Genomic DNA, 40,714 nt, shown 5'->3' with positions numbered 1-40,714 from the left:
CCCTCCCCTTTTCGCCCCGCTCGCCCCTTCTCATCACCTCTCATCCACCCTCGCCTCTCTTCATCCCTTCTCCGTGTTCTCCCAGCCCCCGCCCCACGTCCCCAGCACACCGAGCCGAGTTGGAGCGCCCATGCCCCAGCACGTTCCTTCCCCGCTGCTCGACGCAGCCGCGCCACAGGGTCAGGGCCAGGTCTCCCCCAGGGTTTCCGCCTCCCCGAGACGCATCGTCTTCCTCGCCCACCGCGATCTGGGCAATCCCGCCGCAGGCGGTTCCGAGCTGCTCGTCGACCAGCTCGCCCTCGGCCTCACCGAACGAGGCCATGACGTCACCCTCCTCTGCGGCGGCCAGGCCGCACGCCGGCCCTACCGGGTCGTCTCCGCGGGCTCCACGCTGGGGCACTACCTCGGCGCGCGCTCCGCGTTCGCCCGGCAGGTCGGCAGCTGCGACCTGCTGGTGGAGGTCTGCAACGGCATGCCGTACCTGGCTCCCCTGTGGCACCGGGGTCCGACCGTGTGCCTGGTCAACCATGTCCACACCGATCTGTGGGAGATGCGATTCCCGGCGCCGGTGGCCCGCGCCGGGCGGCAGCTCGAACACTGGGCCCTGTCCCGGGCCTACCGGGACCATCTGATGATCGCCGTCTCGCCGTCCACCGCGGGCGCCCTGCGTGAGCTGGGCGTTCCGGACGAGCGCATACGGCTGGTGAACAACGGCGTCCAGGAGCCGCGCCCGCAGAGCGAACGGTCGGCGACCCCGTTGTTCCTCGCGCTCGGCCGGCTGGTCGACTACAAGCGCATCGATCTGCTGCTCCAGCTCTGGGAGCGGGTGCGGCCGGTCACCGGTGGCCGGCTCGTGATCGTCGGTGACGGCCCCGAGCGGGAGAAGCTGGAACGGCTCGCCGGTCCCGGGGTGGAGTTCGCCGGGCATGTGTCCGAGGAGGAGAAGCACCGGCTTCTGTGCGCCTCCTGGATGCTGCTGCACCCGGCGGCCGTCGAGGGGTGGGGCCTGGTCGTCACGGAGGCCGGCACCCGCTCGACGCCGACCCTCGGCTTCGACGTCCCCGGACTGCGCGACTCCGTCGAGGACGGCGTCACGGGCGTCCTCGCCCGGGGCGAGTCGTCCTTCGCCGCGGCCTGGTGTGCACTGGCGCTGGACGAGGAGCGCCGCGAGGCGATGGGCAAGGCGGCGCGCGAGCGTGCGGCGGCCTACCGGTGGAGCAGCAGCGTGGACCAGTTCGAGGCCGTGGCCGCCGAGGCGACCAGCGGTACACGGTCCCGGCCGGCGGGTGCCGGCTCGTGAAAGACCCGTCCTTCCGCCGCTCCCTCACCCTGTTCCGCGCCCTCCTGCGCGAGAAGGAGGACCCGGTCACCGCGTACACCCTGCTGGCCAGGGACGCGGCGGACCAGGTCGAGCGGCACCTGCCCCTGGAGGGGAAGCTCGTCGTGGACATCGGCGGCGGCAACGGCTACTTCACCCAGGAGTTCCGGCGGCGCGGCGCGCAGAGCTATCTCTTCGAGCCGGACCGCGGGGAGCTGAGTGACCTGCGGCCGCAGGGGTCGCGGGAGCCGCGGGACACCGTCGTCGCCGACGGCTATCTGCTGCCGCTGGCGGACGGGGCGGCCGATGTCGCCTTCTCCTCCAACGTGCTGGAGCATGTCGCCGACCCGCACACCTTTCTCAGCGAGATGGCGCGCGTCACCCGCCCCGGCGGGCTGATCTACGTCTCGTTCACCAACTGGTACTCGCCGTGGGGCGGCCACGAGTGGGCCCCCTGGCACTACGCCGGAGCCGAGCGCGCCCGCGCCCGCTACGAGCGGCGCACGGGCCACCCGGCCAAGCACCGCCTCGGCGAGAACCTCTTCAGGATCGGCGTCGGCCCGACGCTGCGCCACGTGCGGGGCCGCACCGATGTGGACGTGGTGTCCGCACGGTCGCGGTACTGGCCGGTCCTGCCCGAACTTGTTACCCGGGTGCCCGGACTGCGGGAATTCGCCACCTGGAACCTCCTCCTCATTCTCCGGCGGTGTTCATGACCAGCGCAGTCCACCTCCCACCCCACCAGTCCCCGGACGGCGGCGATCCGTCGTCCGCGAGACCGGCCGACGATCCGGCGCCCCGTTCACGGCGCTGGCTGCTGGGGTTCTGGGCCACGGTGTTCGTGGCGTTCCTGGCGGTGTCGCCGGGGCGCATGACGTTCGACACCAAGCTCGGGGTCGTCGTGGACCCCCGGCGGTTCCTCGGCGACCTGAGCGAGCTGTGGCAGAGCCGCAACGGGTTCGGCGGGATCACGGACCAGTACATCGGCTACCTCATGCCGATGCTGCCGTACTACGGCCTGGCCGACGTGCTGAAGGTGCCCACCTGGCTCGCGGAGCGGCTGTGGCTCTCGCTGATCGTGGCGACCGCCTTCTGGGGCGCGCTGCGGCTGGCGGAGCGGCTGCGCGTGGGCTCCTCGGCCACCCGGCTGCTCGGCGCCCTCGTGTACGCGCTGTGGCCGACGTACACCATCGTGGTGGGCTCGACCTCCGCCGCCGCGCTGCCCGGCGCGATGCTGCCGTGGGTGCTGCTGCCGCTGACGGACCCCCGTCTGGCGCCGCGTATCGCCGCCGCCCGTTCCGCGCTGCTGATCCCGCTGATGGGCGGGGTGAACGCGGCGTCCACGCTGGCCTCGCTGCTGCCGGTCGGGCTCTATCTGCTGACCCGGCCGGGCGGGGCGCGCAAGCGGGCGCTGCTGCTCTGGTGGATCCCGGGCGTGATCCTCGCGACCGCCTGGTGGATCGTTCCGCTGCTGCTGCTCGGCATCTACGGCGAGAACTTCATGCCGTACGTGGAGTCCTCGTACACCACGACGACGACCATGTCGGCGGCCGAAATGCTGCGCGGCGCCGGGAACTGGGTCGGCTATCTGAACTTCGGTGAGGCGTGGCTGCCCGCCGGGTGGACCGTCGCCACGGCGACCGTCACCATCCTGGGCTCGGCGCTGGCCGCCGCCCTGGGTCTGGCCGGTCTGGCCCGGCGCGATCTGCCGGAGCGCCGCTGGCTGGTGCTGACCGTGCTCTCCGTCGCGCTCGTCACGCTCGCCGGGTACGGGGGTGCGCTGGGCGGTCTCTTCCACGGGACCGTGCAGGGCTGGCTGGACGGCTGGCTCGTGCCGTTCCGGAACATCTACAAGTTCCAGACCGGTCTGGGGCTGGCCCTGGCACTGGGTCTGGCTCACATCGCCGCCGTCGCCTCGGTGCGGGCGGGGCGCGAGGACCGCGTACCGGTCCGGGTGCGCCGGCTGGCTCCGGTGATCGCCGCCGTGCTCGTGCTGCCGGGACTGGCCTGGCCGTACGTCAACGGGTCGATCCTGCAACCGGGTTCGTTCGAGAAGGTCCCCGACCACTGGAAGAGGACGGCGGGCTGGCTGAAGAAGAACTCGCCGGACGACCGGGCCCTGGTGGTCCCGGCGACCGCGCACGGCCTCTACACCTGGGGCTCCCCCATCGACCAGCCGCTGGACGTGCTGGCCGACACGCCGTACGGGCAGCGCGACTACGTGCCCTTCGGGACGCCGGGCAACCGGCGCGCGATGGACGCCGTCGAGCAGGCGCTGACGTCCGGGGGCCAGGTGCCGGGGCTGAGCGAGTACCTGGGCCGGGCGGGGCTGCACTACGTCGTGGTCCGCAACGACCTGGACCCGGACCAGCTGGGGTACGTCCCCACCACCACGGTCAAGCGCACCCTGGAGGCGTCCGGCTACCAGCGGGTCACCGGCTTCGGACCGGTGATGACCGGCGGCCGCATAGCCGCCGACACGCCGATCCAGATCGAGGGCCTCTACCCGCGCCAGAAGGCGGTGGAGATCTACGAGCCGCCCACCGGCACCGAACGTCCCGGGCGGGCGGGTATCGCCCCCGTCTCCTCGACCGCCGTCGTCAGCGGCGGGCCGGAGTCCCTGCTGCCGCTCGCCGCGAGCGGTGCCCTGGAAGGCCGGCCCACCGTGCTGGCCGGTGACGCCCACCCGGGCGTGGGGAAGCCGTCGCTCTACGCGGCGGGCGACGGGCTGCGCCGCGCCGACACCCGGTTCGGCCTGGTCAACACCAATACGTCACACACCTATACGGCCGACGAGCGGAACGCGCCGGAGTCCGCGCAGGACCCGGGGGCCCAGCCCCGCCAGATCCTGCCGACCTCCGGCAAGGAGCACCAGACCACGGCCGTCCTGCGGGGCGCGAAGTCGGTCAGTGCCTCGTCCATCGGCAACTGGCTGTTCCACCTGCCGCAGTACGACCCGGCCAACGCCTTCGACGGCAATCCGGACACCGCCTGGGCGGAGGGGTCCCCGGAATCCTCCAAGGGCGAGTGGGTACGGATCGACTTCTCCGGTACGAAGGAGCTTCCGGACGCGTTGCAGCTCACCCCGCTGTCCAGCAACAACGTACGGGCGGCGGCGACCGAGGTACGGGTCGAGACGGACCGCGGTTACAAGGACAGTCCGCTCCGCCCCGACGGCTCCCCGCAGGAGGTGGCGGCGCCCGCCGGGCCCGCCCAGTGGCTGAAGGTGACGATCCTCAAGTCCCAGCAGGGACGCCCCGGTCTCACCGGCGCCGGGTTCAGCGATATCGCCGTCCCCGGGGTGCAGGTCACCCGGATGCTGGAGCTGCCCTCCGACGCGCCGAAGGAGGGTGCCGACTCCTCGGTCTACTCGCTGAAGCGCGGCAGCGACCCCGGCGGGCTCTCCGCCGTGGCCGCCGAGACCGGGCTGCACCGCCAGTTCACCCCGGCGGAGGCCGGGGAGTACACGGTCGCCGCGAGCGCACTGCCCGTACCGGGTGATGCCCTCGACAAGCTGCTGTTCGAGCTGACGGGCAAGAAGAAGCAGATCCTGGTGAGTGCCGACTCCACGGCGCGGCTGGGCACCAACCTCAGCGCGCGGAATCTGACGGACGGCGACCTCACCACGGCGTGGATCGCGGGCGACCGCCCCGTACTGCGTCTGTCCTGGCCCAAGAAGAAGAAGATCAGCGAGATCGTGTTCGTGGCGGCCGGCGGGCTCTCCACCCGGCCCGAGCAGGTGCAGATCACCTCGCCGGACGGCCTGGCCGTGGCGACGGTGGACGACAACGGCATGGCCCGCTTCCCGGCCATCGACACCGACCGGATGGACATCACCATCTCGCGCACGGCACCGCTCACCGTGCACAACCCGTTCGCCGGTGACCAGTTGCAGCTGCCGGTCGGACTGAGCGAGGTCCACATCCCCGCGCTGAAGGAGTTCGCCTCACCGCAGCCCGACCCGGAGAAGACGTTCAGCCTGCGCTGCGGCCAGGGGCCGGTGATCTCCGTCAACGGCACGTTCATGGAGACGAAGGCCGAGGGCCGGATCAGCGACCTGACGCAGCGGCGGCCCGTCGCCGTCTCGCTCTGCACCGAGCAGAGCAAGGTGGAGCTGGGCGCGTCGAGCCAGACCGTGGAGGCCGGTGACGCCGGTCCGCTCGCCGTCACCGATGTCACGCTCAGCAAGGGCGGGACCGAGATCCCGGCGGCCACCGCCCGGACGGTCGACGTCGAGAAGAGCGACGGCGACCGGCGCACGCTGACGGTCGGCGCCGGGGAGGCCTCGTACCTCCAGCTCCACGAGAACCACAACAAGGGCTGGAAGGCCACGCTGGACGGCAAGGAGCTGACGCCGCTGCGGATCGACGGCTGGCAGCAGGCGTGGCTGGTCCCCGAGGGCGAGGGTGGCAAGGTCACCCTGGAGTACGAGCCCGCGCGGATCTACCAGGCCGGTCTGATCGGGGGCGGGGTGTTCCTCCTCGTCCTCGCCGGGCTCGCCTTCGTACGCCGCCGGGGCGCCGCTCCGTACGAGGCCGAGGAGCAGCCCGCACCGCCGGCTCCCGGGCTGATCCTGGGCACGGTGGCGCTGACCCTGGTGGGCATCGTGATCGCGGGACCGGTCGCCCTGGTGGTGCCCGTCCTCGCCGTGCTCGCCCACTTCCGCCCGTCCCTGCTCGCACCGGTCGCCTTCGCGGCGATGGCCGGGGCCGGGGTGGTCGTGGCCGTGGGCACCGGAAGCCACATCACCACGGGAGAGGGTGCCTTCGGCCCGACGGCTCAACTCCTCGCGCTGATCGCCCTGTTCGCCGCACTGGTCTCGGTGGGGTCCGCCCCGGTCCGGGGCCGACGGGCGGCGGGCCGGGGCACGGAGCCCTCGGCCGGGGCCGGGTACGACGGCGGTACGGAGCCCTCGGCCGGGTACGAAGGCGGCAGCGAGCCCGTGGCAGCGGGCGGCGACGGTCGTACGGTTCCGGCGCAGCCCGCGCCACCGTCCGGCCGGACCCTCTCCGCCGACGCGAAGAGGCCGCACACCGACCCGCCCACCCAGGGTCATGGCGGCGGAGGAAGCAGCTGATGACCGCCGTCCAGCCCGCCCGGCCGCGTCCTGCGGCCGGGCGGCTGCCCCGGGTGCCGTTCCCCGTCGTCGACGAGGTGGACCGGCACTGCGCCCAGGACGCCGAGCCGAGCACCGTACACATCGAGGTGCATCTGCCCGGCCGGGTCGAGGAGGACCGGCTGCGCTCCGCGTTCGCCGCCTCGCTGGCCCGCCACCCCCGGGCGCTGATGCGGGAGTCGCCGCGCGGCCGCTTCGCCCGGCGGTACGAGTGGGAGCTGACGGACGGCGCCGACCGGGAACCGGTCACCTTCCTCCCGGCCGCGCCCGGTGCACTCGACCGGGCGCGGGCGGGGTCGCTCGGCGCCGCCCCGCCGCTCACCGTCTCTCCTCCGCTGCGGGTCGATGTGGTCGAGGAGCCGGAGAGGGAGGGGTGTGTGCTGGTGTTCAGCGTGAACCACACCGCGCTGGACGGGCCCGCCTGTCTGCGGCTGGCGGCCACCGCCGCCGAGATCTACAGCGGGCAGGCCGCTCCCCCCGCGTCCGCCCCCGCCCGCCCGGCCTTCGCGCCGCCGCCCCGGAGCACCGGGCCGACGGCCCTGGCCCGGCCGGCCCGGGTGGCGGCGGGCACGACCCCGGGAAAGGTGCCCGGCAACGCTCAGCTGCTGGCCGAACTGCCGGTGCCCCGGCGGGAGTCCGGTGCGCCCTACACGGTCAACGACCAGTTGATGGTGGCCACCGCGCTCACGGTGGCCGAGTGGAACCGGCAGCGCGGGGCGGCCGAGCGGCCGCTGCGGATCACCATGCCGGTCGACGACCGCACCCGGGGGCCTCAGATGCCCATCGGCAACGGGACCCGGCTGGTCGAGGTCGGCTTCGAGGCGGCGGAGGTGGCGTCCGGCACGGACATCGCCGCCCTGCTGCGCCTGACCGCCGAGCGCACCCGCGCCCTGAAGGCGCGGCCGCGTCCGCAACTGGGCCGCTCGGCCTCGCTGCTGACCACCCCGCTGCTGCCGGTCGCCGCGCGTGCGGCGTACACCCGGGGGCTGCGGGTGCTGGCAGGGCCGTGGACCTCCACGACCCTGCTCAGCAACCTCGGCCGCATCCCGTACCCGCTGGACTTCGGCGAGGCGGGGAGGTCCACCGCCCTGTGGATGTCCGCGCCCGCCCGGCTCCCGAGGGGGCTGACGTTCACCACCGCGTCCACGGGCGGCCGGCTCCACCTGGCCCTGCGCTGGTCGCGCACCCTGCTGGGTGACGAGGACGGCGCGGCGCTGCTCGCCCTGTTCACCCGTCATCTGGCCGCGACATCCTCGGAGGCGCCGTGACCGGCACCGTTTCTCCCCCGCCCGGCCTGCGGGACTTCTACGAGAACCCGGCCGTCCCGGTGGCGTCCGGCGACGGGCGCACCCGGCGCCAGGCACGGCTGCTGGCCGATGCCCTCAAAGCGCCGGGCCAGGTCATCGTGGACGTCGGGTGCGGCGACGGGACGGCCGCCGCGACCGCCGCGCCGATCCTCGCCGGGCACCGGCTGATCGGCGTCGACTGGTCGCAGGACGCGCTGCGCCGGGCCCGGCCCCGGATGGGGGCGGTGGTCCGGGGCGAGCTGGAACACGGCGGGCTGCCGCTCGCCGACGGGTGCGCGGACGCGGTGCTGTTCAGCGAGATCCTGGAGCACCTGGTCGACCCGGACCAGGCGCTGGACGAGCTGCGGCGGATCCTGAAGCCCGGCGGCCACCTCATGCTCTCCACCCCGAACCTGGCCGCCTGGTACAACCGGGCGCTGCTGCTGGCCGGGGTGCAGCCGGTGTTCTCCGAGGTGAGCCTGCGTGGTATCCACGGCCGCCCCGGCACCGAGGTGGTGGGCCATCTGCGGCTGTACACCGCCCGCGCGCTGCGCTCGTTCCTGACGGCCTCCGGCTTCGAGGACGTGAGAATCACGGGCGCCCCCTTCCACGGGGTGCCGCGCCCGCTGCGGCTGCTCGACCGGGCGGCGTGCGCGGTGCCCGGTGCGGCGTCCATCCTGCTGGCCCACGCTCGGCGGCGATAGGACGATGTGGTGGGGTGTGGGGGCCGCACTGGTGGCCAACCTGCTGTACAGCGTGGGCTTCGTGCTGGAGAAGCGGGCGCTGGGCAACCTGCCCGCGCTCTCCGCAGGCAATCCCGTGCGGGTGATCCTCACCCTGCTCACCAGCCCGCTGTGGATCGTGGGCGCGCTGGCGCTGGCGGCCGGTTTCGGCGCCCAGCTGATCGTCTACCGGGCGCTGCCGATCGCGGCGGCGCAGGGCATCTTCGTCTCCGGCCTGGTGCTGCTCCTGCTGCTCTCCTCGGTCGTCCTGGGCGAGGAGTCGACCGGCCGCGAACGCTATGCGCTGGGCGGGGTCCTGGTGGCGCTGCTGATGGTCGTCGCCTCGATCCGCGAGGGCGAGGACCAGGTGAGCGGCGGCGCCCCCTGGACGCTGGTGCTGCTGGTCTGCCTCCCGGCGCTGGCGGCGGGCGTCTGGCTCTACGTACGGGTGGAGCGCCGGGCGAACCAGCGCCACCGGGTGCCGACCAGCGGCATCGGCTACGGGGTCGCGGTCGGGCTGCTGTACGGCGTCAGCACCCTGGCCGTCAAGGGCGTCTCCAGCCGTCTGACCACCACCGACCTCGGGGAGGCGGCCCGTTCGCTGTTCGGCTCGCCCTACCCGTATCTGCTGCTCTTCACCGCCGTGGCCGGTCTCGTCATGTCCCAGACGGCCCTGCAACGCTGCCGGGCCTCCCTCATCGTGCCCGTGTGCACCACGGTGACCTGTCTGTTCACCGCGGTCCTCGGGACGTTCGCCTTCGGCGAGTCCCTTCCCGACGATCCGCTGCTGCTGGCCCTGCGGGTGGCCGGCACGGCGCTGGCCCTGACCGTCCTGCTGGCCATGCCCCGCCACGACCCTCCCGTGGAGGCGGTCCCGTCCTGACCCCGGCCCATCGACCCGTGTCCTGAAGTCCACCCCCACCCCGAGGGAGCCCCCGAATGAACCCCGACGACCCGCTGCTCACCATCCTGGCCTGCCCGCTCGACAAGGGCCCGCTGGCCCTGCTGACCGACGAGGAGGCGCTCTACAACCCCCGGCTGCGGCTGAGTTACCCCATCCTGGACGGCATACCGCAGCTGCTGCCCTCCTCGGGGCGCAAGGTCGACGCCGAGGCCCACGAGAGGTACCTCGCCCACCTCAAGGTCTCGGCCGCGTGACCACGTTCGCCGCGGCGGTGGCGTCCCGGCTGCCCACCGGCCTGGTCGCCGCCGCCGCCGTCGCCCTCTACCCGCGCTTCGAGCCGGAGCTGCGCCGGCTCGCCGACTTCTGCCCGCCCGGCACCACCGCCGTGGACATCGGCGGCTGGTACGGCCCCTGGTCGCGCCGACTGGCCCGGCGCTGCGCGAAGGTCGTCACCGTCGAGCCCGTACCGCATCTGGCCGACCATCTGCGCCGTACGCTGCCGTCCAACGCCCGGGTGGTGCAGGGGGCGGCGACCGACGGGCCCGGTACGGCGCGGCTCTGGTTCCCGGCGGGCGACCGGGGCGACCGGGGGGTCTCCTCGCTGGAGCGCCGTGACATCCACGCGCACAGCGTCGAGGTGGAGTCCCTCACCATCGACAGCCTCGGCCTGCACGGGGTCGGCTTCGTGAAGATGGACGTGGACGGCGCCGAGGTGGCCGCGCTGCGGGGTGCGGAGGAGCTGCTGCGGCGGGACCGCCCGGCGCTGCTCGTCGAGCTGGAGAGCAGGCTCGGCCCGATCGCTCCGGCGGTCGCCCTGCTCACCGGTCAGGGGTACGCGGGGTGGGTGCTGGCCGGGCGGAGCTGGATCCCGCTGACCGGCTTCGACCTGCCGGGCCACCAGGCGAGGACGGAGCACCTCGTCCACCAGGGGCTGCTGCGCCGGGCGTTGCCCCGGCGTGAGCGGTACATCAACTCGGTGCTGTTCCTCCCTGAGGGGCGGGTGCCGGGCGGGTAGACCGCTGAACGCGGGCGCGCCGCAGCTCAACTAGGGTGTCGCCGTGAGAGTGCTGCTGGTCGAGGACGACACCAACCTCCGGTTCGGGGTGGCCGCCGCGCTGCGTGCGGCCGGTCTCGCGGTCGACGAGGCCGTCGATCTGCCGCAGGCCGACGAGGCCCTGTTCGTCACCGCGTACGACTGTGTGGTCTTCGACCGGATGCTGCCGTCGGGGGACGCCGCCGCCTATGTGGAGGAGCTGCGGCGGGGCGGGCGGGCCGTTCCGGTGCTGTTCCTCACCGCCCGGGACACCGTGGCCGACCGCGTCGAGGGCTTCGCCCGGGGCGGCGACGACTATCTGGTCAAGCCGTTCGCCGTGCCGGAGCTGGTGGCCCGGGTGCGCAGTCTGTGCCGCCGCGCCCCGGATGTGAGCCCGCCGGTGCTGCGGGTCGGGGACGTGGAGATCGACACCGCCCGGCGTCAGGTGCGCCGGGCGGGTGTCCTGCTGACCTTCACCCGCCGGGAGTTCGCCGTACTGGAGGTGCTGGCCACCCGTGCCGATCAGGCGGTGGGCCGGGCGGAGCTGATCGAGAGCTGCTGGGACGAGATGGCGGAGCCGCAGTCGAACGTCCTGGAGGTGCTGATCTCGCAGCTGCGGCGGAAGCTCGGCGACCCTCCGATGGTCCACACCGTGCGCGGGGTCGGCTACCGTCTGGCCGCCGGGTCCGCCCGGTGAGGGTCGTACGCAACCCCTTCCGCTCGTCCCGTACGTTGACGCCGACCGCGCGCGTACGGAGGCTGCGCCGCCGCATCACCGTGCTGTTCGCGCTGACCAGTGCGGTGGGGCTGGTCGCGATGGCCGCTCTGGCGGTGCGCAGCGACGGCGTGCGCTGGCGCGAACAGCTGGATCAGTCGATGAGCGCCGACACCAACTGGGCGCTGGGTCTGCTGGAGACCGACGAGGACGGCCGGCTGGACACCGAGGTGCTGCTCGACAACGCGGGGACCTCGTGTCCGCCGCTCTTCCTGCTCTCGGTACGGGACACCGCCACGGAGCTGGCCGTCGAACACGCCCCCCGCCGCCCCTGTCTGACCCTCGCGCCCGCCTCCGTACAACAGGCCGCCCTGGCCGCCGTACGGGCCGACGAGCCCCGGTCGCGGGACGCGCGGACGACGGAGGGTGAGCCGGTACGGATGTTCGCCCTGCCCTTCTATCCGCCGGACGCGGCGGAGGACGCGCCGCCGCAGGGGGTTCTGGTGACCGTGGCGGACGCCTCGGCCCAGCGGGCCGACCACCGGCGGCTGACCTGGGTGGTGACCGGCGGCTGTGCCCTGCTGGTCCTGCTGTCGGCCGGGGTCGGGCATCTGCTCTCCGGGCGGGCGATCCGGCCGGCGCTGGAGGCGCTGGACCGGCAGGAGTCGTTCCTGGCCGACGCCGCGCACGACCTGCGTACCCCGACGGCCTCGCTGCGGACGCTCGCCGAGACCGCGCTGCGCGGCGAGACCGACAGCACCGACGTCCACCGGCGCACGCTCCGGCTCGCGGAGGGCATGGGCACGCTGGTCGACGGGCTGCTCACCCGGGCCCGGCTGATGTCGGGGACGGCCGTCCTCGCGGTGGAGCCGCTGCGGCTGGACCAGTTGGTGGAGGCCGTCGTCGAGGACACGGCCACCGAGGGGCAGCCGGTGACGGTGCGGGCGGAGCAGGCCGTGGTGGTGGTCGCCGACCCCGATCTCGTACGCCGTGCGGTGGCCAATCTGGTCGGCAACGCGCTCGTCCACGGCCATCGGCCCGGTGAGCGGGCCGAGGTGGAGGTCACTGTGGGCAGCGATGGGGCCACGGCGACGGTGACGGTGGAGGACGCGGGGCCGGGGCTGCCGCCCGAGGTGGCGGGCGCGCTCTTCGACCGGTTCCGCAGCGGCTCGGGCTCGACCGGGCTCGGCCTGTCCATCGCCTCCTGGGTCGCCCACGCCCACGGCGGCAGCCTCACCACGGAACCGGGGCGGCGCGGCGGGGCCCGGTTCGTGCTGCGCCTGCCCGCCGGGGGCTGACCGTACGCGGGCCTCATCAAAACCTCAGCATCGCTCAGGAATGCTTCGGGCTTGGAACCACACCACCCCTTCCGGGAGCACTCCTTGAACCGCGCCGTCCGCCGCCGCCACACCCTCGTCACCGCCCTGGCCCTCCTCGGCTCCCTCTCGCTGACCGCCTGCACGGGCGGCCCGGTCCCGAAGGCAGAGGTGGGCGCGGCGAAGGTCACCGACCCGGCGTCCCGGGCCGATCTGAAGCCCTTCTACGGCCAGCGGCTGGTGTGGACCGGCTGCGCGACCGACGGCTACGAGTGCGCGCGGCTCACCGTCCCCCTGGACTACACACGCCCGGAGAACGGCCGGACGTTCGTGCTGCCGGTCGCCCGCGCCGCCGCGAAGGGTCCGGGCAAGCGCATCGGCTCGCTCGTCTTCAACCCCGGCGGCCCCGGTGCGGGCGGGGCGAGCTCGCTCGAAGAGGGGATGGACGAGGCATTCGGCGCGGCGGTGCGGGCCCGCTTCGACATCGTCGGCTTCGACCCGCGCGGGGTCGGGGGAAGCATCCCGGCCCTCACCTGCGAACCGGCGGAGGAGGAAACGGAGGAGGAGACGGAGGAGGAAGGCGCGGAGGAATCAGAGGAGGAGACCGACGAGGGCAACGAGAACGAGGAGGAGGCCTCCGACTCCTCAGCGCCCCTGTACCCGCGTACGGAGGCCGACCGCAGGGCAGCCGCCGAGGGTGCCCGTATCGCCGCCGAGGACTGCGAGAAGCACAGCGGCCCCATCCTCCGGCACGTCGGAACGCAGGACGCGGCCCGCGACCTGGACATCCTGCGCGCGGCCCTCGGCGACCGTGAACTCACCTATCTGGGCTGGTCGTACGGGACCAGCCTGGGCACCTCGTACGCCGAGCAGTTCCCGCGCCGGGTCCGTGCCATGGTCCTGGACGGAGCGATCGACCCGTCGCTGGACTGGAAGCAGCGGATGATCAGCCAGTCGGTCGGCTTCCGGCGGAGCGTGGACGACTACGCCGAGCACTGCGCGGAGATCGCCGGGGACGGCTGCCCCGGCCGGAACCCCGAGGAGATACGGGCGCTGATCGAGCGGCTCTACCAGCGGGCGGAGCGGGAGCCGCTGCCGGTCGCGGAGGACAGCACGTACGCGGAGTACGGCGGTATGGACGCGACCGCCGTGCTCGACGCGGTCTCCATGGCGATGTACACGCCGGAGGACCAGTGGGAGGAGCTGTCGGAGGCGCTGCGGGAGGCGGACCAGGGGGACGCGACGAAGCTGGCCGCGCTGGGCGACGAGGACGCCGGTCCTGAGGGCGAGGCGGAAGACACCGAGGACACAGCGGACGCGGAGAGCACCGAGGACACCGACGAGGACCGCGTCCCCGCCGACAACAGCGACGCCGCGCTCACCGCCATCAACTGCCTGGACATCCCGCACCCCCGCTCCATCCGCCCCTACTGGGACGCCCTCGCCCCCGCCGACAAGGCCGCCGGGGTCTACGGCACCGCCGGGGTGACCGCCGAACTCACCTGCCGCAACTGGCCGTCCGGCGAGCTGCGACCGCACCGGGTGGCGGCCGAGGGCGTACCGCCGGTCCTGGTCGTGGGCACCACGGGCGACCCGTCCACCCCGTACGAGGAGTCGGTGAGTCTCGCGGAGCAGTTCCCCGAGGGGATGCTGCTGACGTACGAGGGGCTGGGCCACACCGCGTACGGACGCGGCGGCGCCTGCGTCACAAAGAAGGTCGACGCCTATCTGGTGGGGCTGAAGCGGGTCACTCCCGGGGCCACCTGCTGAGCGGCACCACGCACGTCAGCCCGTGACGATCCCGGTGACGAGGTTGATGGTGGCGGCGAGGATGCCGGCGCCGAACACGTACGACAGCAGGCAGTGCCGGAGCGTGACCGCGCGGATCTCGGTGGTGGAGACGTTGGTGTCGGAGACCTGGTAGGTCATGCCGAGGTTGTAGCTGAAGCGCGATGGCCGCGGCGGCGTGGCTGAGGTCGGAGTCGCTGGTCAGGAGCAGCACCACGATGCCGACCAGCCCGCACAGGGCGGCCGAGACGACGACCAGCTCTTCGAGGACGGGCCGGAACTCCTCGCGCCCGGCACGCTGGCGCTGGGCACCATGCGCTCGCACGACCAGTGGAACACCACCATCTACTCCGACAACGACCGCTACCGGGGCATCGAGAACCTGCGCACGCTCGTCTTCATGAACCGGGCCGACATGCGCGAACGCGGCATCACCGACCTCGGCCCGGTCGACATCACGAGCACGGCGAAGGACGGCAGCCGCCGCCACCTCAACGGCTACCTGGCCATCCCGTACGACATTCCGCGCGGCTGCGCGGCCGGGCACATGCCCGAGATGAACGTGCTGTGCGCGCTCGGCGACCACAGCACCCAGAGCGATCAGCCGATCATGAAGCACGTCAAGGTGACCATCGTTCCCACCACCACATGAGCAGCGCATACGCGACCTCAAGGGGCACATCACACCAAGCCGGACGCCAATCCTGAGGGATGTTCATTTACCGACCGGTAGAGATCTATGCGACGCAGGTCACACACCTCTACCGTCGGGGCAGCGCTCCGGGTCCCGCCGATGTCGGTGAGCCGCCGACCGGGCCCCGGGGTCCCGCACGTCTCCCGCCCCAGGAGGTCCGATGCAACCACCCCCCAGCCGTTCCCCGCGCTCCCGCCGCAAGCTCTCCGCCCTCGCACTCGCCGTCGCCCTGGGAGCCGTGGCTCTCGGCGGCGCACCCTCCCCCGCCGCCGCCTCGGACGCCGAGGCGGCGGACTACCTCATCGGGCGCGGCATCGCCGACGTCACCGGGGAGGCCGCCGAGACCGGGATGATGGGCTACTCCAGCTTCGACCAGAAGACCTCCGGCATCCACCAGCGCCAGCGGTCGCGCGCGTACGTCGTGGTCGACCGGACGACCGGCAAGCGCGTGGTCTACGTCAACGCCGACCTCGCGATGATCTTCCAGTCCGTGCAGCAGGGCGTGATCGCCCGCCTCAAGGAGCGGTACGGCAGCCTGTACGGGGACGAGAACGTGCTGCTCTCCGCCACCCACACCCACTCGGGCCCCGGCGGCTACTCCCACCACGTGGCGTACAACCTCTCCGTGCTCGGCTTCCAGAACGGCACCTACCGGGCGATCGTCGACGGCATCGCCGAGTCCGTCGCCAAGGCCCACGACGATCTGAAGCCCGGCACCATCAGCCTGGGCACCGGCACCCTCACCAACGCCAGCGTCAACCGCTCCCGCGCGGCCTTCGACCGCAATCCGGCGGCCGACCGGGCGGCCTTCCCCGACGCCATCGACCCGGCGATGACCGTGCTGCGGTTCCGGCAGGGCGAGAAGGACGCGGGCGCGATCAGCTGGTTCGCCACCCACAACACCTCGATCACCAACAAGAACACGCTGATCAGCCCCGACAACAAGGGCTATGCCGCCTACGCCTGGGAGCACGGTCACGAGGGCGTCCGCTATCTCGACAACACCCCGGGTTTCGTCGCCGCGTTCCCCAACACCAACGCCGGTGACATGTCCCCCAACCTCAACCTGAAGCCCGGATCGGGGCCCACCGAGGACGAGTTCGAGAACACCCGCATCATCGGTGAGCGCCAGCTGAACAAGGCCCGCGAGGTCTACCGGGACGCGCGGCCGGTCTCCGGCGGGGTGGACGCCCGCCTCACCTACGTGGACATGGAGAACGTCACCGTACGCGGCCAGTACACGAGCGACGGGAAGGAGGCGCGCACCTGTCCCGCCGTCGTGGGCGCCTCCACGCTCGCGGGCAGTGTGGAGGACGGCCCGGCGATCCCCGGGTTCGAGGAGGGCATGCGCACCCCGGTCGCGGCCGTCATCGACGCGCTGCGCATCGACACCCCGTCCTGGCTCGCGACCTGCCAGTACCCGAAGGCGAGCCTGGTCCCCACGGGGCTGCTGAGCAACGTCCACCCGGTGACCCCGAAGATCCTGCCGCTCCAGATCATGCGGATCGGGGAGCTGTACCTGGTGGCGGGCCCGGGCGAGTTCACGATCACCGCCGGGCTCCGGGTCCGCCGGACCGTGGCCCAGGAGCTCGGGGTCCCGCTGGAGCGGGTGCTGCTCCAGGGGTACGCCAACGCCTACAGCCAGTACGTGACGACGCCGGAGGAGTACGACACCCAGAACTACGAGGGCGGCTCCACGCTCTACGGCCGTAACACGCTCCCCGCCTACCAGCAGGAGTACGCGCGGGTCGCGGCCGCCCTGCGCCAGGGCACCCCGGTCGAGCGGGGCACGGCACCGCCGGACGAGTCGGCCCGGCAGTTCACGTTCCAGACGGGCGTGGTCTACGACAACCCGCCGCTGGGCAAGTCGTTCGGTTCGGTCCTCACCGGCCCGGCCTCCTCGTACGCGCGCGGCTCCACGGCGACCGTCGAGTTCGCCACCGGCCACCCGAAGAACAACCTGCGCCGGGGCGGGACCTTCCTGGAGGTCCAGCGGCTGGAGGCCGACGGGACGTGGAAGCGGGTGCTGGACGACGGCGACTGGGAGACCACGTACCGCTGGACCCGGATCAACGGTCTGACGGGCACGTCGAAGGCCACGGTCACCTGGAGGATCGGGGCGGACACCGCTCCCGGCACCTACCGGATCGTGCACCACGGGGACGCGAAGAACCTGCTGGGGAGGATCACACCGTTCACGGGCACGTCCTCCGCGTTCACCGTGACCGGGTGAGGTGCCGCCCGGGGCCGTGAGCTTCCGGGGCCGTGGTGCGGTCAGGGCGCCTGCCCGCACCGCGGCCCCCACTCGCACCAAGGCCCCCACCCGCACCCCCGCCCACCACGGGTTTCCGTACACGAGATGCCGCACCCCGGCGCCGGGTCCATGCTGGTGGCATGGGTGACCAGCCCGGCCCCGAGCCTTCCGTGTCCGTCCGGCGGGACCTCCGGTTGCTGGAGGCCGCAGGGACACATCCGGCAGGTGCCCCCGCGGAGCAGCTGGCCCGGGAGGCCGAGCTGCCACCGCCCGTGGCCGAGGAGCACCTGCGGGCGCTGGTCCAGGACGGCTATCTGCGGGAGCTGGACGACGGGGCGTTCGCCCTGCCCGACCGGGTCCTGTCGCCGGACACCGCACCCGGGGACGGGACCTCGCCGCAGCGCCTCCGCCCGCTCCTGGCCTCGCTGCGCGACGGCCTCTCCGCCGCCGCCTACCTGACGCTGTACGACGAGGGGGAGATCCGGGTCCTCCAGATCGTCGACAGCCCGCGGGCGCCCCGGGTCGACCTCTGGGTGGGCTTCGAGGACGCCGGACACGCCACCGCACTGGGCAAGAGCGTGCTCGGCGGGCTGGACGAGGAGGCCCGAGCCAACTACCTCTCCCGCCACCCCCTGGCCGACCTCACGTCCCACACCATCACCCGCCGGGAGGAGCTGCTGCGGGAGCTCGACTCGTCGCCGACGGCACCGCTCGCCATGGACCGGGAGGAGTACCGGCGGGGCACGACCTGCGTCGCCGTACGCGTGTACTGCGGCGACCAGGTCGGCTCGCTCGGCATCTCCTTCCGCTCCGACCGGATGTACCGGACCAGCGAGGTCAAGGCCCAGCTGCTGTCGTCGGCGCTGCGCGTGACGCGCCGGCTGACGATCCCGGAGTGACGTGAGGCCGTCCGGCCCGGAGTAGTGACGTGGGGCTATTCGGCCCGGAGTGATGTGGGGCTATTCGGCCATCTCGTACGCCCCCGAAAGCTCCTCCACACGCCCCCAGATCCGCGCCGAACGCTCCGCGTCGACGACGGGACGCCGGACCGCGCCGAGCGCCCACTCCTGCTGGTCCCGGGTGGCGGAGTCCTTGCCGTGCAGCTCCACCGCGTGCGCGGAGAAGTCGCGTACGAGAACGGCGAACAGCTCGTCCAGCAGCTCCTGGTCCAGGCCGGTCAGCCGGGCCTGCTCCAGGATCAGCTGGCCGTGCACGACCAGGGCGAAGAGCTGGCCGACGGCGAGGAGAAGGTCCAGGTCACGGCTCTGCTCCTCGTCGGGGGCGGCCGTCTCGACGAAGGTGCACAGGGCGTCGGCCTGCTCGCGGAACCGGGCCACGTTCGGCACCTCGGCGTACGCGTCGAACGCGGGGCGCCAGTCGTGGAACCGTACGGCGCCGAGACCGCGGGCCGGTCCCTGCTGGAAGAGGAACGCGTCGTCGGCCGCGTCCAGGCGGGAGGGGACGGCCGGGTAGTCGACCGGGTTCAGCAGGTGGTTCCGCATGAACTTCAGGATCAGGGCGAGGTTGACGTGGACCGTGCCCTCCAGCTTGGGCAGGCCCCGGATCTCGATGGCGGCCTGGGCGAAGTAGTTGTCCTTCTCGAACCCCTTGGCGGCGATGACGTCCCACATCAGGTCGATGACCTTCTCGCCCTCCGTGGTCACCTTCATCTTCGTCATCGGGTTGAAGAGCAGGTAGCGGCGGTCGTCGGGCCCGGCGGAGCGGAAGTAGTCGACGGCGCGGTCGGAGAACAGCTTCATCCCGACGAGCCGGACGTAGGCATCGGTCAGCTCGCGGCGCACGTGCGGGAAGGCGGTGACGGGGCGGCCGTAGAGGATGCGGTTGCTCGCGTGGGTGACGGCCTCGTACATCGCGTGCTCGCAGATGCCGATCGAGGCGGTGCAGAGGTTGAACTTGCCGACGTTGACGGTGTTCAGCGCGGCGTCGAAGGCGGCGCGGCCGGTGTGCAGGATGTCGGCGGGCGCCACCGGGTAGTCGTCCAGGCGGAACTCGCTGACGTACTTCGAGGAGTCCACGACGTTCTTCACCAGGTGGTAGGCGTCGTGGCGGCTGTCGGCCGCGAAGAAGACGTACCCGTCGGGGCCCTCGATGTCGGTGCGGCGGCCGAAGACGGAGACGAGACCGGCGGCGTTGCCGTTGCCGATGTAGTACTTGGAGCCGGAGGCCCGGAAGCCGCCCTCGCCGTCCGGCGTCAGCAGCATGTCGGTGGAGTAGATGTCGGCGCCGTGGGTCTTCTCGGAGAGCCCGAACGCGAACACCTCGCCCTGGGAGAGGAGTTCGGCCGCCCGGTCGCGGGCCGCCGCGTTGTCGCTCTGCCAGACCGGGCCGAGGCCGAGGATGGTCACCTGCCAGGCGTACCAGTAGTCGAGCCCGTAGAACCCGAAGATCTCGTTGAGCGCGGCGATCCGGGCGGTGTCCCAGCGCCGGTCCTTCTCCTTCGCGGCGGAGGCCGGGGTGAGGAAGGTCACGAACAGGCCCTCCTTGGCGGAGAAGGCCAGGAAGTCACCCAGCCAGGCGCGGGAGCGGTAGTCCTCGATCAGCCGGCGCTTGCCCCGCTCCTCGAACCAGTCGACGGTGGCGCGCAGCAGCCTGCGGGTCTCCGGGTCGAAGTGCTGGGGGTCGTAGGTGCGCGGATTGAAGAGGAGGGACGGGGACAGGGACGCGGACTCGGCCATGGAGGTTGCCTTCCGGGAGGGTGAGGGTTTCTTTCGGCGGTACGGAGGTGGCGCCGGGCGCCGTTCAGGCGTCCGGGTCCGGCGCTCCGAGCCGGTGGAGGGTGTCGAGTACGTCGTCGAGCCAGGCGATCGTCATGCGCTCGTACGCGATGCCGCCGCGCAGCACGACGTGCTGGAGCTCCTGGCCGGCGTCCGGGGGCGCGGGCGCCCCGGGCCCGGTGAAGTCGCGGACCTCTCCGGCGAGGTAGTGGGCGAGGCGGTCGCGGTGGACCTGTCGGTGCCGCTCGACCTCGCGGACCAGGGCGGCCGGGTCGTCGAAGGCGGCGCCCCGGATCTTGACGGCGAGGTCGTGCCGCAGGCTCTCGGGCTCGATCGGCTTGTGCAGCCACTCGGCGAGGGCGGCGCGGCCGGGGGCGGCGACGGAGTACTCCTTCTTGTCCGGCCGGCCCTGCTGCTCGACCTCGCGGACGAGGAGGCGGCCGTCGGCCTCCATACGGCTCAGGACGCGGTAGATCTGCTGGTGGCTGGCGGTCCAGAAGTAGCCGATGGACCGCTCGAACCGGCGGGCCAGCTCATAGCCTGAGCCGGGTTTCTCCAGCAGGGAGACGAGGATCGCGTGTTCGAGCGCCATACCGCGATCCTTCTATGCAACTCGTTGCATAGACAAGTCGCGGGGCCCGGGTGAGACACGGCTCACCCGGGCCTCCCCCGTGCTCGGGGCCCGCGCACCCCGGGCGACAATGGGTGCGAGCACTCACCTGTCCGCTGTCCGCCTGCCTCACCAGGAGAGCCACCGCCTTGTCCCGGCCCACCGCCCCGCACGCCGACCACCCCGATCTGCGGGCCGACTGCGGGAACTGCTTCGGCCTGTGCTGCGTGGCACTGCCCTTCGCCCGCTCGGCGGACTTCGCCGCCGACAAGGCGGCGGGCACCCCGTGCTCCAACCTCCAGGAGGACTTCGGCTGCGGGATCCACGATCGGCTGCGCGAGCGCGGCTACCCGGGCTGCACGGTGTTCGACTGCTTCGGTGCGGGCCAGAAGGTCTCCCAGGTCACCTTCGGGGGCCGCAGCTGGCGTACGGAGCCGGGTTCGGCCCGCACGATGTACGAGGTCTTCCCCGTGGTGCGGCAGCTCCACGAGCTGCTGCGGTACACGGCCGAGGCCCTGGACCTCCCGGCGGCCGGGGCGGCCCACCGGGAGCTGCGCGAGGCCTACGACCGGCTCGACGCGCTGACCCGGGACACCGCCGACACCCTCCTGGCCGCCGACGTACCGGCCCTCCGTGCCGAGGTGAACGCCCACCTGCTGCGTGCCAGCGAGCTCGCCCGGGCCGCCGTACCCGGCAAGAAGAAGAACCACCGGGGCGCCGACCTCCTGGGCGCCCGGCGGCGCGGTGCGAAGCTGCGCGGGGCCACCCTGCGCGGCGCCTGCCTGATCGCCGCCGACCTCTCCGGCGCCGATCTGCGCGACGCCGACCTGATCGGCGCGGACATGCGCGACGCGAACCTGTGCGGCGCGGATCTGACCGGCGCCCTCTTCCTCACCCAGCCACAGCTCAACGCGGCCCGGGGCGACGCGGCGACCAGGATCCCGGCCGGTCTGCGGCGGCCGGAGCACTGGGCAAGCTGATCCGCTGATGGCGCCGCGTCCCGGTGCCGCCGCCCGCTCAGGCGGGCACGGTGGCGGAGACCGGGGCGGAAAGCGGGGTCTCCCGTCTCGGGGCCGAACGCCGCAGTTGCTCACGCGCCACGACGAGCGCCGCGGCGATCTCACGGGTCCCGGTGGAGACGCAGAGCGTGTAGCTCACGTCCTCCAGCCCGCGGGCCACCCCGTCGGCGCCTTCGCCGTCCTGTGCCCGGAGTTCTTCGTAGCGGCGCAGAAGTTCCTCGAGTACCGCGGGGTGTGCCATCTGCATCGCGCTCTGCCTTTCTCTCACTACCAAGGGCACCCGCAGGGGTCGAACGGGCGCGAAAAGCGTTCTTGACACGACTCGGCAGAAACAGCGGACATACGACGGCACGCCATCAGTGGCGCGGCGCGCGGGCCCGGGGTCATGCCGAATACCGAAGGGGAGTCAGGGGTGACCCGGTATCAGCACGGCTCATCCGAAAAACGCGGACGGATTCGATCCGGCCGCTTCCTGACCTCGTCCTACAACTGTGCCCAGCCGTGCACGATTCATGCAAGCGTGAGAGCTTTTGTGCAGGCCTCGTCCCGGCCGACGAGACGGAGGAAGGGAGTACTCATGCCTGCTGGGTCCAGCGCCAAGCGCGAACGCCAGTACGAGCACATCAAGGAGAGCCAGGAGGAGAGGGGCACCTCCGAGAAGCGTGCCAAGGAGATCGCCGCACGGACGGTGAACAAGGAGCGGGCCCGGTCCGGCGAATCGAGGACGGCGAGCCGGACGTCGACCAAGGACAAGAAGTCCGCCTACGAACGCGGGGGCGAACGCTCCCACAAGGGTGCGCAGGGTCCGACGAAGGACCAGCTCTACGCGGAGGCGAAAAAGAAGAACATCGACGGGCGCTCCTCGATGAACAAGGCGGAGCTGCGGAAGGCGCTCGGGCACTGACCCTTCCGTGCAGCCGGTGAGCCCTACGCAGAGGAGGACGCATGAGCGATGAAGCGCGCGGCGACGATGTGTACCAGCCGCCGAACGACGAGCCCGACCTGGAGAACACACTCGGCGAACGTGATCTGGACGATCAGATGGAAGAGGGGTACTCCCCTCCCGAACGTCCTCTGGGCGTGAACAAGTTCGGCACCACCGGGGCGGAGGAGCGGGAGGGCGAATCGCTCGACCAGCGGCTCGCCCAGGAGGTGGCGGACGTCGAACCGCCCGAGGGTGACGGCATCGGCGATGTCGTCGGGGGCGAGGGCGAACCCGAGGAGCGGATCGACGGCGACGCGCGGGCCGGACGGCTCACCGCGGCGGACGACGCGACCGGCCGGAACACCGATGTCCTCGCCGAGGACGTCGGCATCGACGGCGGGGCCGCTTCGGCCGAGGAGGCGGCCGTACACGTGGCCGACGAGGCGGACGGCGGGGGCCGCCGGGCCTGACCCGGCAGGAGCGTCGGGCACCGGGACCGGCACGTTCCGAGGGGCGGGGACGGAGGCTCCCATCCGATGTGACAGGCGGCCTGTCACATCGGGTGGGCGGGGCGGAGGGCGTGCTGCTCCGCGGGGTGTTCGCGGGTGCTCTCCCGGATCCGGCGGCAGGAGTCGGCGATCAGGCGGGAGACGTGCATCTGTGAGAGGCCCAGTTCGGTGGCGATGGCGCTCTGGGTCATCCCGGCGAAGAAGCGGAGGTAGAGCACCCGTTTCTCCCGCTCGGCCAGTCGGCTGATCCCGGGCTTCACCGCCTCCCGGTCCAGCACCAGGTCGAACGCCTCGTCCACGGCGCCCAGACGGTCGCCCAGGAGCGGTTCGCCCGTGCCCGCAGCCGTCTCGGCGTCGATGGAGAGGGCGCTGAACCCGTGCAGCGCCTCGCTCCCCTGCCGCACCTCGTCCTCGGTCAGGCCGGTGTGCTCGGCGATCCGGGCGGGCGAGGGGGAGACGCCCAGGGCGGTCAGTTCGGAGCCCGCGAGGCGGACGACGTTACGGAGGTTCTGGACGCGGCGGGGGACGTGCACCGACCACATGCGGTCCCGGAAGTGCCGTTTGATCTCCCCCGTGATGGTGGGCACGGCGAAGGGTGCGAAGGCCCGGCCGACCGCCGGATCGTAGCGGTCCACGGCGTTGACCAGCCCGACCGCCGCCACCTGCCGCAGGTCCTCCAGCGTCTCGCCCCGGTTCCGGTAGCGGGCCGCCAGCCGGTGGGCCATGGGCAGCCAGGCGCAGATGAGCTGCCCCCGGAGCCGCTCCTTCGCAGGGCCGGCGGGGAGCTCCACGAGACGGCGGAAGCCCGCTGCCGTGTCGGGCTCGTCGGCGTACCGGCTTTCCTCGGCCATGGGGGGCGGCTCAACTCCTCACCGTACGGGATCGCTGTTCGCCGGGACGGTGGTGCGCCGGGAGGCGGGCGTACGTCGCCGGGGGCGGGCCTACATCGGAGAGGGCGGGCGTACGTCGGAGAGGGCGGCCCGCGCGGCATCCCGAAGCACCCTGCTTCCCCTCCCCTGTGCGGAGAACCGCGGAAACGGAGGGGCGGTGCCGTTCACCCGACCGGTCGTCCGGAGCCCCTCCTCTGCCGGGGAAGCCGCCGCGTTCACCCCCGGTGACGGCGACGGCGGTACGCGCCGAACGGCGGAAATACCCGGCTCCGGGCAGAATTGCCCCCGGGAGCAGCCCGTCCGATCTGCCGACGCTCCGCCGACCGAGGAGGATCATGGCTGTACGTCACCACCTCGTCGACCGTCCCCCGGCCGCCGTATGGGCGGTCCTGGAGGACGGGGCGCTGTACGGGGAGTGGGTGGTCGGAACCTCGGACTCCCGCCCGGAACAGGGCGACTGGCCCCAGACCGGCTCGTCGATCACGTACCACGTCCACGTGGGGCCCAAGCGGTTCACCGGGCGCACGGTCGTCCGGCGCATCGACCGGCCGGGGGCGCTGGAGCTGGAGGCCGAGGGCGGGCCCTGGGGCACCGCCCGTATCGCCTTCGACATCCGCCCCTGGGGCGAGCGGACCCTCGTCATCGTCGACGAGCACCCGCTGCGCGGCCTGGGCGGCACGCTGCACAATCCGCTGGTGGACACGTTGTTCCAGCTCCGCCACCGCACCATGCTGGCGCGCCTGGCCCGGCTGGTCGAGCGTGTGACACCCGCGGAGAGGTGAGGCACGGCCGGTCACCGCACCCCCTGGGGCCCGTCGTCAGCCGGGCCGCTTCGCCTGGGTGGCGATGACGGCGGCCTGTACGCGGCGTTCGACGCCGAGTTTGGCCAGGATCCGGGAGATGTTGTTCTTGACCGTCTTCTCTGCGAGGTAGAGCCGCAGGCCTATCTCGCGGTTGGTGAGTCCTTCGCCGATGAGCGCGAGGATCTCCTGCTCCCGGGCGGTCAGCGCGGCGACTCCGGAGGGGCGGTCGTCCTGGGCCGCGTCGTCGCGGAGACGGGCCATCACACGGGCGGTGGCGCCGGGGTCGAGCATCGACCGGCCGGAGGCGACCGTCCGCACGGCCTGGACCAGGTCCGTGCCGGTGATCTGCTTCAGTACGTAGCCCGACGCGCCCGCCACGATCGCGTCGAGCAGCGCCTCCTCGTCGTCGAAGGACGTCAGCATCAGGCAGGCCAGATCGGGCATCCGCGAGCGCAGTTCGCGGCAGACGCTGACGCCGTCCCCGTCGGGCAGGCGCACGTCCAGGACCGCGACCCGGGGGCGCAGGGCCGGGATGCGGGCGAGCGCCTGTTCCACGGTGCCCGCCTCCCCGACGACGGTCATGTCCGGTTCGGCGTCCAGCAGGTCGTGGACGCCGCGGCGCACCACTTCGTGGTCGTCGAGGAGGAAGACCGTCACCGGCGCCTTCCCGGTGGTGGCCGCACCGCTGTCCGTCATCGCACGCTCCGTCATCTCTCTTGTCCGGCCCACCGGGTCTCTGGCCCCGTGTCCACGTCCGCCGGGTTTGTTGTCCGTGTCCACGCCCGCCGGGTCTGTTGTCCGTGTCCGCGGCCACCGGATCTCTTTGCCGTGTCCACCTCGGCGGACTCTCCCGATGGTGCCGCACGTCCGGGCCGTGCGAACAGGGCCGACCGGCCCTGTTCGGTCAGGTGTACGAGGCCGGCGGGCGCTCAGCGCAGCGGGGCGCGCCAGAGCAGTCGGCTCCCCCCGTCGGCGGGCGTCGACATCTCCAGGGCCCCGCCGACCTCGCGGGCGCGCTCGGCGAGGTTGTCCAGCCCGCTGCGGCGGCCCTGTTCGGGGATGCCCTTGCCGTTGTCGGAGACCGTCAGGCGCACCTCGTCGGCGGTGGCCCTCAGGCTCACCTCGACCCGGGTGGCGTGCGCGTGGCGGGCCGCGTTGCTGAGGAGTTCGCCGAGCACCGCCACCACGTGTTCGGCCACGTCCAGCGGTACGTCGGTGTCGAGGAGGCCCTCCATGCTGAGCCGGGGCGGGAAGCCGAGCGAGGTGACCGCGTCCCCCACCGCCCGGGAGGCGCGGGCGCGCAGACTCGTACCGGCCCCTTCGTCGCGGGCCCGCAGGCCGAAGATGGTGGACCTGATGATCTTGATGGTCTCGTCCAGGTCGTCGACGGCCCGGCTCACCCGCTCGGCCGCTCCGGTGTGCTCGACCAGCCGGGCGGCGCTCTGGAGCGTCATACCGGTCGCGAACAGCCGCTGGATGGCCAGATCGTGGAGGTCGCGGGCGATCCGGTCGCGGTCCTCCAGGAGCGCGACGTGTTCGGCGTCCCGCCTCCGTACCGCCAGCTCCAGGGCGAGCGCCGTCTGCCCCGCGAAGGCGAGCAGCGGCTCCAGCTCCGCCTCGGTGAACACGGGTTCGCCCGCCGCCCGGGCCAGGAGCAGGACGTCCGCTCCGGCGGCCGATCCCAGGGGCACGGCGACCGCCGGACCCGGGCAGGCGGACCGGCGGGGGTCGGCCGGGAAGCGGGGGTCCTTCCGCAGGCAGGTGGAGACCATGTGCCGGCCCGCCGCCGAGGCCGCGCCCGCCAGCGTGCCGTCGACCGGGAGGACCAGCCCCTGGGCGCCGCCGTCCCCGACGGACCGCTCCACGACCAGGTCGCCCGTGCCGGGGACGGGCGCGGCGACCTCGGCCAGGCAGGCCCCGGTGATCTCTCCGGCCCGCCGCGCGATCAGCTCCAGCACGTCCTGACGGGCGTCGCCCGAGAGGAGGTGGTTGGTGACCTCGGCGCCCGCCCGGAGCCAGCGGTGCTGACGCTGCGAACTCTCGTAGAGGCGCGCGTTGTCGATCGCCACTCCGGCCGCCACCGCAAGCGTGGTGATCACGGACTCGTCCTCGGCGTCGAAGTCGAGGCCGCCCCGCTTGTCGGTGAGGTAGAGGTTCCCGAACACCTCGTCCCGCACCCGGATCGGCACGCCCAGAAACGTGCGCATCGGCGGGTGGTGCGCGGGGAACCCGTACGAGGCCTCGTGCGCGCCCAGTTCGCTCAGGCGCAGCGGCTCCGGGTGCCGGATCAGCTCGCCGAGGAGGCCGTGACCGGCCGGCAGCGGTCCGATCTCCTGCCGCTGCTCCGGCGTCAGCCCCGAGGTGAGGAACTGCGACAGGGACCGCCCGTCGGGCCCGATCACCCCGAGGGCCCCGTACTGCGCGTCCACCAGCTGCGCCCCGGCCTCGACGATGCGCCGGAGCACCTGGGACAGGTCCAGCTCGCGGCCCACCGAGACGACGGCCTCCAGCAGGCTGTGCACCCGGTCCCGGGTCCCCCGGGCGGCGTTGATCCTCGCCTGCAACTCCTCCAGCAGCTCGTCCAGCCGCATCCCAGGCATCCGCGACAGCGGCTGCTCATCCCCCACAGCGACCTCTTTCCCTCCGCCCCCGGCTCCTTCCGCGCCACTCTATGGGGCTGCCCCCGCCCGGACGGCGCCGGGAGGACCCGGGACGTTCAGCCCCGGACCGGGACCGACCGGACCTCTCGCGGGCGGGCGCCGCGCGGGACCCTGGGACGCAGACCCGTCACATCGGCCCGGCCGCCGGACGCCCCTGGTGCCGGGCCCGGCACCGTACTGGCATCCCCCGCACAGAGACCCGGACAGGACATGCGCGAGCACACAGTGGGCGAGGTGATGACCCGCACCGTCGTCACCACCACCCCCGGCACACCGGCCCAGGATGCGGCCCGGCTGTTCGGGCTGCACCGGATCAGCGCGGTGCCCGTACTGGACGGCGAGGACCGGGTCGTGGGGGTGGTCTCCCGTACGGATGTGGAGGGCGCGATCGCCGGACCCATCCCCCGTAGGGATGTGACCGAAGGCGCCTGCCCCGGACGCGCCGCACCCTCGCCCCCCGCCGTGCTCACGGTCCGCGACCTGATGACGAGCCCCGCCGTCACGGTCCACCCGGAGCAGCGGGTGAAGGACGCGGCACGGGTCATGGAGCGGCGGGGCGTGGGGCGGCTCCCCGTGGTGGACCCCGAGGACCGGCTGATCGGCCTCACCACCCGCCGCGACCTGCTCCGGGTCTTCCTCCGTACGGACGAGGAGGTGCGGGCCGACGTCCACGAGGCGCTGCGCCGCACTCCCGGTGGGCTCATCGTCTCCGTACGGGAGGGGCTGGTCACCCTCACCGGGACCGCGCCGCCGGACGGACTGTCCGGCCTCCTGGTCGCGTCCCTCTGGGGCATCGACGGCGTCACCGGGGTGATCAACGCCCTCGACCCGCCGCGCTGAAGCCTCTCGATACATCGATACGTCAATACGTCGTTGCATCGGTACATCGGTACGTCGTTGATACGGCTTTACGCGCCGGAGCCCGCCCTGCGGGGAGTCAGGGCGGGTTCCGGTGGATCGGGGAGGGAGGGCGGGGTCAGGCGTGCGGGACGACGGCGACGGGGCAGCGGGCGTGGTGCAGGACCGCGTGGGCGGCCGATCCGATCCGGGTGCCGAGCGGGGCCCGCCGGGCACGGCGTCCGACCACCATCAACTGGGCCTCGGTGGACTCCTCCACCAGGACCTGCCCGGCGCTGCCCATCTCGACGTGCTCCGTGACCGGCACGCCCGGGTACTTGTCGCGCCACGGGGCCAGGGCCTCCCGGAGCGCCTTGCGCTCGAAGGGCTCCAGCCCGCCCGAGGCGTCGGCGAGGGCCAGCGAGGCGCTCCAGGTGTAGACGGGCGGCAGGCTCCAGGCGCGGACCGCCCGCAACGGGACTCCCCGTACGGCGGCGGCCTCGAAGGCGAAGCCGAGCACATCCGCGCTCTCCTCCGGTGTGCCCTGCTGGCCGACGACGACCTCGCCGTTCTCGCGGACCGGGTACTCACCGTCGTAGGCCCGCACGGAGACGACGGGGCCCTTCGCCCCGGCGATCACCTGCTGCCCGTACGAGCCCAGGAGGAAGCCGAGCAGGGCCCCGTGGCCCCGGGTACCCAGGCAGAGCAGCTCGGACCGCTCGGCCTCGGCCAGCAGCGCCACGACCGCCGTCTCGGGCAGTACCCGGCTGGAGACGGGCAGTTCGGGGTACCGGGCGGCCACCTGGTCCTCGGCCTCGCGCAGCACCGCGCGGGCGGCCTGGGCCTCCGTCTCCCGGTTCTGGACGAGCGGGATGTCCAGCGGCTGCCAGAGCCAGGCGTGCACGATGCGCAGCGGCAGGCCCCGCAGCGCCGCCTCGCGCGCCGCCCAGTCGGCCGCCGCCAGACTCTCCGGCGAACCGTCCACCCCTACGACTACGGCCTTCTTCACGGGTCTGCCTCCGTACGTCCATGAGGGCCGGCCCTTCGACCGGCCGCTGGAACCAGCATCGTGGGCGGGCCCGCTCCGGGGGAGGGCCGATCGGCCCTGTGTCCGGGCCCGTTGGGCACCGGGAGGCGGGGGCCGTCCTGCGGGGGCGTCCTGCGGGCACCGGCGCCGACCCTGGCCACCGCCCGGTCGGCGTCGATCTCCACACCGCGCATCGCGCCCGTGGTGACGAGCAGGAAGTCCTCCCGCGCGGGGAACGGCTGGTGGCCGGTGGCCATGACACCGACCGGTAACTCGCGCATTCCCCTGCCGGATGTCAGCCCTGCCGGGTGCCAGCCCCGTCGGGTGTCACCTCTGCCTGATGTGCCATATCGGTCAGTTCAGTGCCGCTCCGTGCAGACTGCTGGAGATCGACCAGCACTTCACCGGCCCCCGCCCCGGGACCTGGTCAGCCGCGGCCTCTTCGGCCTGGACGAGCGGGTTCACCCGTACGACGATCCGCAGTGCCTCGGGGGCGCGCCCATGGGTCTCGGCGCTCTGCCTGATCTACGCGATGGCGTACGAGAGTTGCGGGACGGGCAGCCCCACCCCCAGCCAGCCGTGCGCCCGGCCCCTCACGGAGTCGTGTGGTAGTAGCGCGTGCAGGAGCGCACCATCGCGTCGTCGGCGATGCCGAAACAGTCGATGAAGCGCAGACAGCTCTCCTCCGTGCCCGGGTCGACAAGGCGCCCGACGGCGACGACGCAGTGGTCGTGGGCGACGATGCGGTCGATCTCGTGGCGGGCGGTGGGCGCTGCGTCCGCGCGGTGGGCGTGGAGCACCGCCGTACGGCCCCGGGCGGCCGGGCGGCCGGGCAGTTCGAACTCGACGTCGTCGTGCAGCAGGGAGCCGCAGGCGTCGAGATCGCCCGCGTTGAGGTAGTCGTAGACCAGGCGGATGTGGTCGATCCCCGCGGCGGTGACCGGATCGACCGGAAGCCCCCACGATCCGGCGCCCGCTGAGTAGTTGGTGTTCATCACTGTCCCTTTCGCAGCCACGCCCCATCCTGCGAAGTACCTGCAACTTCTCCCTATCCCCGGGCTATCGCACACCGGAGAACCACACGCCGTAGACAGGAACCACACGAATGTGGAGACTGTCCGGCAAGTTGACCCGGCGGCGTCAACTCTCATGGCTGGTGGGGGATTCAGTGGCTGACGGTATGACGGAACAGGTCCTCGGGCTGCCCGATATGTTCTGCCCGCCCTTCCGGGTCCTGGGACCACTCCAGGTACGGGGCAGCGAGAAGCCTCTCAGAGTCCCTCCCGGCCGTCAGGAGGTAATCCTCGCCGCGCTGCTCCTGGAGAGCAATCGCGTGGTCAGCACCCATTACCTGGTCGACCTCATCTGGCAGGACGATCCGCCGGAGACCGCGCGCACCCAGGTCCAGATCTGTGTGTCACGGTTGCGGAAACTGCTGGCGGACGCGGACTGCGAGGTCTCGATCACCACCCGGCCGCCGGGGTACGTGCTCAACACCGACGCCGCCAACGTGGACTCCGCGCTCTTCACCGAGCAGGTCACGCGCGCACGGCGGCTCAAGGACCAGGGCGCCCCGGAGCAGGCGGTGGAGCGGCTGAAGTCCGCGATGAAGCTCTGGCAGGGGGACTGCCTGACCGGTATGGACAGCGGCCCGCTGGCCAACCGGGCCCGGCAGCTCAACGAGGAACGGCTCGCCGCCCTCGAACTGCGCATGCGGATCGAGCTGGAACTCGGACGGCACGACCGGCTGGTCGGCGAGTTGCAGATGCTGACGCACGAGCACCCCCTGCGGGAGAGACTGCGCGGCCAGCTCATGCAGGCCCTGTACTGGTCGGGGCGGCAGGCGGAGGCGCTGGACGTCTTCCAGGCCGGGCGGGTGCTGCTCGACGAGGAGCTCGGGCTGGAGCCCGGCCGGGAGCTCAAGGACCTCCAGTCGGCGATCCTCGCGGGTGAACTGCCCCCGCCCGCCGGGCCCGGACCTGCCGCCCGTATGCCGGCCGCCGCCGAGCCGGAGAGCGCCGCGGAGGGTGCCGCCACCGTCCCGCCGCCGGCCGAGCGGCAGGACGAGGTCCCGCACCAGATGCCCGCCACGACCGCGGACTTCGTCGCCGACGCGGGCCGGCTCGCGGATCTGGAGCGGGCCCTGACGGGAGGGCCGGGGCGGCACACCGCCGGTCTCGTCGCGATCACCGGCAAACCCGGCACCGGGAAGTCGACCCTCGCCGTCCACATGGCGCACATGCTGGCCGAGACCGGGTTCCCGGACGGCCAGCTCTACTGCGACCTGCGCGGTACGACGGGGGCTCCGGCGACGTCCTCGGAGGTGCTGGGCCGGTTCCTGCGGGCGCTCGGCATCCCCGGCCAGCTCATCCCGGAGTCGCTGGACGAACGCGCGGAGATGTACCGGACCCGGCTCGCCTCCCGCCGGGTCCTCGTCGTCCTGGACGACGCGGTCAGCGAGGGTCAGGTGCGGCCGCTGCTGCCCGGCAGCCGGGACTGTGCCGTCCTCGTCACCAGCCGGGCGCGGCTGACCGCCCTGCCCGGTGCGCACCGCGTGGAACTGGACGTACTGGAGGAGGACCGGGCGCTGGAGCTGCTGTCCCGGATCATCGGCGAGGACCGGGTGCGCGACGAGGCCGTGGCGGCGGAGGCGCTCGTCCGCACGGTCGGACGGCTCCCGCTGGCGCTCCGTATCGTGGCCGCCCGGCTCGCGGCCCGTCCGCACTGGACGCTCGCCTCGATGGTGCACCGGCTCGCCAACGAGCGGCACCGGCTGGACGAGCTGACCCACGGCGAGATGACCATGCGGGCCAGCCTCTCCCTGACGTACGACGGTCTGGCGGCGCCCGACGCCCGGCTGCTGCGGCTGCTGAGCATGGCCCAGGCGCCGACGCTGCCGAGCTGGCTGGCCGGTTCGCTCCTCGACGACGACCGCCCCTTCCCGTCGGACCTGATGGAGCCCCTGGTCGACGTACAGATGCTGGATGTGGTCGGGGTGGAGAGCACCGGTGGGTACCGGTACCGCTTCCACGAGATCATCCGCGTGTACGCGCGGGAGCAACTGGCCGCGCAGGAGACGCCGGAGGGCCGCGAGGCGGCGCTCGTCCGCATGGCGGGCGGCTGGATGCACCTGGCCGAGCGGGCCCACCGCAAGGTGTACGGCGGCGACTACACCGTCCTGCACGGGACCGCTCCCCGCTGGGAGCCGCCCGTCGTCGGCACGGACCAGCTGCTGGCCGATCCGATGGCCTGGCTGGACGCCGAACAGGGCGCGCTCTGCGGGATGGTGGAGCAGGCGGCGGACGAGGGGCTGCACGATGTCAGCTGGGACCTGGCCACGACGCTGGTCACCTTGTTCGAGGTGCGGGGCCACTACGACCTGTGGGAGCAGACCCATCTGAAGGCGCTGGGGGCCGTCCGCAAGGCGGGCAACCTGCGGGGCAAGGCGGCCGTGCAGGCGTCGCTGGGCTCGCTGTACATGAGCCGCAATCAGTTCGACCGGGCGCGGCAGGCGCTCGGTTCGGCGCTGGACTCCTTCGAGGCGCTCGACGAGCCGGTGGGGAAGGCCCTGTGCCGACGCGATCTCGCCCTCATCGCGAGGACGAGCGGCGACGACGACGGAGCCCTGGAGCTGTACGGGAGGTCCCTCGCCGACTTCGACCGGGCCGACGACGTGGTGGGGCGGGCGATCGTCCTGACGCAGAGCGCCCACATCCGGATGCGCCGGGGTGACAAGGAGGCGGCGCAGACGCAGCTCGACGAGGCGCTGGCCATCTACGAGGGAGTCGGCTACACGGGGGGACGGGCGAGAACGCTGCGCCGCGTCGGTCAACTGCTGCTGGAGCGGGGCGACCACGACCAGGCGGTGCTGACCTTCACCGAGGTCCTGGAGCTGTGCCACGATTCCGGCGATGTCATCGGGGAGGGTCACCTGCTGCGCGACCTGGGACACGCCTTCACCCTGATGGGACGGCCCGAACGGGCCAGGGACTTCTACGACCGGGCCATCGCGGCCCGGGAGCACATCATGGATTTTAGTGGTGGCGCGTTGGCGCGCCTGGATCTGGCGCGACTTCTGGAGGGGGACGCTGCGGGGTCCCGGGAACTTCTGCTCCCTGCGGTCGACGTGTTCCGGGACCGGGGGATGGCGCGGGAGCTGACCGAGGCGAATCGGTTGCTCGGCGTGGGCTGAGGCCGTTCTCGGGCCGTCAGTCCCAGGGGTTGTTGTCCGTGCCCGAGCCGGCCGGGGGCTTCGGGGTCGTGCCCTCGGCGGGACCTTCCTCCGTCGTCGTGGTGGCGGCGGTGGCGGTGGCCGGGACAGTGGCGTCGGCGGCCTCGGCGGCCCAGCCCGTCTGTGCGCCCAGGCCGGTCACGATCACGATCAGGGCCGAGGCGACAGCGGTGCGGAGAGCGGTGCGGGCGGAGGTCGTGTTCGTCATCGGATTCCCTCTCGGTGGTGGTGTTTCCTTCTGACCACCAAATTAGGAAGGCCCGGATTCACGGCGCCGCCCGTGCGCCTATCACCCCGCTATCACGGCGTCGGCCCGCTATCACCACGCCCCGTCCCCGCCCTCATCCCCTATCACGGGCCGGGATAGGGGGTGAGGGCCCCTTATCACGGGCCGGGATAGCGGAAGTCCACGTGGGGTTAGGACCGGGATGCCCCCTGGATAGCCCACGTTCGAAGGATGGCCGAAGAACTCTCGCCAGGTCCCGCACCCACCAGCAGGAGCTTCCCATGACGATCGGCCTCCCTCCCCAGAACGCCGCCGCCCCCGACTCCGAGCTCCTCGGTTCCCTGATACGCGGGCACCGGCTCCGTATCGGCCTGACACAGCGCCAGTTGGCGGATCTCTCCACCATCAGCGTCCGGGCCATCCGCGACCTGGAGAAGGGGAAGGCGCAGCGGCCCAGAACCGACACGGTCCGGCTCATCGCCGACGCCCTGCGGCTGGGCCCCCGGGCCCGTACCGCCCTGGAGGAGGCGGCCCGGCGCGGACACCGTGGCGGCGGCGGTGACGGCAGACGACCGGGTGCCGAGCGCCCGGCGCCGCCCGTCCCCCTGCACCCCGTCATCGGGCGGGACGCGGAGACCGCGGTCGTCGTGGAGGAGCTGCGGTCGGGGTCCGAACGGCTCATCACGGTGGTGGGGTTGAGCGGGATGGGGAAGACCCGCGTCGCCCTGGAGGCCGCGGCCCGGCTCCACGAAGCGGGCCTCTCCGTGCTGTGGCACACCGCGCCGGGCCCCGTCCCGGACTTCCTGCCGGCCGAGGACGACTCGTTCACCGCCCTGACCGGGGAGTGCGCCGACTACCTGCACGGCGGCGGGGAGACCGGTGAACTCCCCGGACGGGCCAGCGAATTCCCCACACGGACCGACGAACTCCCGCCGCTGACCGGCAAATTCCCCGTACAGCCCCGCGAACTCCCTTCACTGACCGGCGAATCCCCCGTACGGAACGGCGAACTCCCGGCGCGGCTCGCCGACCTCGCGGGCGGCCGCGGCATCCTGCTGGTGCTCGACGGCGTCGAGACCAGCCTGCTCGACGGCCACCGGCTGAACCGGCTGCTGCGTGACGTCCCCGGCCTCCGCGTCCTCGTCACCGCCGAGGAGCCCTGGGACGTCCCCTGCGAACGCCTTTTCCTGCTCTCCCCGTTGGAGGCTCCCGCCCCGCCCTCCGGCACCGACTCCCCCGCCACCCGGTTCTTCCTCAGCCGGCTGCGCCGCGTCCGCCCCGACATCACGGCCGACGCACGGTCGCTGGCGGACATCGCACGGATCTGCCACCGCCTCGACGGCCACCCCATGGCGCTGGTCGCCGCCGCCTCCTGGCTGGCCGTCTGCGATCTGCCGACCCTCTGCGGCATCGTGGAGTCCGACCCAGCCGCCCTGCTCGACCACCTCTCCGGCGACCCGGCGGTCTCGCGGCTGCCGGAGCGGACCGGCCGCACCATCGGACGGCTGCCCGCCGACCATCAGCGGCTGCTCTCCGCCCTGCACGCGGCGGACGCGGACGAGTTCGACCTGGGTGACGTCGTCCGGCTGACCGGCCTCCCCCTGCCCAACTGCGGCCGCATGGTGCGCGATCTGCTGGTCAGCGGGGTCATCCGGGCCAGTACGGAGACGGGCCGCTCCGCGTTCCGGGTGCTGTGCGTGGTACGGGCCCTGACCCCGGCCCCCACCACTCCCACCCCTGCTACGGCCACCGCCACGGCCGCTCCCACTGCCGCCGACGCTGCCGCCTGACTGCCGCCGCGCCGCCGCCACGGCGCCGAACTGCTGGCTCACCGCCGGGCCGACTGCCGCTCCCCGGGGCCGCCCACGGGTTGTATGGCACTGCCCCGCCCGGCGCGGCTCTCCGCCCCGGCCGCACCCTCCGCCGTACCGCCACACCGCCCTCACGCCCTCCCGTTCTCCCGCCTTCCTGTCTCCTCCGCAGCGACTTACCCAGGAGTTCCCATGCCGTCCGATGCGCCCGTCGCACCTGCCCCGGCCGCCGTCCGGTTGCCGCTCTCGGTGGCCCAGCACGACATCTGGACGGCCCACACCCTGGACCCCACCGGCCTGCGGTACAGCGTCGGTGAGTGCAGGGAGATCCTCGGCCCCGTGGATCCGGAGCTGATGGCGGCCGCCTGGCGGCGGCTGGCCGAGGAGGCGGACTGCCTGCGCGTCCTGCGCTTCGAGGACGACGGGGAGCAGGTGTGGCAGCTGGTCGACCCGGCCGTGGGCTCCCGCACCCTGCCGTTCACCGACGTGAGCGCGGCGGACGACCCGGAGGCGGAGGCCTGGCGCCGGATCGACGCGCTGGTCGGCGACCCGTACGACCTGACCCGTCAGGCCCCCGTACGCTGCGCGCTCTTCAAGCTGGGCGAGGAGCGGTACTTCTATTTCTACGGTTTCCACCACCTGGTCGTCGACGGGGTGGGCGTCTCGATGCTCCTGGCGCGGCTCGTCGCCCTGTACGAGCAGGCGGTGGCGGGCGAGGAGTGGGACGACTCCCCCTTCGGCCGGCTCACCGACCTCCTGGCCGAGGACGCCGCGCACCGGAGTTCCGAGGAGGCGGCCGCCGAACGGGAGGGCTGGCGGGAGCACCTGGCCGGTGCGCCGGAGGCGCCCAGCATCGTCCGGGGGTCCGGCCGGGCCGCCCCCGCACACGGCGGGCTGCCCTTCGCCCGACGCAGCGTCCGGGTGTCCCCGGAGGACGCCGAGCGGCTGCGGACCGTCGCCCGTACCGAGCGCGTCTCCTGGTCCGTGCTCCTGGTGGCGCTGCTCACCGTCTACCTGCACCGGGTGACGGACCGGGACGAGCTGGTGGCCGCCCTGCCGGTGACGGGCCGGAAGTCGAAGACCGCGCGGAGCACGCCCGGGATGCTGTCGAACATCGTCCCGCTACGGCTGCGCGTACGGCCCGAGGAGACGCTCGGGGCACTGGTCCGGACGGTGTCCGCCGAGGTCAAGCACGGTCTGCGCCACCAGATGACCCGGTACGAGGATCTGTGCCGGGACGCCGGGGTCATGGACGGCTCCCGCAGGCTCGCCTCGCCCGTCATCAACATCATGGGCTTCAACGCGGAGCTGACCGTGTGCGGTCACCCGAGCGTCAACCACAACGTCAGCAACGGCCCGGTCGACGACCTGAGCATCGCCGTGTTCGACCTGGGAGCGGCGAGCGGGCTGCGCATCGACTTCGACACCCCGGTCGAGGGGGTCGACGTGGACGCCGTCGCCGCCCACCAGGACCGGTTCGTCCGGTTCCTCGCGGCGGCCCTCGCCGCCGAGGAGCCGACCGCGCGCCGGGTGGCCGATCTGGAGGTGCTGTCGGAGGCCGAGCGCGAGCTGCTGACCGGCCGGTGGGCCGGGCCGGTGGTGGCCGCCGACGACACGACGCTGGTGGAGGGGTTCGAGGAGCAGGCGGCGCGGTTCCCGGACAAGGCCGCGCTGATCGACCGGGACCGGCGGATCACCTACGCCCAGCTCAACGCCGACGCCAACCGGTGGGCCCGGCAGCTGCGCTCCCGAGGCCTGGGCCGCGGTGACATGGCGGGCATCCTCTTCGAGCGGGGCGCCCTCTTCGTCACCGCGCTCCTCGCAGTCCTCAAGACCGGTGCCGCGCACGTGCTGCTCGACCCCGACTTCCCCGACGAACGCCTCCGCTCGGCGGCCGACGACGCGGGTATCGGCCACCTCATCGCCCCCCAGGAGCTCGCGGACCGGATCCCCGGCGACTGGGCCACCCACACGGAGGCCCCTGCGGATCTCCCGGACCAGGAAACCGGAAACCTCGGCCTCCCCCTCACCGCCGAGGACGCGGCGTGCCTGATGTTCACCTCGGGCTCGACCGGCCGGCCCAAGGGCATCCTGTCCTCCCACCGCAACCTCGTCTCGACCCTCACCCGGCAGAGCTACCTCCCCTTCGGCCCCGACCAGGTCATCCTCCAGTGCTCCCCCGTCTCATGGGACGCGTTCAGCCTGGAGCTCTGGGGCGCCCTTCTGCACGGCGGCACGGCAGTCCTCCAGCCGGGGCAGAAGCCGGAACCGACGATCGTCGACGAGCTGGCCCGGCGGCACAACATCACCACCCTGCTGCTGTCCGCCACCCTCTTCAACTACCTCGTCGACGAACACCCCGACGCCTTCGCCTCCGTCACCACCGCGTTCACCGTCGGCGAGGCCGCCTCCCCCGCCCACGTACACGCCCTGCAACGGCTGCGGCCCGGCATGGCCGTCGTCAACGGTTACGGGCCCGCAGAGGCGATGATCTTCGCGACCACGCACACCGTCGAGCCCGCCGCCGAGCCGCACCCGGCGATCCCTATCGGATCGCCCCTGGTCAACAAGCCCGCTTACATCCTGGACAACCACCTCGGACTCTGCCCGCCCGGCACCACGGGAGAGCTGTACCTCGCGGGTGACGGCCTCGCCCACGGCTACCAGGGGCGGCCCGACATCACCGCCGTCCGCTTCGTCCCGCACCCCTTCGGAGGCCCGGGCAGCCGCCTCTACCGCACCGGAGACCTCGCCCACTTCGACCGGAACGGCGTCCTCCAGTACGAGGGCCGGGCCGACGACCAGGTCAAGGTCCGGGGCTTCCGGATCGAGCCCGGCGAGATCGAAGCGGCTCTCCTGACCCATCCCCGCATCAGCCAGGCGGTGGTCACCCTCCACGAGCAGCGGCTCGCCGCCTACGTCGTGGCCGATCAGCCCATCCACCTCGAAGAGGTCCGCCGCCACCTGGCCGACCGGCTCCCCGAGCACCTCGTACCCGCCTCTCTCACCCCTCTGGAGCGGCTGCCCTTCACCGCAAACGGGAAGATCGACAAGCGGGCCCTGCCGGCCCCGTCGATCGTCTCCCGGGGTGGTCGCGCGGCCCGCACGGCCGAGGAAGAGATCGTGGTGGCGCTGTTCGCGAGGACGCTCGGCCTGCCCGACAGCCCCACGATCGACGACAACTTCTTCACCCTGGGCGGGCATTCGCTGCTGGCCGCACGCCTCACCAACCACATCGCCGACGTCCTCGGCGTCCGGCTCACCATCCGTGACGTCTTCCAGCACCCGACACCGGCCCGCCTCACCGAACACATCGCCGGAAAGAAGGGCACCCCCGCCCTGCCCCCGCTCGTCCCCACCGAGACCTACGGCGAACTGCCGCCCGCCTCCTACGCCCAGCAACGACTGTGGCTCCTGGCCGACCTCGACGGCGGCACCGCCGCGTACAACGTCCCCATCGCCGTACGCGTCGAAGGCGCCCTGGATACAGGGGCGTTGGAAGCAGCGCTCAACGATGTCGCCGAACGTCACGCCCCGCTGAGGACAGTCTTCGAAACCATCGACGGCGAACCCCGCCAGCGCGTGCTGCCTCCCGCCTCCGCCCGCATCCCTCTCACATACCGACAGGTGGACGCCGGAGACCTTGATACGGAACTGGCCTCGGCTGCAGGCCACGTCTTCGACCTCCGTACCGAAGTCCCCCTCCGCGCAACCCTGTTCGACCCCGGCAACGGCTCCCAGGTACTGCTGCTCCTGCTCCACCACATAGCCACCGACGGCGCATCCAACACCCCCTTCTTCACCGACCTCACCCACGCCTACGAAGCCCGCCTCACCGGAACCAACGAACCCGCCCTGGACCCACTGACCATCCAGTACACCGACTACGCACAGTGGCAGCGCCGCATCCTCGGCTCCCAGGACGACCCCGAAAGCCTCCTGACCCACGAACTCGACTTCTGGCAACACACCCTCACCGGCCTCCCCCAGGAACACAGCCTCAACCTCGACCACCCCCGCCCCGCCCACGCCACCCACCACGGCGGAGAGATCACCGTCGACCTGGGCCACGACCTCTACGAGCAGATCGGCTCGCTGTCCCGGGCCGAAGGATGCACGCCCTTCATGGTCGTGCACGCCGCACTCGTCGCGGCACTCACCCGCCTCGGCGCGGGCACAGACCTCGCCATCGGCTCACCCGCCGCAGGACGCGGTGACGAACAACTCCAGGGCCTGGTGGGGTTCTTCGTCAACACCCTGGTCCTACGCACCAGCACCGCCGGTGACCCGACCTTCCGCGAACTCCTCCACCACGTCCGTACGACGGACCTCGACGCGTTCGCCCACCAGGAAGCCCCCTTCGACCTCGTCCTGGACGCGGTCAACCCCACCCGCACCCTCGCCCGACACCCCCTCTTCCAGATCTGCCTGGCGCTGGAGACGGGTGGCGCACCCACCCTGGACCTGCCCGGTGTCCGGTCGGCCCGTGCCGAGACGTTCGCCAACGGCTCGGCCAAGTTCGACCTGGAGTTCTTTCTGCGCTCCGACGACGAGAAGGAGTTCCGGGCCACGGTCGTCTTCGCGCGGGATGTGTTCGACGAAGCGACGGTACGGAGGATGGCCACGGTCCTCGGCTCGGTCCTCCGACAGGTCCTCGCCGACCCCGAACTGCGCCTGGCCGACCTGAACGTCCTCACCGAGGCCGAACACGAACTCCTCACCGGCCCCTGGGCCGGCACCACCGTGGACACCGACAGCGCAACCATCGTGGAGCGCTTCGAGGAACAGGCCGCCCTCCGCCCCGACAAGACCGCACTCATCTACGAAGACCGCGAACTCTCCTACAGGGAGTTGAACACCGCCGCCAACCGCCGGGCTCACCATCTCCGCGAGCTGGGCCTGAAGCGCGGGGACATCGCCGGAGTCCTGCTCGAACGCGGCACCGAGTTCGCGACAGCCGTGATCGCCGTGACCAAGACCGGAGCCGGATACACCCTCCTCGACCCCGACTTCCCCGACGAACGCCTCCGCACCGCCGCCCACGACGCCGGCATCACCCACCTCATCACCGATACGGCGCTCGGTGGCCGACTGGTCGGGCCGTGGCAGGCAGTCGTCTGGACGGGCGAGGAACTGGAGACGCGCTCGGGAGAGAACCTGAACCTGCCACTCACCAGCGCGGATGTGGCATGCCTGATGTTCACCTCCGGATCCACCGGACGCCCCAAAGGCATCCTCTCCTCCCACCGCAACCTCACCTCCACCATCACCAACCAGAACTACGG

At 72.4% G+C, this 40,714-nt stretch carries 31 protein-coding genes and 2 pseudogenes; 22 read left to right on the top strand and 11 right to left on the bottom strand.

Features of this window, described 5'->3' with window-relative positions; genetic code table 11:
* Positions 1 to 130: 130 nt before the first annotated feature.
* From ACFW9Z_RS34610 to ACFW9Z_RS34560, 11 genes are all read left to right on the top strand, one after another.
* Entirely contained in the window at positions 131 to 1,300 is a 1,170-nt protein-coding gene (locus tag ACFW9Z_RS34610; protein ID WP_384647352.1) for a glycosyltransferase family 4 protein, read from the top strand.
* Complete coding sequence (locus ACFW9Z_RS34605) at positions 1,297 to 2,034, top strand: class I SAM-dependent methyltransferase (RefSeq protein ID WP_384647350.1); 738 nt, start codon at positions 1,297 to 1,299, stop codon at positions 2,032 to 2,034. The genes ACFW9Z_RS34610 and ACFW9Z_RS34605 overlap by 4 nt, the downstream gene beginning before the upstream one ends.
* The gene (locus ACFW9Z_RS34600; protein WP_384647348.1) at positions 2,031 to 6,395 is read left to right on the top strand and encodes an alpha-(1->3)-arabinofuranosyltransferase family protein; all 4,365 of its coding nucleotides are present in this window, start codon (positions 2,031 to 2,033) and stop codon (positions 6,393 to 6,395) included. The genes ACFW9Z_RS34605 and ACFW9Z_RS34600 overlap by 4 nt, the downstream gene beginning before the upstream one ends.
* Positions 6,395 to 7,702, top strand: coding sequence for a condensation protein (locus tag ACFW9Z_RS34595; protein ID WP_384647346.1), 1,308 nt, complete (start codon positions 6,395 to 6,397; stop codon positions 7,700 to 7,702). Before ACFW9Z_RS34600 ends, ACFW9Z_RS34595 begins: the two co-directional genes overlap by 1 nt.
* A complete protein-coding gene (locus ACFW9Z_RS34590; RefSeq protein WP_384647344.1) occupies positions 7,699 to 8,424 on the top strand; it encodes a class I SAM-dependent methyltransferase in 726 nt (241 codons plus the stop codon). Before ACFW9Z_RS34595 ends, ACFW9Z_RS34590 begins: the two co-directional genes overlap by 4 nt.
* Before the next feature lie 4 nt (positions 8,425 to 8,428).
* Positions 8,429 to 9,325 carry a hypothetical protein gene (locus tag ACFW9Z_RS34585; RefSeq protein ID WP_384647342.1) on the top strand — a complete coding sequence of 299 codons (897 nt, stop codon included), beginning with the start codon at positions 8,429 to 8,431 and terminating at the stop codon, positions 9,323 to 9,325.
* A 56-nt stretch (positions 9,326 to 9,381) separates the two neighbouring features.
* Positions 9,382 to 9,600, top strand: coding sequence for a Trm112 family protein (locus ACFW9Z_RS34580; RefSeq protein WP_384647340.1), 219 nt, complete (start codon positions 9,382 to 9,384; stop codon positions 9,598 to 9,600).
* Entirely contained in the window at positions 9,597 to 10,361 is a 765-nt protein-coding gene (locus ACFW9Z_RS34575) for an FkbM family methyltransferase (RefSeq protein WP_384647338.1), read from the top strand. The genes ACFW9Z_RS34580 and ACFW9Z_RS34575 overlap by 4 nt, the downstream gene beginning before the upstream one ends.
* A 49-nt stretch (positions 10,362 to 10,410) precedes the next feature.
* The gene (locus ACFW9Z_RS34570) at positions 10,411 to 11,076 is read left to right on the top strand and encodes a winged helix-turn-helix domain-containing protein (RefSeq protein ID WP_384647354.1); all 666 of its coding nucleotides are present in this window, start codon (positions 10,411 to 10,413) and stop codon (positions 11,074 to 11,076) included.
* Complete coding sequence (locus tag ACFW9Z_RS34565; RefSeq protein ID WP_384647336.1) at positions 11,073 to 12,392, top strand: sensor histidine kinase; 1,320 nt, start codon at positions 11,073 to 11,075, stop codon at positions 12,390 to 12,392. The genes ACFW9Z_RS34570 and ACFW9Z_RS34565 overlap by 4 nt, the downstream gene beginning before the upstream one ends.
* A gap of 84 nt (positions 12,393 to 12,476) precedes the next feature.
* Entirely contained in the window at positions 12,477 to 14,180 is a 1,704-nt protein-coding gene (locus ACFW9Z_RS34560; protein ID WP_384647334.1) for an alpha/beta hydrolase, read from the top strand.
* 15 nt (positions 14,181 to 14,195) lie between these two features.
* Here the strand turns inward: ACFW9Z_RS34560 and ACFW9Z_RS34555 are convergent.
* Positions 14,196 to 14,487, bottom strand: a pseudogene (locus ACFW9Z_RS34555) (DUF1345 domain-containing protein); the annotation flags it as partial.
* On the opposite strand from ACFW9Z_RS34555, the pseudogene ACFW9Z_RS34550 reads away from it, so the two are divergent.
* The 3 genes and pseudogenes from ACFW9Z_RS34550 to ACFW9Z_RS34540 form a co-directional block, all read left to right on the top strand.
* Positions 14,485 to 14,850: pseudogene (locus tag ACFW9Z_RS34550) on the top strand (molybdopterin dinucleotide binding domain-containing protein); the annotation flags it as partial. The pseudogenes ACFW9Z_RS34555 and ACFW9Z_RS34550 overlap by 3 nt on opposite strands.
* A gap of 202 nt (positions 14,851 to 15,052) precedes the next feature.
* A complete protein-coding gene (locus ACFW9Z_RS34545) occupies positions 15,053 to 17,125 on the top strand; it encodes a neutral/alkaline ceramidase (RefSeq protein ID WP_384647331.1) in 2,073 nt (690 codons plus the stop codon).
* Between the two features lie 161 nt (positions 17,126 to 17,286).
* Entirely contained in the window at positions 17,287 to 18,045 is a 759-nt protein-coding gene (locus ACFW9Z_RS34540) for an IclR family transcriptional regulator (protein ID WP_384647329.1), read from the top strand.
* A 60-nt stretch (positions 18,046 to 18,105) separates the two neighbouring features.
* On the opposite strand, the gene ACFW9Z_RS34535 is transcribed toward ACFW9Z_RS34540, so the two are convergent.
* Together ACFW9Z_RS34535 and ACFW9Z_RS34530 are read right to left on the bottom strand one after the other, a co-directional pair.
* Positions 18,106 to 19,842, bottom strand: coding sequence for an acyl-CoA dehydrogenase family protein (locus ACFW9Z_RS34535; protein WP_384647327.1), 1,737 nt, complete (start codon positions 19,840 to 19,842; stop codon positions 18,106 to 18,108).
* A gap of 64 nt (positions 19,843 to 19,906) precedes the next feature.
* Positions 19,907 to 20,473 carry a PadR family transcriptional regulator gene (locus tag ACFW9Z_RS34530; RefSeq protein WP_384647325.1) on the bottom strand — a complete coding sequence of 189 codons (567 nt, stop codon included), beginning with the start codon at positions 20,471 to 20,473 and terminating at the stop codon, positions 19,907 to 19,909.
* Between the two features lie 167 nt (positions 20,474 to 20,640).
* Between ACFW9Z_RS34530 and ACFW9Z_RS34525 the strand changes: the two genes are divergently transcribed.
* Positions 20,641 to 21,471 (top strand): pentapeptide repeat-containing protein, encoded by an 831-nt coding sequence (locus tag ACFW9Z_RS34525; RefSeq protein ID WP_384647323.1) that lies wholly within the window; start codon positions 20,641 to 20,643, stop codon positions 21,469 to 21,471.
* Positions 21,472 to 21,508: 37 nt separating this feature from the next.
* Here the strand turns inward: ACFW9Z_RS34525 and ACFW9Z_RS34520 are convergent, their stop codons facing one another.
* The gene (locus ACFW9Z_RS34520; RefSeq protein ID WP_384647321.1) at positions 21,509 to 21,757 is read right to left on the bottom strand and encodes a DUF5133 domain-containing protein; all 249 of its coding nucleotides are present in this window, start codon (positions 21,755 to 21,757) and stop codon (positions 21,509 to 21,511) included.
* A 330-nt stretch (positions 21,758 to 22,087) separates the two neighbouring features.
* On the opposite strand from ACFW9Z_RS34520, the gene ACFW9Z_RS34515 reads away from it, so the two are divergent.
* Positions 22,088 to 22,414 carry a plasmid stabilization protein gene (locus tag ACFW9Z_RS34515; protein ID WP_384647319.1) on the top strand — a complete coding sequence of 109 codons (327 nt, stop codon included), beginning with the start codon at positions 22,088 to 22,090 and terminating at the stop codon, positions 22,412 to 22,414.
* Between the two features lie 41 nt (positions 22,415 to 22,455).
* The gene (locus tag ACFW9Z_RS34510) at positions 22,456 to 22,905 is read left to right on the top strand and encodes a DUF5709 domain-containing protein (RefSeq protein ID WP_384647316.1); all 450 of its coding nucleotides are present in this window, start codon (positions 22,456 to 22,458) and stop codon (positions 22,903 to 22,905) included.
* An 83-nt stretch (positions 22,906 to 22,988) separates the two neighbouring features.
* Here ACFW9Z_RS34510 and ACFW9Z_RS34505 read toward each other — a convergent pair whose 3' ends face one another.
* Positions 22,989 to 23,795 carry a SigB/SigF/SigG family RNA polymerase sigma factor gene (locus ACFW9Z_RS34505; RefSeq protein ID WP_384647314.1) on the bottom strand — a complete coding sequence of 269 codons (807 nt, stop codon included), beginning with the start codon at positions 23,793 to 23,795 and terminating at the stop codon, positions 22,989 to 22,991.
* 374 nt (positions 23,796 to 24,169) lie between these two features.
* Here ACFW9Z_RS34505 and ACFW9Z_RS34500 point away from each other — a divergent pair, with 374 nt between their 5' ends.
* The gene (locus tag ACFW9Z_RS34500; RefSeq protein WP_384647311.1) at positions 24,170 to 24,616 is read left to right on the top strand and encodes an SRPBCC family protein; all 447 of its coding nucleotides are present in this window, start codon (positions 24,170 to 24,172) and stop codon (positions 24,614 to 24,616) included.
* 36 nt (positions 24,617 to 24,652) lie between these two features.
* Here ACFW9Z_RS34500 and ACFW9Z_RS34495 read toward each other — a convergent pair whose 3' ends face one another.
* Positions 24,653 to 25,333: a response regulator gene (locus tag ACFW9Z_RS34495; protein WP_384647308.1), complete on the bottom strand. Its 681-nt coding sequence runs from the start codon at positions 25,331 to 25,333 to the stop codon at positions 24,653 to 24,655.
* Between the two features lie 233 nt (positions 25,334 to 25,566).
* A complete protein-coding gene (locus ACFW9Z_RS34490; RefSeq protein ID WP_384647306.1) occupies positions 25,567 to 27,264 on the bottom strand; it encodes a GAF domain-containing protein in 1,698 nt (565 codons plus the stop codon).
* Positions 27,265 to 27,507: 243 nt separating this feature from the next.
* Here ACFW9Z_RS34490 and ACFW9Z_RS34485 point away from each other — a divergent pair, with 243 nt between their 5' ends.
* On the top strand, positions 27,508 to 28,137 hold the full coding sequence (locus ACFW9Z_RS34485) for a CBS domain-containing protein (RefSeq protein WP_384647303.1): 630 nt from the start codon (positions 27,508 to 27,510) through the stop codon (positions 28,135 to 28,137).
* A gap of 136 nt (positions 28,138 to 28,273) precedes the next feature.
* Here ACFW9Z_RS34485 and ACFW9Z_RS34480 read toward each other — a convergent pair whose 3' ends face one another.
* The 3 genes from ACFW9Z_RS34480 to ACFW9Z_RS34470 form a co-directional block, all read right to left on the bottom strand.
* A complete protein-coding gene (locus ACFW9Z_RS34480) occupies positions 28,274 to 29,143 on the bottom strand; it encodes a universal stress protein (RefSeq protein ID WP_384647301.1) in 870 nt (289 codons plus the stop codon).
* Positions 29,140 to 29,442: a hypothetical protein gene (locus tag ACFW9Z_RS34475; protein ID WP_384647299.1), complete on the bottom strand. Its 303-nt coding sequence runs from the start codon at positions 29,440 to 29,442 to the stop codon at positions 29,140 to 29,142. The genes ACFW9Z_RS34480 and ACFW9Z_RS34475 overlap by 4 nt, the downstream gene beginning before the upstream one ends.
* Before the next feature lie 312 nt (positions 29,443 to 29,754).
* Entirely contained in the window at positions 29,755 to 30,156 is a 402-nt protein-coding gene (locus ACFW9Z_RS34470) for a nuclear transport factor 2 family protein (RefSeq protein WP_384647296.1), read from the bottom strand.
* A 185-nt stretch (positions 30,157 to 30,341) separates the two neighbouring features.
* On the opposite strand from ACFW9Z_RS34470, the gene ACFW9Z_RS34465 reads away from it, so the two are divergent.
* Positions 30,342 to 33,353: a BTAD domain-containing putative transcriptional regulator gene (locus ACFW9Z_RS34465; protein ID WP_384647294.1), complete on the top strand. Its 3,012-nt coding sequence runs from the start codon at positions 30,342 to 30,344 to the stop codon at positions 33,351 to 33,353.
* A 16-nt stretch (positions 33,354 to 33,369) separates the two neighbouring features.
* On the opposite strand, the gene ACFW9Z_RS34460 is transcribed toward ACFW9Z_RS34465, so the two are convergent.
* Positions 33,370 to 33,600 carry a hypothetical protein gene (locus ACFW9Z_RS34460; RefSeq protein ID WP_384647292.1) on the bottom strand — a complete coding sequence of 77 codons (231 nt, stop codon included), beginning with the start codon at positions 33,598 to 33,600 and terminating at the stop codon, positions 33,370 to 33,372.
* 299 nt (positions 33,601 to 33,899) lie between these two features.
* On the opposite strand from ACFW9Z_RS34460, the gene ACFW9Z_RS34455 reads away from it, so the two are divergent.
* Positions 33,900 to 35,408, top strand: a complete 1,509-nt coding sequence (locus tag ACFW9Z_RS34455; RefSeq protein WP_384647290.1) for an AAA family ATPase — start codon at positions 33,900 to 33,902, stop codon at positions 35,406 to 35,408.
* Between the two features lie 213 nt (positions 35,409 to 35,621).
* A partial coding sequence (locus ACFW9Z_RS34450) for an amino acid adenylation domain-containing protein (protein WP_384647287.1) occupies positions 35,622 to 40,714 on the top strand: 5,093 nt, incomplete at its 3' end.

The organism is Streptomyces sp. NPDC059452 (assembly GCF_042750035.1).
Classification (GTDB): Bacteria; Actinomycetota; Actinomycetes; order Streptomycetales; family Streptomycetaceae; genus Streptomyces.
The sequence above is the reverse complement of the archived record's forward strand: the minus strand, read 5'-3'. Positions and strand labels throughout refer to the sequence as shown.

What these genes read in the sequence shown, in the direction of transcription:
- ACFW9Z_RS34505 (WP_384647314.1), bottom strand. Translation starts at nt 23,795, where the DNA reads ATGGCCGAGGAAAGCCGGTACGCCGACGAGCCCGACACGGCAGCGGGC.
- ACFW9Z_RS34460 (WP_384647292.1), bottom strand. Translation starts at nt 33,600, where the DNA reads ATGACGAACACGACCTCCGCCCGCACCGCTCTCCGCACCGCTGTCGCC.
- ACFW9Z_RS34465 (WP_384647294.1), top strand. Translation starts at nt 30,342, where the DNA reads ATGACGGAACAGGTCCTCGGGCTGCCCGATATGTTCTGCCCGCCCTTC.
- ACFW9Z_RS34475 (WP_384647299.1), bottom strand. Translation starts at nt 29,442, where the DNA reads ATGCGCGAGTTACCGGTCGGTGTCATGGCCACCGGCCACCAGCCGTTC.
- ACFW9Z_RS34530 (WP_384647325.1), bottom strand. Translation starts at nt 20,473, where the DNA reads ATGGCGCTCGAACACGCGATCCTCGTCTCCCTGCTGGAGAAACCCGGC.
- ACFW9Z_RS34500 (WP_384647311.1), top strand. Translation starts at nt 24,170, where the DNA reads ATGGCTGTACGTCACCACCTCGTCGACCGTCCCCCGGCCGCCGTATGG.
- ACFW9Z_RS34545 (WP_384647331.1), top strand. Translation starts at nt 15,053, where the DNA reads ATGCAACCACCCCCCAGCCGTTCCCCGCGCTCCCGCCGCAAGCTCTCC.
- ACFW9Z_RS34535 (WP_384647327.1), bottom strand. Translation starts at nt 19,842, where the DNA reads ATGGCCGAGTCCGCGTCCCTGTCCCCGTCCCTCCTCTTCAATCCGCGC.
- ACFW9Z_RS34595 (WP_384647346.1), top strand. Translation starts at nt 6,395, where the DNA reads ATGACCGCCGTCCAGCCCGCCCGGCCGCGTCCTGCGGCCGGGCGGCTG.
- ACFW9Z_RS34520 (WP_384647321.1), bottom strand. Translation starts at nt 21,757, where the DNA reads ATGCAGATGGCACACCCCGCGGTACTCGAGGAACTTCTGCGCCGCTAC.
- ACFW9Z_RS34540 (WP_384647329.1), top strand. Translation starts at nt 17,287, where the DNA reads ATGGGTGACCAGCCCGGCCCCGAGCCTTCCGTGTCCGTCCGGCGGGAC.
- ACFW9Z_RS34580 (WP_384647340.1), top strand. Translation starts at nt 9,382, where the DNA reads ATGAACCCCGACGACCCGCTGCTCACCATCCTGGCCTGCCCGCTCGAC.
- ACFW9Z_RS34510 (WP_384647316.1), top strand. Translation starts at nt 22,456, where the DNA reads ATGAGCGATGAAGCGCGCGGCGACGATGTGTACCAGCCGCCGAACGAC.
- ACFW9Z_RS34600 (WP_384647348.1), top strand. Translation starts at nt 2,031, where the DNA reads ATGACCAGCGCAGTCCACCTCCCACCCCACCAGTCCCCGGACGGCGGC.
- ACFW9Z_RS34610 (WP_384647352.1), top strand. Translation starts at nt 131, where the DNA reads ATGCCCCAGCACGTTCCTTCCCCGCTGCTCGACGCAGCCGCGCCACAG.
- ACFW9Z_RS34455 (WP_384647290.1), top strand. Translation starts at nt 33,900, where the DNA reads ATGACGATCGGCCTCCCTCCCCAGAACGCCGCCGCCCCCGACTCCGAG.
- ACFW9Z_RS34585 (WP_384647342.1), top strand. Translation starts at nt 8,429, where the DNA reads ATGTGGTGGGGTGTGGGGGCCGCACTGGTGGCCAACCTGCTGTACAGC.
- ACFW9Z_RS34485 (WP_384647303.1), top strand. Translation starts at nt 27,508, where the DNA reads ATGCGCGAGCACACAGTGGGCGAGGTGATGACCCGCACCGTCGTCACC.
- ACFW9Z_RS34515 (WP_384647319.1), top strand. Translation starts at nt 22,088, where the DNA reads ATGCCTGCTGGGTCCAGCGCCAAGCGCGAACGCCAGTACGAGCACATC.
- ACFW9Z_RS34470 (WP_384647296.1), bottom strand. Translation starts at nt 30,156, where the DNA reads ATGAACACCAACTACTCAGCGGGCGCCGGATCGTGGGGGCTTCCGGTC.
- ACFW9Z_RS34495 (WP_384647308.1), bottom strand. Translation starts at nt 25,333, where the DNA reads ATGACGGACAGCGGTGCGGCCACCACCGGGAAGGCGCCGGTGACGGTC.